General features: G+C 69.5%; 59 protein-coding genes and 3 pseudogenes (2 of these 62 cut by a window edge). 29 read left to right on the forward strand and 33 right to left on the reverse strand.

Going from position 1 to position 54,839, the window contains the following annotated elements; genetic code table 11:
* Positions 1-2, forward strand: partial view of a hypothetical protein gene (locus tag H295_RS0135620; protein ID WP_020140135.1) — a 2-nt sliver only. It extends 337 nt beyond the left edge of the window; only 2 of the gene's 339 nt are visible here; its start codon lies off the left edge, out of view; its stop codon straddles the left edge of the window (only 2 of its three bases are visible, at positions 1-2).
* Between the two features lie 107 nt (positions 3-109).
* On the opposite strand, the gene H295_RS0135625 is transcribed toward H295_RS0135620, so the two are convergent.
* The 3 genes from H295_RS0135625 to H295_RS0135635 all read right to left on the reverse strand — a co-directional run bounded on the left by H295_RS0135625 (position 110) and on the right by H295_RS0135635 (position 3,052).
* A complete protein-coding gene (locus H295_RS0135625) occupies positions 110-517 on the reverse strand; it encodes a hypothetical protein (RefSeq protein ID WP_020140136.1) in 408 nt (135 codons plus the stop codon).
* A 741-nt stretch (positions 518-1,258) separates the two neighbouring features.
* Positions 1,259-2,290, reverse strand: a complete 1,032-nt coding sequence (locus H295_RS0135630; protein ID WP_020140137.1) for a hypothetical protein — start codon at positions 2,288-2,290, stop codon at positions 1,259-1,261.
* 294 nt (positions 2,291-2,584) lie between these two features.
* On the reverse strand, positions 2,585-3,052 hold the full coding sequence (locus H295_RS0135635) for a hypothetical protein (RefSeq protein ID WP_020140138.1): 468 nt from the start codon (positions 3,050-3,052) through the stop codon (positions 2,585-2,587).
* A gap of 484 nt (positions 3,053-3,536) precedes the next feature.
* Here H295_RS0135635 and H295_RS0135640 point away from each other — a divergent pair, with 484 nt between their 5' ends.
* Entirely contained in the window at positions 3,537-3,722 is a 186-nt protein-coding gene (locus tag H295_RS0135640) for a hypothetical protein (protein ID WP_020140139.1), read from the forward strand.
* 313 nt (positions 3,723-4,035) lie between these two features.
* On the opposite strand, the gene H295_RS48815 is transcribed toward H295_RS0135640, so the two are convergent.
* A complete protein-coding gene (locus H295_RS48815; protein WP_420706285.1) occupies positions 4,036-4,371 on the reverse strand; it encodes a GNAT family N-acetyltransferase in 336 nt (111 codons plus the stop codon).
* Between the two features lie 379 nt (positions 4,372-4,750).
* Here H295_RS48815 and H295_RS48820 point away from each other — a divergent pair.
* From H295_RS48820 to H295_RS0135650, 3 genes and pseudogenes are all read left to right on the forward strand, one after another.
* Positions 4,751-4,968, forward strand: a pseudogene (locus tag H295_RS48820) (hypothetical protein); the annotation flags it as partial.
* A complete protein-coding gene (locus H295_RS0135645) occupies positions 4,922-5,197 on the forward strand; it encodes a ribosomal protein L7/L12 (protein ID WP_020140140.1) in 276 nt (91 codons plus the stop codon). The pseudogene H295_RS48820 and the gene H295_RS0135645, both read left to right, overlap by 47 nt.
* Positions 5,198-5,600: 403 nt before the next feature.
* A complete protein-coding gene (locus H295_RS0135650; protein WP_020140141.1) occupies positions 5,601-6,407 on the forward strand; it encodes a hypothetical protein in 807 nt (268 codons plus the stop codon).
* Between the two features lie 24 nt (positions 6,408-6,431).
* Here the strand turns inward: H295_RS0135650 and H295_RS0135655 are convergent, their stop codons facing one another.
* Positions 6,432-7,001, reverse strand: a complete 570-nt coding sequence (locus H295_RS0135655; RefSeq protein ID WP_020140142.1) for a GNAT family N-acetyltransferase — start codon at positions 6,999-7,001, stop codon at positions 6,432-6,434.
* Positions 6,998-7,765: a GntR family transcriptional regulator gene (locus H295_RS0135660; RefSeq protein ID WP_020140143.1), complete on the reverse strand. Its 768-nt coding sequence runs from the start codon at positions 7,763-7,765 to the stop codon at positions 6,998-7,000. Before H295_RS0135660 ends, H295_RS0135655 begins: the two co-directional genes overlap by 4 nt.
* A 498-nt stretch (positions 7,766-8,263) precedes the next feature.
* Here H295_RS0135660 and H295_RS0135665 point away from each other — a divergent pair, with 498 nt between their 5' ends.
* From H295_RS0135665 to H295_RS0135710, 10 genes are all read left to right on the forward strand, one after another.
* Positions 8,264-8,521 carry a DUF6284 family protein gene (locus tag H295_RS0135665; RefSeq protein ID WP_020140144.1) on the forward strand — a complete coding sequence of 86 codons (258 nt, stop codon included), beginning with the start codon at positions 8,264-8,266 and terminating at the stop codon, positions 8,519-8,521.
* Entirely contained in the window at positions 8,518-9,495 is a 978-nt protein-coding gene (locus tag H295_RS0135670; protein WP_020140145.1) for a hypothetical protein, read from the forward strand. Before H295_RS0135665 ends, H295_RS0135670 begins: the two co-directional genes overlap by 4 nt.
* Entirely contained in the window at positions 9,495-9,836 is a 342-nt protein-coding gene (locus tag H295_RS0135675; protein ID WP_020140146.1) for an RRQRL motif-containing zinc-binding protein, read from the forward strand. The genes H295_RS0135670 and H295_RS0135675 overlap by 1 nt, the downstream gene beginning before the upstream one ends.
* 20 nt (positions 9,837-9,856) lie before the next feature.
* Positions 9,857-10,168, forward strand: coding sequence for a hypothetical protein (locus H295_RS0135680; RefSeq protein ID WP_020140147.1), 312 nt, complete (start codon positions 9,857-9,859; stop codon positions 10,166-10,168).
* A gap of 354 nt (positions 10,169-10,522) precedes the next feature.
* Positions 10,523-12,364 (forward strand): helix-turn-helix domain-containing protein, encoded by a 1,842-nt coding sequence (locus H295_RS0135685; protein ID WP_020140148.1) that lies wholly within the window; start codon positions 10,523-10,525, stop codon positions 12,362-12,364.
* A gap of 91 nt (positions 12,365-12,455) precedes the next feature.
* On the forward strand, positions 12,456-13,181 hold the full coding sequence (locus H295_RS0135690) for a DNA cytosine methyltransferase (RefSeq protein ID WP_020140149.1): 726 nt from the start codon (positions 12,456-12,458) through the stop codon (positions 13,179-13,181).
* Positions 13,178-14,017: a bifunctional DNA primase/polymerase gene (locus H295_RS0135695; RefSeq protein ID WP_020140150.1), complete on the forward strand. Its 840-nt coding sequence runs from the start codon at positions 13,178-13,180 to the stop codon at positions 14,015-14,017. Before H295_RS0135690 ends, H295_RS0135695 begins: the two co-directional genes overlap by 4 nt.
* A gap of 2 nt (positions 14,018-14,019) precedes the next feature.
* A complete protein-coding gene (locus H295_RS0135700; RefSeq protein ID WP_020140151.1) occupies positions 14,020-15,495 on the forward strand; it encodes a hypothetical protein in 1,476 nt (491 codons plus the stop codon).
* Positions 15,496-15,928: 433 nt separating this feature from the next.
* Positions 15,929-16,168, forward strand: a complete 240-nt coding sequence (locus H295_RS0135705) for a helix-turn-helix domain-containing protein (protein WP_020140152.1) — start codon at positions 15,929-15,931, stop codon at positions 16,166-16,168.
* A gap of 84 nt (positions 16,169-16,252) precedes the next feature.
* Positions 16,253-17,488, forward strand: a complete 1,236-nt coding sequence (locus tag H295_RS0135710; protein ID WP_028810050.1) for a tyrosine-type recombinase/integrase — start codon at positions 16,253-16,255, stop codon at positions 17,486-17,488.
* 78 nt (positions 17,489-17,566) lie between these two features.
* Here H295_RS0135710 and H295_RS0135715 read toward each other — a convergent pair whose 3' ends face one another.
* On the reverse strand, positions 17,567-18,328 hold the full coding sequence (locus H295_RS0135715; RefSeq protein ID WP_020140154.1) for a phosphoglyceromutase: 762 nt from the start codon (positions 18,326-18,328) through the stop codon (positions 17,567-17,569).
* Positions 18,329-18,480: 152 nt separating this feature from the next.
* Between H295_RS0135715 and H295_RS0135720 the strand changes: the two genes are divergently transcribed.
* On the forward strand, positions 18,481-19,740 hold the full coding sequence (locus tag H295_RS0135720) for an MDR family MFS transporter (protein ID WP_020140155.1): 1,260 nt from the start codon (positions 18,481-18,483) through the stop codon (positions 19,738-19,740).
* 24 nt (positions 19,741-19,764) lie between these two features.
* Here H295_RS0135720 and H295_RS0135725 read toward each other — a convergent pair whose 3' ends face one another.
* Positions 19,765-20,190: a DUF2000 domain-containing protein gene (locus tag H295_RS0135725; RefSeq protein ID WP_020140156.1), complete on the reverse strand. Its 426-nt coding sequence runs from the start codon at positions 20,188-20,190 to the stop codon at positions 19,765-19,767.
* Positions 20,191-20,239: 49 nt separating this feature from the next.
* Here H295_RS0135725 and H295_RS44135 point away from each other — a divergent pair, with 49 nt between their 5' ends.
* A complete protein-coding gene (locus H295_RS44135) occupies positions 20,240-21,088 on the forward strand; it encodes a helix-turn-helix transcriptional regulator (protein ID WP_020140157.1) in 849 nt (282 codons plus the stop codon).
* 388 nt (positions 21,089-21,476) lie between these two features.
* On the opposite strand, the gene H295_RS0135735 is transcribed toward H295_RS44135, so the two are convergent.
* Both H295_RS0135735 and mshA read right to left on the reverse strand, forming a co-directional pair.
* Positions 21,477-21,977 carry a YbjN domain-containing protein gene (locus H295_RS0135735; RefSeq protein ID WP_020140158.1) on the reverse strand — a complete coding sequence of 167 codons (501 nt, stop codon included), beginning with the start codon at positions 21,975-21,977 and terminating at the stop codon, positions 21,477-21,479.
* Positions 21,970-23,310, reverse strand: coding sequence for a D-inositol-3-phosphate glycosyltransferase (mshA, locus tag H295_RS0135740; RefSeq protein ID WP_020140159.1), 1,341 nt, complete (start codon positions 23,308-23,310; stop codon positions 21,970-21,972). Before mshA ends, H295_RS0135735 begins: the two co-directional genes overlap by 8 nt.
* Before the next feature lie 228 nt (positions 23,311-23,538).
* Here mshA and H295_RS0135745 point away from each other — a divergent pair, with 228 nt between their 5' ends.
* The 3 genes from H295_RS0135745 (at position 23,539) to H295_RS0135755 (ending at position 27,281) form a co-directional block, all read left to right on the forward strand.
* Positions 23,539-24,324: a class I SAM-dependent methyltransferase gene (locus H295_RS0135745; protein ID WP_020140160.1), complete on the forward strand. Its 786-nt coding sequence runs from the start codon at positions 23,539-23,541 to the stop codon at positions 24,322-24,324.
* 278 nt (positions 24,325-24,602) lie between these two features.
* A complete protein-coding gene (locus H295_RS0135750; RefSeq protein WP_020140161.1) occupies positions 24,603-25,682 on the forward strand; it encodes a C40 family peptidase in 1,080 nt (359 codons plus the stop codon).
* Between the two features lie 297 nt (positions 25,683-25,979).
* On the forward strand, positions 25,980-27,281 hold the full coding sequence (locus H295_RS0135755) for a PP2C family protein-serine/threonine phosphatase (protein WP_020140162.1): 1,302 nt from the start codon (positions 25,980-25,982) through the stop codon (positions 27,279-27,281).
* Positions 27,282-27,351: 70 nt separating this feature from the next.
* Here H295_RS0135755 and H295_RS0135760 read toward each other — a convergent pair whose 3' ends face one another.
* From H295_RS0135760 to H295_RS0135770, 3 genes are all read right to left on the reverse strand, one after another.
* A complete protein-coding gene (locus H295_RS0135760) occupies positions 27,352-27,690 on the reverse strand; it encodes a DUF2516 family protein (protein WP_030318102.1) in 339 nt (112 codons plus the stop codon).
* A 153-nt stretch (positions 27,691-27,843) separates the two neighbouring features.
* Positions 27,844-28,515: a hypothetical protein gene (locus tag H295_RS0135765; protein WP_020140163.1), complete on the reverse strand. Its 672-nt coding sequence runs from the start codon at positions 28,513-28,515 to the stop codon at positions 27,844-27,846.
* Between the two features lie 83 nt (positions 28,516-28,598).
* Positions 28,599-29,120, reverse strand: a complete 522-nt coding sequence (locus tag H295_RS0135770) for a helix-turn-helix domain-containing protein (RefSeq protein ID WP_020140164.1) — start codon at positions 29,118-29,120, stop codon at positions 28,599-28,601.
* A gap of 182 nt (positions 29,121-29,302) precedes the next feature.
* On the opposite strand from H295_RS0135770, the gene H295_RS0135775 reads away from it, so the two are divergent.
* From H295_RS0135775 to H295_RS48215, 4 genes and pseudogenes are all read left to right on the forward strand, one after another.
* Positions 29,303-29,971 carry a class I SAM-dependent methyltransferase gene (locus tag H295_RS0135775; protein WP_028810051.1) on the forward strand — a complete coding sequence of 223 codons (669 nt, stop codon included), beginning with the start codon at positions 29,303-29,305 and terminating at the stop codon, positions 29,969-29,971.
* 136 nt (positions 29,972-30,107) lie between these two features.
* Positions 30,108-30,989 (forward strand): GNAT family N-acetyltransferase, encoded by an 882-nt coding sequence (locus tag H295_RS0135780; protein WP_020140166.1) that lies wholly within the window; start codon positions 30,108-30,110, stop codon positions 30,987-30,989.
* A gap of 77 nt (positions 30,990-31,066) precedes the next feature.
* Positions 31,067-31,477 (forward strand): hypothetical protein, encoded by a 411-nt coding sequence (locus H295_RS0135785; protein ID WP_051135674.1) that lies wholly within the window; start codon positions 31,067-31,069, stop codon positions 31,475-31,477.
* Positions 31,478-31,638: 161 nt separating this feature from the next.
* Positions 31,639-31,800, forward strand: a pseudogene (locus tag H295_RS48215) (DUF3592 domain-containing protein); the annotation flags it as partial.
* A 321-nt stretch (positions 31,801-32,121) separates the two neighbouring features.
* Here the strand turns inward: H295_RS48215 and H295_RS0135795 are convergent.
* From H295_RS0135795 to H295_RS0135805, 3 genes are read right to left on the reverse strand one after another with little or no spacing between them, the layout of a single operon-like run.
* Entirely contained in the window at positions 32,122-32,847 is a 726-nt protein-coding gene (locus H295_RS0135795) for a class I SAM-dependent methyltransferase (RefSeq protein ID WP_020140168.1), read from the reverse strand.
* Between the two features lie 57 nt (positions 32,848-32,904).
* A complete protein-coding gene (locus H295_RS0135800) occupies positions 32,905-33,447 on the reverse strand; it encodes an HAD domain-containing protein (protein ID WP_020140169.1) in 543 nt (180 codons plus the stop codon).
* A 5-nt stretch (positions 33,448-33,452) separates the two neighbouring features.
* Positions 33,453-34,076 carry an RraA family protein gene (locus H295_RS0135805; RefSeq protein WP_020140170.1) on the reverse strand — a complete coding sequence of 208 codons (624 nt, stop codon included), beginning with the start codon at positions 34,074-34,076 and terminating at the stop codon, positions 33,453-33,455.
* 204 nt (positions 34,077-34,280) lie between these two features.
* Here H295_RS0135805 and H295_RS0135810 point away from each other — a divergent pair, with 204 nt between their 5' ends.
* On the forward strand, positions 34,281-35,135 hold the full coding sequence (locus tag H295_RS0135810; RefSeq protein ID WP_020140171.1) for a nitroreductase/quinone reductase family protein: 855 nt from the start codon (positions 34,281-34,283) through the stop codon (positions 35,133-35,135).
* Positions 35,136-35,169: 34 nt separating this feature from the next.
* On the opposite strand, the pseudogene H295_RS44140 reads toward H295_RS0135810, so the two are convergent.
* The 8 genes and pseudogenes from H295_RS44140 to H295_RS0135850 all read right to left on the reverse strand — a co-directional run bounded on the left by H295_RS44140 (position 35,170) and on the right by H295_RS0135850 (position 43,727).
* Positions 35,170-37,220, reverse strand: a pseudogene (locus tag H295_RS44140) (HelD family protein).
* Positions 37,221-37,272: 52 nt separating this feature from the next.
* Positions 37,273-37,893: a TetR family transcriptional regulator gene (locus H295_RS0135820; protein ID WP_020140174.1), complete on the reverse strand. Its 621-nt coding sequence runs from the start codon at positions 37,891-37,893 to the stop codon at positions 37,273-37,275.
* Between the two features lie 10 nt (positions 37,894-37,903).
* Entirely contained in the window at positions 37,904-38,977 is a 1,074-nt protein-coding gene (locus tag H295_RS0135825) for an aminoglycoside phosphotransferase family protein (RefSeq protein WP_020140175.1), read from the reverse strand.
* Positions 38,922-39,701, reverse strand: coding sequence for an HAD family hydrolase (locus H295_RS0135830; protein WP_020140176.1), 780 nt, complete (start codon positions 39,699-39,701; stop codon positions 38,922-38,924). The genes H295_RS0135825 and H295_RS0135830 overlap by 56 nt, the downstream gene beginning before the upstream one ends.
* Entirely contained in the window at positions 39,698-40,948 is a 1,251-nt protein-coding gene (locus tag H295_RS44145) for an aminoglycoside phosphotransferase family protein (protein ID WP_020140177.1), read from the reverse strand. The genes H295_RS0135830 and H295_RS44145 overlap by 4 nt, the downstream gene beginning before the upstream one ends.
* Before the next feature lie 69 nt (positions 40,949-41,017).
* Positions 41,018-41,908, reverse strand: a complete 891-nt coding sequence (locus H295_RS0135840; RefSeq protein WP_020140178.1) for a winged helix-turn-helix domain-containing protein — start codon at positions 41,906-41,908, stop codon at positions 41,018-41,020.
* Between the two features lie 208 nt (positions 41,909-42,116).
* Positions 42,117-42,815, reverse strand: coding sequence for an HAD family hydrolase (locus H295_RS0135845; protein WP_106961037.1), 699 nt, complete (start codon positions 42,813-42,815; stop codon positions 42,117-42,119).
* 33 nt (positions 42,816-42,848) lie between these two features.
* Positions 42,849-43,727 (reverse strand): winged helix-turn-helix domain-containing protein, encoded by an 879-nt coding sequence (locus H295_RS0135850; RefSeq protein ID WP_020140180.1) that lies wholly within the window; start codon positions 43,725-43,727, stop codon positions 42,849-42,851.
* A gap of 137 nt (positions 43,728-43,864) precedes the next feature.
* Here H295_RS0135850 and H295_RS0135855 point away from each other — a divergent pair, with 137 nt between their 5' ends.
* Both H295_RS0135855 and H295_RS0135860 read left to right on the forward strand, forming a co-directional pair.
* Positions 43,865-44,053: a hypothetical protein gene (locus H295_RS0135855; protein ID WP_020140181.1), complete on the forward strand. Its 189-nt coding sequence runs from the start codon at positions 43,865-43,867 to the stop codon at positions 44,051-44,053.
* A 212-nt stretch (positions 44,054-44,265) separates the two neighbouring features.
* Positions 44,266-44,451, forward strand: a complete 186-nt coding sequence (locus tag H295_RS0135860; protein ID WP_020140182.1) for a hypothetical protein — start codon at positions 44,266-44,268, stop codon at positions 44,449-44,451.
* 192 nt (positions 44,452-44,643) lie between these two features.
* On the opposite strand, the gene H295_RS0135865 is transcribed toward H295_RS0135860, so the two are convergent.
* The 4 genes from H295_RS0135865 to H295_RS0135880 all read right to left on the reverse strand — a co-directional run bounded on the left by H295_RS0135865 (position 44,644) and on the right by H295_RS0135880 (position 48,223).
* Positions 44,644-45,912, reverse strand: a complete 1,269-nt coding sequence (locus tag H295_RS0135865; RefSeq protein ID WP_020140183.1) for a GNAT family N-acetyltransferase — start codon at positions 45,910-45,912, stop codon at positions 44,644-44,646.
* Between the two features lie 53 nt (positions 45,913-45,965).
* Entirely contained in the window at positions 45,966-46,670 is a 705-nt protein-coding gene (locus tag H295_RS0135870) for an HAD family hydrolase (protein WP_078616854.1), read from the reverse strand.
* 29 nt (positions 46,671-46,699) lie between these two features.
* Positions 46,700-47,560, reverse strand: a complete 861-nt coding sequence (locus H295_RS0135875) for a GntR family transcriptional regulator (RefSeq protein ID WP_020140185.1) — start codon at positions 47,558-47,560, stop codon at positions 46,700-46,702.
* A 69-nt stretch (positions 47,561-47,629) separates the two neighbouring features.
* Positions 47,630-48,223: a hypothetical protein gene (locus H295_RS0135880; protein ID WP_028810055.1), complete on the reverse strand. Its 594-nt coding sequence runs from the start codon at positions 48,221-48,223 to the stop codon at positions 47,630-47,632.
* A 158-nt stretch (positions 48,224-48,381) separates the two neighbouring features.
* Between H295_RS0135880 and dtd the strand changes: the two genes are divergently transcribed.
* Complete coding sequence (gene dtd, locus H295_RS0135885; protein WP_020140187.1) at positions 48,382-48,807, forward strand: D-aminoacyl-tRNA deacylase; 426 nt, start codon at positions 48,382-48,384, stop codon at positions 48,805-48,807.
* Between the two features lie 4 nt (positions 48,808-48,811).
* Here dtd and H295_RS47670 read toward each other — a convergent pair whose 3' ends face one another.
* Positions 48,812-50,644 (reverse strand): helix-turn-helix domain-containing protein, encoded by a 1,833-nt coding sequence (locus tag H295_RS47670; RefSeq protein WP_020140188.1) that lies wholly within the window; start codon positions 50,642-50,644, stop codon positions 48,812-48,814.
* 198 nt (positions 50,645-50,842) lie between these two features.
* On the opposite strand from H295_RS47670, the gene H295_RS0135895 reads away from it, so the two are divergent.
* Positions 50,843-51,571, forward strand: coding sequence for a hypothetical protein (locus H295_RS0135895; RefSeq protein WP_020140189.1), 729 nt, complete (start codon positions 50,843-50,845; stop codon positions 51,569-51,571).
* 25 nt (positions 51,572-51,596) lie between these two features.
* Here the strand turns inward: H295_RS0135895 and H295_RS0135900 are convergent, their stop codons facing one another.
* From H295_RS0135900 to H295_RS0135920, 4 genes are all read right to left on the reverse strand, one after another.
* Positions 51,597-52,562: a YgfZ/GcvT domain-containing protein gene (locus H295_RS0135900; RefSeq protein ID WP_020140190.1), complete on the reverse strand. Its 966-nt coding sequence runs from the start codon at positions 52,560-52,562 to the stop codon at positions 51,597-51,599.
* Between the two features lie 10 nt (positions 52,563-52,572).
* Positions 52,573-53,025 (reverse strand): Fur family transcriptional regulator, encoded by a 453-nt coding sequence (locus tag H295_RS0135905; protein ID WP_020140191.1) that lies wholly within the window; start codon positions 53,023-53,025, stop codon positions 52,573-52,575.
* Positions 53,026-53,120: 95 nt separating this feature from the next.
* On the reverse strand, positions 53,121-53,696 hold the full coding sequence (locus tag H295_RS0135910) for an FABP family protein (protein WP_020140192.1): 576 nt from the start codon (positions 53,694-53,696) through the stop codon (positions 53,121-53,123).
* Positions 53,697-53,911: 215 nt separating this feature from the next.
* Positions 53,912-54,839, reverse strand: the 3' portion of a protein-coding gene (locus tag H295_RS0135920) for a hypothetical protein (protein WP_020140193.1). Its footprint extends 53 nt past the window's final position; only the last 928 of its 981 coding nucleotides appear in the window; its start codon lies off the right edge, out of view — the gene reads right to left on this strand; it ends in the stop codon at positions 53,912-53,914.

Genomic DNA, 54,839 nt, shown 5'->3' on the forward strand with positions numbered 1-54,839 from the left:
GAACCAGGGTCGCGTGGGGGCTCCTCAGCGGTGCGGTGCGGTGCGTTGCGTTACTCATGGCCGCTGGCGATCGGCATTGGACGGCCCACGGACGCCGTGCGGGCCGTGACTAGCGTCCTGCCCACCGTCGGAGTTCTCTGATGACACGGGCCTTGTGGAGGCTAGTTGTCGAGAGTTCGCTCGTGCTCGTCATGAACGCTGTGATGGGGGTCCATCGCTCGCCCCCCTTGCGAGTCGTCCACCTGACAGCGGGGAAGTCCGTGATCTCTGTGATGCACTCCCGCGCAATCACGCGTGTGCGCAGGTAGCCGCGGATCGAGAGCCTCCCGCGCTCACATGTCACGCCGAGCCGGTATCCCCTCACGGAGAGGGCCGCGAACCCCATCACAGCGAAACAGGCCGCGCCCCGCGAGAAGCCCGAGTCGGCCTGCGCCGCGTAGGCAACAGCAGCGACCGCCGGGACACCTCCGAGCCCGCTGTTCGCAAGACGGTTCACCATCGACGGCGACAGTTCCACGACGCTCCTCGCCTGTGCTGGTGCCTGCCGATGGCTCGGGTTGAACTCGGCGGCCTAAGCGCTCGCAGCACTAGCCGGCCGAACTGACCAGAGTCTCGAAGCCCGAGCTGTCACAGTAGGACACTGCACGCCCCTCAGCCTCGGGCGACTGGACATTCTGCCCACCACTGGCGTCTGTAACGCTCGCTGTCGTGGCACGCTTGGCGTCCTGCCAGGACCCCAGCTTGGTGCAGTAGTCCCGCTGCCGCCTTGGCCTGCGCCGGATCGTCTGACGAGCAACCGCTCATGCATGGCCACGCCCTCCCCGAAGCTGCCGACGCAGACTATGGATCACGAGGGTGTCACCTTGCGCTGATCCATACGCCGAGATGGCCACCGAACCGCGCGCCCTGCCTACGCGGTACCTGACCCCTGAGGATCTGGTGGAAAAGTTCGACCTGCCCAGCATCGAGACGACCAAAAAGCCCCTACAGGCGGAGAACCCGCAGGCAGGGCTTGAACAGCGCTGCTACCTCTTCTTGCCCTGGGTGCTCTCGGGAATCTTGGTGAGGTGGGTTTTTGCTGGTCAGGAGAGGTGGGCACGCTCGCCTGGTGGCCGTCGTCTGTCGTCGTTGGCCACTGTTGAGCGGCCTCGGACGGCCCAGGGACGGCCCGACGTGGCAGGTCCGGGGCGTGCGCGATCCCCGGGTGGGTTGTCACCGAACCGGTCTGCCGCGTTGCACCTCACACTTGGGGTCTCTGCTAGCACGCAGAAGCAACGGCAGCGTCGGAAACCCTGCGTGCCTCGGCGGCCAAGTCCTTACCGGTCTTTACGTACCCGTCGCCCTTGGACTTGATCGCGGACACCGTGTCTCTAGCATTCGTCCGCAGGTTAGAAACCCCGCCGACGCCCATCGACAGGATTGGCGTATACCCCGGCATGAAGCCCTGTGCCGTCTCGTACGCGTCCCACGCCTCCTTCAGCGCCGTCGACTGGCTCTCGATATCGGAGATCGTGTAGTCCAGCGTCCCCCGGTCCGACTCCAGCGTCCCCGCGTCCGTCTCGACCGTCCCGGCGTCTGTCTCCACGGAGCCAGCGTCAGTGCACGCGTCCTCGCCGGACAGATTCGCCGCGTCGTCCTTCACCGTCTTGAGGTCACTGCGCAGTGTCGCGAGGTCGGTCTCAAAGGAGCTGTAGTCGACCGGCACACCCAGCGTCCGCTTCAGCTCGGTATACGCCGAGTTCACCGTCGTCGCAGCAGCGTCAATTTTTCCCCTGCTCTCCGCGTCGGCAGCTGCCTGAGCCTCCTCTGCCTGCGCGTCCTGGAGCTCAGTAAGTGCCTGCCTGGCCTGGCTCTGGAGATCGCCGACCCTTCTGTTGTAGTCGTCGACCGAGCCCGGCCGCAGCGTCAGCGTGTACATGGTGCCATTGTCGTTCGGTACGTGAAGACTCATCTCGGTGCTAGTCAGCGTCCCCGACAGCGAGCCAACCGACCCCAGGACTCCGTCAATCCGAATCGTCACCGCAGAACCGTCGGCCGTCCCCGTGAAGGCCGCGTGCTCCGCCTTCGTCGTCGTCCGGTCACTGGACGGGATCGCTGTGACGTCCAACGACCCCGACAGACTCGACCCCGACCTCGTCAGCTCAACCATCGCCACACCGTCATCGGCCGTGCCCACCCACAGGTGCGGTGTCTCGAAGGCATGAGTGAACGGAGCCGTCGACGAGTGCCCCTTCTCGGACTGATCGATGTAGACGGCTGTCCCCACTGCCGTTGCTATCACCGCGGACACTGAACCAATCAGCAGCCACACCTTCCGTCTGCTCGATGCAGACGGTGGCGGTGGCGGTGGCGGTGGTAGCGAGTACATCTGAACCACCCTGGATCCCTCCCCATTTTGGTTCAGATATTGAAACTCAGACGAACCGTCGGCGTCTCAGCATCACGACGACCGCACCGCCGGACCCTGGCCAATGCCCCGCCACGGGCCCGAGCCTGGTCGATCCGACTGGGCGCTGGACTTCGTCACCCGTGACTGATGACGAGGTTGTCGAGGCGTTGCGGGTCGCAGCGCGGACGGGGGCGGCTACGGAGACCGCGGTTCGCTCCCCGGCATCACCTGCAGCACCGACCGGTTCACCCCAGACCATCCTTGAAGATCGGCGTCCAGAATCTCGTTCAGGGTCATGAGGGCCTCCTCCGCGACCCGCGCCGTCTCTTCGCCGGAGGCCTTGCGGTACTGCATCTCCTGCTTGAGCCGCTGTACCCGGGCGAGGACCGAGGAGCGTAGCTGCCACAACTCCTGGTCCCTGAAGAGGTTGTTCTTCGCAGCCACGATGCCGGAGACCCCGGCGAGAGCGGTGCTGGATATCCCGAACCACGGATACTTCCACGCTGCGCTAGCGACCCCGAGGACCGCGATCACGGCGTTCAGCGCAGCGATGAGCGTGATCACCCGGTCCACCCTGGTCCGCGATATCACCCGTAACCGAGCGAACTCCCTCTCGTACCAGGCGACATAGTGCGAGACGACGACGAAGGGATCGGCCTCCACGGGCGGATCGGGCGGTGTGCGCATTCCTGCGGACCTGAACGAGATCGGCCACCACCTGGAATCTCTGTACCCATGCTCCGGCTCACGCGATGGCATCGATGCGCCCCCTCACTGGCCAGTGTGCGAGCTGACCTGTCAAACACGCCACACCTACGACAAGGGTGCCGACGGTTCACGCCGCCGGCCCCACCCATGTCCTCAGACGCGTCTACAACACCGGCAGTCCTCTGCAGCTCGAAGGCGGTGACCTCGGACCGGTGCTCCTCCCACTCGTGCCGCTTGTCGCGCAGGTGCAGGCAAATCCTTCCAGCGGGCAGATCATCGCCCGGAGCCCAGGCCAGAGCACGGTGGGGTGTGTCACCGGTGGGTGCCGTCTGTTGGCGTTGGACGGCCCAGGGACCGTGCGGGATAAAGCTTTGACCTAGCTGTGGAGGTGGGGTGTGATCACTCCATGGGTCCTGGCAACAGCGAGACGGATACAGGCGTGGCCGACAATACGATCGTCGCCGGGCAGATCATCCTCGGGCTGAAAACCCTACGTGATCACCTCGGCTGCTCCCTGCATGAAGCCCTCGACGCCTACGTCGCACGCTACGAGGTGCTGCGACGGGAACGTCCGGCCGACTTCACCACGAGTCACGAGGAGTACTGGGCGAACTTCTACTCATGAACCATGGACACGATCTTGAAAACCGTCGTGGCGCGAGTCACCGTGGGTTCAAATCCCACACCCACCGCCAGGCGAAACGGCCCCTGCCCAGCCAAATCAGTCGAGGGCCGCACTCGTTCGTGCTCTCCGTCAACCACCGTGGTTCCCCCTCAGGTACCGGTCGATCGGACACGGCAGGGGCACGTACCTCTGATTCACCCACTGAAATCCTCGACGCGATGTCGCGGCTCCGGCTCGCAGCCGCGTCGACTCTCCCATGCTGCTAGCCCGCGCGTAGGTCATCGACCATGGGGGCCTGGCAGTATCTCAACCCTCATCGGGCACGGCGTCCCTGGCCACAGATCGTTTGTCTCCTCGATCGGGACGAATCCGATAGCTCGGTAGAACACCCTCGCGAGCGCGTACCCGCTGTCAGGATGCGAAGGCCCGGCATCTTCACATGCAGCATCCGACAACCGTCCGTTTGCAACTTCGCCTCCACCGCGCTGACAAGTACCGCCCCGATGCCCCGCCAGTGCCAGTCCGGGGCTCCCGCCAACAGGTGGACCTCTGTCGCCTCCGCAAAGTGCCGCCGACGCAGCAGGATCCCGACTGGCTCGCCGTCTGAGCTGCGGGCAAGGATTCCGGGCAGAGCACGAGCCGACTCCACGTACTGCGCGTAGAAGCCACCACATGCGAGACCTGGAACGCCGCATCCTCCTGCATCTCGCGAGCATGGAAGCCTTCCTCAACCCCGTACATCTGATTTCGCGCGGCAGGCGAGCAGCCTCCCCCACGGCAACCGACCGCTGAGTGCGCGTCGAAGGAGCCAATGAGCGCTGGCAGGCGTCGTTCGTCGAGTCGTTGTGTCCAGCACTCGCACCAGAAGCCCGGCAGGTGCGTCTCCCTCAGCACGGGTGGTCTCCTCGGTTTTCGGCCTGATGTCCGATCTTGCAACGCTTTTGGAGGTGGGTGGTCCCGTCGCCGCGCTCGGCGGTGGAGCCGCCTAGACCCGGGCCAACCACCCGGCCCTGTGCTGATCCGCCGTCGGCGAGCCGTACGCCGAGTCCCGCGAGAACGGCATGCACGCGCTCCGCCACTTTTGCGCCTCGGTACTCCGGGGAGACGTCAAGGCTCTCGCGGAGTACCTCGGTCACGCGGATCCGGTCTGACGCTCCGCGTGTACGTACGCTCCCAATCGGAGAAGGGCGGGGACAGTCATGGCAGACGAGTACTTCTTGCTGGTGTGCGACGACGTGCCACATGACGTGGTGCTCATCGACCCCGGCGTCCGCGTAATGGACGTCGTCCGGGTCGTGCGCCGGCTGACGGGGCTGAGTCTCTGGCGCAGCAAGGTTCTGGCGACGCAGGTTCCTGCTGTCCTTCTTGCCGGGGTGCCCGAAGAGAACGCGGCAGCAGCCGTCTCGGCCCTGCACGATGCGGGAGCCCGGGCAGAGACGAGAGAACGGCCGGGGCCGGACCTACCGAAGCACTGAGCACGGCCCGATCGGCGGGCTGAGGGCCCAGAGACGGCCCAGGCCCACCAAAAAGCCCCCTACCGGCGGAGAACCCACAGGCAGGGGGCTTGATCAGCGCTGCCTACTTCTTCTTGCCCTGGGTCTGGCGGGCCCGTTTTTCGGGCCTGGTCAGGGGGGTGCACACCTCAACTGACCTGCGGTCGGGTGGTCGTTGTTCGTCGTTGTCGATCGTTGGTGGTTGACCTGGGAGGTTCCACAGAGGTTCCAGAGAAGGCTCGGCAGCGTCGCCCGGATCCTCAGTGGCGAAGAGGAGCAGCCTCCCCAGACGCGCGAGCGCAGCCATCTCTTATGTCCCCACCGTGAGCGATCAACTTCTCTTGCGGCAGCGCCTGTTGTCAGTGGGGACTGCCAGAATCAGGGCATGACCGCAGCTTCCGTTCCGTTCCAGGAGATCCTGCAGAACCCCGACAACTACTCACCCGATGACTTCGCCCGCGCCCGCGCTGAGAAGGTTCTGGCCGTCAGCGCCACCGTTCTACACCAAAGGGGGCACGAGGACATCGCTGCTCTGCTGGCGCAGGCCGAGTTCTGCGACTTGGAGTACCAGGAGGAGGACTGGGGGAAGTCTTGGTACGAAGTCGTACTCGACTTCGACCACCCCCAGCTTGAGCGCTTCACTGAAGAGGTGCAGCAGCGTGTGCTGTCAGCCATGCAAGAGGTCTGCGACCGGGAGGACTTCGGCATCTCTGGTCTGCGGGCACGCGCCATCCTGCCCGAGGTGGGGGCCAACTGGCGAGAGCAACTGGCAGCCGGCGGCAAGGCGCGACCTTCCAACCACGCCCGTAAGGTGCGGATTGGGCCAGCTCACCCGCAAGCTGACGGTCTGCACCTCACAAACGAGTGGGAGTGGCGTGTCTACGCCGTCCTGCGCGACCGGCAGCAGGAACTCCCAGACAACGACACGTTAGGAATCGTCCCTCTCGCCGCGATGAAGGTGCGCGATCACGTTTTTGAGCCGGACCTGCTGGTCACCTACAGGGGATACGCAGGAGTGATCGAGGTTGACGGGCCGCATCACAAGGGCCGTAGCTCTGACGACAAGAGCAGGGAACGGCTTCTTCGACACGCAGGGGTCAAGTACATCGACCGCATCGACGTCCGCGACGCAACCGCGAAGGAGGAGGTCGAGAAGTTCGTCACCGACTTCCTCCGCCACCTCATCGGGTAGGCCGGGCAGCCGTGCGACTCCTGTTTAGGCCGCGAACGGGAGTCGCGCGGGCGCGGGCGTACAGTCCGTGAATCCATGGTCTGCCGGCCGTGCGGCTCGCTGCGCAAGCCACCCGGAGACACGCGGTCCGCCGTTCACCGCACTGCCCTCCCGGACCGTGCGGACGTGTGTGAAGCCTTGGGCGATGTAGTACCGCTGGAGCGCCTCATTCGTCGTCCAAGCGTCCAGCCGAACCCAACGGGCGCCCGCCCGGTACGCACGTTCACCTGCCCAGTCGAGCAGCCGACCACCGATGTTCTGTCCGGCGTACTCCCGCGCCACAGTGAGCTTGTTGACGAACATCGCCGGTTCGGCCAGTTCCTCGTCAGTCCACAGCCCGTCTTCGGCGTCTGGGGTCAGGGTGATGGTGCCGGCAGTAGTGTGCCCGTCGCGGAGCATGAACACGGTGCCCGCTTCGATCGTGGCCAGCAACTTGTCAGCCGGGTACGGACGACTCCACTGATCAGACCCGAGACCGCGCAGCCAAGCTGCGGCCTCCTCACGGAAGGCCAACAGCTTGGATACGTCGTGCGGCTCTGCGGGGGTGATGATCACGTGTCTTCGCTCCGGGCGGCTAGGTTGCCGATCTCGTAGTTCATCCGGTTCAGGTCGCCCCGGAACGTCGTGATGGTGCACCGGATAGGACGGTCTACTGAGTAGCCCGTCCGCGTCCAGAGCATCACCGGAACACCCGCTCCGATCTCCAAGAGCCGCGCCTCCTCCGGGGTGGGCATTCGGGCCGCGATCTCGTCGAAGTACCCAACCTGCTCAATGCCTTGAGCAGCCAGGTACCGCGTTGTGCCCTCTTCGATGTCTCCGGGCTCAGCAAGTCGCGGCGACGCGTCGACCAGCCATGACGGATAGTAGGTGGCCTGCGTGGACCACGGAACGTCATCCACGTAGCGATGACAAAACCGCAATACCGTCTTCGTACTCGCCTCGACCTTGAGGCGCTCAGCGATCTCTTGCGACGCCGGCAGCATCTCGACACGGAACGTCTGGTGTGGTCTGCGCCCCGCGTTCGTCACGTCCGTGTTGTACGCGTCGCCGTTCTGCGGAAACGTCAGGTTCTCGAAGCGGGACGCGTTGAGCTCGAACACCTCGTGCGACTTGACCTCGTACCCCAGTCCCTGACTGGACGAGATCAGCCCCTCACTGACCAGCAGACTCAGCCCGTTGCGGATCGTGTTGCGCGACGCGTCGAAGCGCTGCTGTAGGTCGTTCTCAGAGGGCAGCCGCGATCCAGGCGCATGGATGCCGTTGACGATCTCGCGGCGCAGGACGTCGGCCACCTGCCGGTACTTCGGCTGCTTGTTCATAACCCCATCATGACGCACTCGCGCAACTTGTTGGTACATGCAGCCCCTAACCCCTTGACGCATCACTGTCCGTCGGTGCAGCATCACTGCATCAGCTTGTACCAACAAGCTGAGCAGGTGGTGCAACACCCCCAAGTGTGCCTGCCTGCACTGACAGCGCCCGACGGGTCCCGTGAAGACGGGAGCCCCTCTGACCAGGGGTTACCGCATCCGTCGGTAGCGACCGTTCTTTGAGAAGTGAACAGAGCGCCTGAGGTAGACCGCCCCACCTCTGCAAGCAAGGGGGCGGCGTGCGCGCGTTCTGTACCCGCGTGCGAGTACAGCGCAATCCGACCTTTTCGCAGCTCAAAGGCTGCGGCCGGTTGCCTCCGCTGCTCGTCTCGTACGAGCGGCGCTGAGGGGAGCCGGATGTTCCGACTTCAACGGCGCGCGGCCCCGGTGCTCGAACACCGGGGCCGCTGTTCGGGCCGTTCCACCTGCGAGGGAGAACACGACCCAATGGACCACATCGCTACTGTTCAGGACGCTGTTACCGCGTTCGCCGACTTCATGGAGCCGACGGACGCGGAGCTGGACGCGATCGAGCAGGAGATGCCCGCGATCCTCGCGGACGTCGACCTGTTGGACGCGCAGATCATCACCCTCGACCGCACCCCCACGGAGCTGGACGTGCGGCGTATCCGACGGGCCCGCCGTCGGCTGCTGGCCGCGCTGGCGAACCAGGCGACGGACGTCCACCGGGGTGGCGCCGCATGAACGCTGTTCAGATCCGTTCAGCCGAGCGCGCGCTGAGCGTCGGGACGTGGCTGATCGTGGCGGGCGCGATGCTCTATTCGATCCTCACCGTCACTCCGCTCGCCGCCGCGCACACGCCCGATCGGTGGGCCTGGACCGCGCCCATCCTGCCCCTCGTGGTGGATGCGGCCGTGGTCATCGTGGTCCGTCTGGACGCGGTGCTCGCCCGGCTCGGGGGCCACGGTGGACGGTGGCCGATCGGGCTGCGGTGGATGACAGGCTGCATGACGCTCGCTCTCAATGTCGCCGACTCCGCCTTGAAGAACGACCTGGTGGGCGTGGCTGTGCACGCGGTCGCGCCGCTGCTGCTGATCGTCACGGCGGAGACTGGGCTTGCTTATCGGCGCGCGATCACCGCCGCTGTGCTGGAGCTGGAGGCCAAGCAGCAAGCCGAGCGGGAAGCCCGTGAACGGGCCGCGATCGAGCGGCGTGAGGATGCCGCGCGGCGGGCCCGCGAGGAGCGCGAGCACGCGGCGGCGCTGGCTCGTGAACAGCGTGAGCATGAGGCCCGCATGGTCCGTGAACAGGCTGAGCGGGAGGCCGCCGTACGGCGCGAGGAACGCGAGCGTGAGCAGGCCCGCGAGCGTGCTGAGCGCGAGGAGCGTGAACGCCAGGAGCGCGAGCGTGAACAGCTTCGGGCGGAGCGTGAACGCCGTGAACGGGAGGCTGCCGAACGCGCCGAACGCGAGCGGCGTGAGCGTGTCGAGCAGGAGCGCCGTGAACGCGCCGCGCTGCTGTCCGGTGGCCCGGTCGCGGACAAGCTCCCGGAGGATGACGCGCGCGCCATCGTGGCGGCCGCGCAGGCCGAGGGTCTGTCGGTGCGTCAGGCGGCGGAGCTGTGCGGCTGGTCGGTCGGCTGGGTGTCGACCCGCTACGCCGAACTGCGCGGGCCCGTCAACGGGGTTCCCGTTGACTTCGCCGGAACGGCCCGCTGATGACCATGGCTCCGGTTGGTGGCTCGCTGCCTGTGTACCGGTGGCGGTTCGCTCCTGAGGGTCTGGCCACCCGCAGGCAGCTCCGCGCGATGGGGTTGCGCCCGGGCGGTCAGGACGTGGTCGCCGAAGTCCAGCGTCCCCGCCGCAGGCGTGGCCCGCTGGTCGCCTACCTCTACCGCATCGACTGCGCGAAGCCCGTCCGGCCGATGACACCGGGCCGGTGGGCCGCGCTTGCCCGGGCCAACCGCGCCCGCCGCATCTGCCCCACGTGCCGGCGCGACGCCGGATACGTCATCCCCACCTCGCTCGGTGCCTGTGTGCCCTGCGCGAGTCCCCGCTGATCCTGAGGGAGGAAGCCCTGATGGCACACCGTGACCTGCCGGGGATCATCGCCCCGCACGTTCCCGCCGACACCTACCGCCGCGCGGAAGCCACCGGTCAGCCCGTCGTCATCGTCGTCCACACCACTGACCCGAGCGGACGGCCCCTGCGGCACTACCTGTTCCCCCTCGTCATCGCGGGAGCAGCCGCCATGGGCTGCTGGGGACTGGTCGCGGCCCTGTGCGCGCTGATGGATGCCGCAGCCCACACGGCCACCGTCATCGCGCAGACTGCCGGGCCCGTCGGCGTCGGCGGTATCACCCTCAAGCTCACCCGCTCGAAGAGCAGTTGAGCATCCGTCTACGGCCTCCTGGCTCGCCCTCGAACGGGCGGGAGCCGTAGACGGCCCGCAGAGCCTCGAACCCCCCTCGCGTGTGGGGTGAGAACCCCGGGCCCGTGAAGGGCCGTTCAGGGCGCCGTGAGGGGGTTGCACGGCCCGATTTTCCGGCTCTCCACGCGCGCGTGCGCGTAGGGCCTCCACCCCTCCCACTGCTCAACTCTGCAACATCGCAGGTCAGATGCGGTTGCAGGGGTTCAACCGGCGCTGTCGACGCAACCGACCGCGCCTCCCACTGCAACCCGACGGGCCGGTGACGCCACGCAACGGCGCACCGGCCCTCATCCACGGTCTTGAAGGGACCCTTTCGTGGACTGGAAACAAGCATGGTCGACCACCACCAACACCACCACTGCGGCGCTCGATGCTCTCGCCCCGGTGTGCGTGCCGTTCGCGGCCCGCTGGGACCTTGAGGCGGAGCGGCGCGACAAGCTGCGCACCCCGGAGCACTTGAAGGCGCTGATGGCCGCGCAGAAGGAGCACAACTCCGCGCGCTCCACCCACGCCACCGCCAAGTCCCAGCAGCTCTCTGCGCGGGCCGCGTCGAACAATCCGTTCGCGGCCGGCCGCCGCGCCGCCCGCGTGGCGACCAAGGCAGCCTTGAAGCACGAGCGCGACACGCGCGCCAAGCTCAAGGCCGCGCGGGTGAACTACCCGAGCACGCTCAAGGCCCGGGCCGTGCAGGCGCATTCGGTGCACGCCGTGCCGAGCGCTGTCGCGTCCGCGCTGATGTCGACCGCGCACGTCACGGTGTGGCCTGCTGCGACGTCGGCTGTGCTGATCGGGGCGAACGTGGCCGCGCTCGCGCTCGGGCGCCGCAAGCTGCGGGTGCCGGTGGATGCCTCGCTGTCGCTGGAAGAGCGTCAGCTCATGGAGCGGCTCGACCCGTCGTACTGGGTCGAGCACGCCCCCGACCGTGGCCTTGCGGGCACGGTCACCACGCCCCCGGCGATCGAGCCGGGCGGTATCCGCTGTGAGATCCGCCTGGACGGTCAGTGGACCGTCAAGACGCTCGCGGACAAGGCCGATTCGGTCCGTGCCCTGCTGGGTGCGCGCACCGCGCTGCGCATACGGATCACGTCCGCCTCGCGCGGTGGGTGGGCCGTCCTCTCGCTGGCGACCCGGTCGGCAGCCGCGGGCGTCTCCTCACAGTGGACCCCGGAGCGCATCCCGTCCGACCCGCTGACGATGAGCCTCGCTCTGGACACCGAGACCGGGGACGAGGTCCTGGTCCCCTTCGATGAGCGACTGCTGGTGTCCGGCGCTTCCGGTACCGGCAAGTCGTGGTCGTTCCGTCCGCTCATGGCCACCGCCCACCTGCGCGGTGACCTGCTGCTGATCGACGGCAAGGGCGAAGAGGCCAACATCTGGGAGGCGGTGTGCCGCGTCGCCGTGGAACAGGACGAGATCACCGACGCGGTCGACGAGGCGCACGCGGAGATGACCCGCCGCAAGGTCGACATGAAGAAGCGCGGGATCAGCGTGTGGGACGGACGTCAGCTCACCGTCGTCGTGGACGAGGGACAGGTCATCCTGGCCCTGATCAGCAAGGACAAGGACCGGCTTCAGCGGCTGATCGAGCTGTCCTCGCTGGGTCGCTCGCGCGGTGTCGTCCTGTGGTGGGCCACGCAATACCCGCTCACCGACGGGGGCGCCCCGGGCGTGCACAAGCTGATCGCGCCGAACCTCCTCACCCGATTCTCGCTGCGGGTGGCCGGCACGACTCAGGCGCAGGTTGCCCTGGATGACTGCGCGCACTACGCGCCGCACCAGATCCCCGACGGTCGCGAGTACCGGGGGCACGGCTATCTCAAGGGCTACGGGCCGCGCATGCTGCGCACCTGGACCCTGGACGACGCGGGCGTACGCGCCCTGCCCAAGTCGATCTGGTCCCCCGCAAAGCCCACCGGCGGCCAGCCGCGCACGCCGCTGCACCTGGTCAAGGACGCGGCCCCGCAGTCGGCAGCCGTGAGCAACCGGGACAAGGTGCTGGCCGCCGTGCAGTCCGGGGCCCACACCGCCAAGGACGTGGCCGACGCGACCGGCCTCAACAAGGGCACCGTCTCCCGCGAGATCAAGACCCTCGTGACCACTGGCGCCCTGCACCGGACCGCTGACGGCAGGCTCCTGCCCGGCAGCCAGGCGGCCTGACCAATCCCGCGCACGACAACGGCGGCCCCCATCCGACCAAGAACCGGGGCCGCCGCCAATCCAGCACGCTCACGAACTGGAGACCTCCAGCATGACCCAACCCACCGACATTCGGCGAGACGACCAGCGGCCCTTACTGCTGGACTTGTTCTCCTGCGCCGGCGGTGCCGCCATGGGCTACGCCCGTGCCGGGTTCCGCGTCCACGGCTGCGACCTCGCCGACCGGCCCCACTACCCCTTCACCTGGCACCGGGGCGACGCGCTCGAATACCTCGCTCGCCTCATCGCCACCGGCGAGATCGAGCGGTTCACGTTCGTCCACGCCTCCCCGCCCTGCCAGGCCAAGAACACCCTGACCGTGGGCACCAACCGCTCTCGCGGATGGGGCGGCACGCACGTCGACCTCGTCGCGCCGACCCGGGATCTCCTCGACAAGACGGGTCTGCCGTACGTCATCGAGCAGCCCAACGGGCAAGCGGAGATCCGCAAAGACCTCACCCTGTGCGGGGAAATGTACGGACTCGGAGTCATCCGGCACCGCAACTTCGAGGTGAGCGGCTGCACGATCGAGCAACCCGCCCACATCCCCCACCGGGGCCGTGTGCGCGGCTACCGGCACGGCCGCTTCTACGACGGCCCGTACGTGGCCGCCTACGGAAACGGCGGGGGCAAGCCCACCGTGCCCGAGCTGCAAGCCGCGCTCGGAATCGACTGGACGGACGTGCGCGAGGAACTGACCGAGGCCATCCCGCCCGCCTACAGCGAGCACATCGGCCGCGCCTTCCTCGCCACCCGAGCGATGGGGGTGGCGGCATGAGGCAGCACCTGAACACCGCCCTCGAACTGGCCGCATCCGGTATCCCGTCCCTGCCCCTGCGGGCGGGAAAGGTGCCGTTCGGCAACTGCCGACGCTGCGCCAACAACGCCTGCGGCGGCCGACCGAACATGAAGACACCCGGGCCATGCACCTGCCCCGGGCCCTGCCACGCCTGGGCCGCCGCGACCACCGACCACAACGTCATCACCTCCGGGCCCTGGCGTCGCGCATGGCTGCAAGCCGAAGCAGTCGCCTACCACCCGGGCGGGGCGGGCCTGACGGTCGTTGACCTGGACAACGCCGACGCGATCGCGTGGGCCCGCGTGACCCTGCCCGCCACGCAGGTCGTACCCACCACCCGAGGTGAGCACTGGCTCTACCTCGGTCGGATGCAGTCCGCGAACGCGGTCCGGCCCGGCGTCGACATCAAGTCGACCATGGCCTACGCCCGTTGGCTCGGGTTCGGCACCGGTACCATGACCACCCTGCCGGATGCCGTGCGCGCCCTGGTCATGGACAGGCCCGCCACGGTCCAGCCCGCACCGCAGGCCATCACCATGACCGCGCCGGCCGGGAGCGGGGAGTGCCGCCATCGCACGCCCACCTACCTCGAACGCGGCATCACCATGGCGGAGCAGCGCATCACGGACGCCCGCAGCGCCATCCACGCGACCGTGTACCGCACCTTCCTGGCCGTGCTCTCCACGCACGGCCGGTGCGGCTGCCTCACCGACGCCCACATTGCCCGGCTGTTCACCGCCGCGCAGGCCAAGGGCGAAACCACCCGGCACTGCACAGACGCCTGGACCAATGCCCGCACCACGTTGGGACTGTGAGCATGGCTGACGACGACAAGACCCCGGCCCGCGAGATCATCACCGAGTACGCGCAGGCGCACTTCCGGTACTTCCGCACCCCCGACGGCACCGTCTACGCCCAGCGCAAGGGCCACCCCGTGGCCCGTCCGATCCGCTCGCAGGGGACCACGGGCAGCCACCGCCAGGAACTCATGGTGGGACTGTTCCGCGACGGGAAAGGCGTCTTCAACGGCAGCGCGTTGAAAGAGGCGCTGGACCTGATCGAGGCGCTCGCGCTGAGCGAGGACGTGCAGCCCGTCTACATCCGCGTTGCTCCGGGCTTTGACGGGGCGACGTGGTTGGACCTCGGGCGCGATGACGGGCAGTCGGTGCGCATCCACCCCACCGGCTGGGAGATCACCACCCCGGACCCCCGTGAGGTGTGCTGGCGGCGCACCCAGCTCACCGGGGAACTTCCCCTGCCGGCCAAGGACACCAACGGCAAGGGCATCGACGCGCTGATGCGGCTGTGCAACTTCGCCACCGCCGAGACCGAGTGCCTGGCCATCGCCTGGCTCATCGGCTGCCTCGGTCCATCGGTGCCCGTCCCGGCCCCGTTCCTGACCGGCCCACAGGGAGCGGGCAAGTCCACCGGTGGGCGGATGCTGATCCGGATCGTGGAGGGCATGAGCGGAGACCTGCGCCGGGCCCCCAAGGATGAAGAGAACCTGATCGCAGCCGTGTCGGCGGGATGGGTCACGGCCTTGGACAACCTGTCTCACATGACCCCGGACCTGTCGGATGCGATGTGCTGCATCGTGACCGGAGCCGAGAACGTCAAGCGCGCCCTGTTCACCGACGGGGACGTGTTCCGCGTCGGCTACCGGCGCCCTCTGCTCCTGACCGGCATCGACGTCGGCGTCATCCGCCCCGACCTTGCCGAACGGCTCCTACCGCTGCGCTTGGAGCGGCCCCGGGTGCGGCGCACCGAAGCTGAGCTGTGGGCGGAGTACGCGGAAGTGCTGCCCGTGGTCCTCGGCTCGCTCCTGGACCTCACGGTCAAGGTCCGTGCAGCGAAGGCCGAGACACCCACCGATCTGCGGATGGCCGACTTCGCGCACCTTTGCGCGCAGTTCGACGCTGCAACCGGGCTCGGAGTCCTCGCCGCCTACCGGGCCAGTCTGGACGACCTGAACGACGACGTGATCGAAGGTGACCTGCTCGCACAGACCGTCCTGCGTCACGCCGACACCATCTCCCCGGGCGCGGCACAGAGGATGACGTCCACGGAGTGGCTGCACCTCCTGAGCGGCCTCTACAACGGCGAGGGGATGCGTCCTCTGCCGAAGGGGTGGCCGACCACCGGGAAGGTGCTCTCTGACCGTCTGAAGCGCCTACAGCCCACCCTGGCCGCCCGGGGTGTCCTCATCGACTCCGGGCGCACCAGCACGGGCCGCTACCTCGAAATGACCCGTCCCGCCGCGCCCGCCCCGCAGGAACCGAGGCGCATGTTCTGACCGGCCCGCCGCGCTGCCTGAACAAGCAAGAGGAGCACCACCGGCCATGCGTGCTCCTATTGCTGTTCGGCGGAACGCCGCCCAAGTCGCGCCGCGTAGCGGCTCCTTCTACACGCTTTGAGAGCCACCGCACGACAACAGACACCCCCTCTTTTGTCCTAAGAGGGAAGACGCTGCGTCATCTGCGTCACGAAGGACGCCAACCGGACCCTGACCTGCGAATACAGACATGACGCAGACGGAGACCTCTGCGTCATCCTGCGTCATCCTGCGTCACCCGGTGACGCAGCCCATGCCGCACGCATGACGCGGGCCCTGACGGTCGCGTCAAGCAAAGCCGCAGGTCAGAAGCATGTATGTCGCTGATGACGCGATGACGCAGGAATCCGCACCTCGGACAGACACGGCCATGCCCTCCCCGCTAGGAGCCCCTATGGCACAGCCGACAGACCCCGACCCCCGAGCCACCATTCGGGGCGGCCTCCCAGACCGGTACCTCACGCCCGACGACATCGCCGGGATGTTCGAGGTGCCCATAGAGACCGTCTATCAGTGGCGTAGGAAGCGCACCGGCCCGCCCGGCTTCCGCATCGGCAAGCACGTCCGCTACGACCCCGCCGACGTAGGCGCCTATGTGACCAGCCTCAAGTGCGCCGAACAGACCGCTGTCTGACGCAGCTCAATCGCACATCTGAAGCATCCAAGGGAGGGCCCCCGTGGCCCTCCCTTCCCCATGTTCCAGAAGGGACTACAACCCGTGGCAGGCCACATCTTCGACCGCTGGATCAAGACAGTCTCCGACGCCGACGGCAAGAGCGTCCGCGTCAAGACCGACCGCTATGGCGTGGGCATGCGTTACCAAGCCCGCTACCACACCCCCGACGGGCGACGAAAGAACAAGTCCTTCCCAGACGGACAGAAGCGCCTTGCAGAGCAGTGGCTGAGCGCCTTGCAGGCGGACGTGGCCCGCGGCGACTTCATCGACCCGAACGCGTCCCGCACGACGTTCCAGGAGTTCGCTGAGAAGTGGCTCGCGAGCCAGAGCGGCGACCCCAACACCCGTGCGTCGATGGAGTCTCAGCTCAGGCTGCACGCCTTCCCTCGCATCGGGTCGCGTCAGCTCGGGTCGTTCCAGCCGAGCCACATTCGGGAGTTCGTGACGCAACTCGAAGAGACGGGCATGTCCGGCTCGTACGCCCGCGTCATCTTCTCCAACGTCCGCGCTGTGCTCTCCGCCGCTGTGGAGGACGGATGCCTACGCCGGAACCCTTGCAACTCGCGCACGGTGACCCCGCCGGCCATGGGCTCGCGCCGCGTCGTCCCTTGGGAGCCTGAGCGCGTCTTCGCCGTACGCGCCGCCATGGTCGAGCGGTTCCGGCCCATGGTCGACGTGGGCGCCGGATGCGGCCTGCGGCAAGGGGAGATCCTCGGGCTGTCCGTCGATGACATCGACTTCGACAGCGGCACCGTGCACGTGGTGCAGCAACTCAAGCTGAGCCTGAGCAAGGCGGTGTTCGCGCCGCCGAAGGGTGGCAAGCTCCGTGACGTTCCGCTGCCCGATCCCGTGGCGGAAGCCCTGAAGGAGCACATCAAGCGGTTCCCGCCTGTGGAGATCAAGCTCCCGTGGATGCGGGGCAACGGCCAGCCAGTGACGCGACGGCTCATCTTCACTGGCCCCAACGGCGGGCATGTCTGGCGTACGTCCCTGAACGAGGACCACTGGAAGCCCGCTCTTGCCAAGGCCGGAGTCATCCCCAGGGCCAAGAGCCGGGAGCACGCCGCCGCCCGCGAGCACGGCATGCACGCGCTGAGGCACTTCTACGCGTCCGTTCTGCTGGACGCCGGGGAGAGCATCAAGGCACTCGCTGAGTACCTCGGGCACTCCGACCCGGGCCTGACCCTGAAGGTGTACGCGCACCTCATGCCGAGCAGCCGAGACCGGGCCCGAAAGGCTCTCGGCAAGGCTCTCCGGCCCCAAGATCCCCAGGGCTGAGGTTCCAGGGAGGTTCCAGAGCATGAAAATGCCCCTGATCCGCGCTTCCCGCGCAGGTCAGGGGCATGATCACTAACCCTACTTCTTCTTGCCCTGGTTCTTGACCGCCTCGATCGCCGCCGCAGCCGCCTCCGGGTCGAGGTACTTGCCGCCCGGGGTGACCGGCTTGAAGGACGCGTCGAGTTCGTAGGAGAGGGGGATGCCCGTCGGGATGTTGAGGCCCGCGATGTCGGCGTCCGAGATGCCGTCCAGGTGCTTGACCAGGGCGCGGAGGCTGTTGCCGTGGGCCGCGACCAGGACCGTGCGGCCGGCCAGGAGGTCCGGGACGATGCCGTCGTACCAGTACGGGAGCATGCGGACGACGACGTCCTTCAGGCACTCCGTGCGGGGCCGCAGCTCCGGCGGGATGGAGGCGTAACGGGGGTCCTCCGACTGGGAGAACTCCGTGCCGTCCTCGAGGGGCGGCGGGGGCGTGTCGTAGGAACGGCGCCACAGCATGAACTGCTCCTCGCCGAACTCCGCGAGGGTCTGCGCCTTGTCCTTGCCCTGGAGGGCGCCGTAGTGGCGCTCGTTCAGGCGCCACGAGCGGTGGACCGGGATCCAGTGGCGGTCCGCGGACTCCAGCGCCAGCTGGGCGGTGCGGATCGCGCGCTTCTGGAGGGACGTGTGGACCACGTCGGGCAGGAGGTCGGCGTCCTTCAGGAGCTCGCCGCCGCGGACTGCCTCCTTCTCGCCCTTCTCGTTGAGGTTGACGTCCACCCAGCCGGTGAACAGGTTCTTCGCGTTCCACTCGCTCTCGCCGTGGCGGAGGAGGATCAGCTTGTACGGTGCGTCGGCCATGCCTATGAGCGTAATCCACGCTCCCGCTCCCCCGGAGGGCCCGCTCGACAGGCGGACGGTTGACGGGATCTGTTAATCGAGTGGCCCCGGTCGCCTCGGCTTCGTAAGTTGTGCTCACCATCTGAGCCACTTACATACCTGGGGGACCGTCCATGCCGCTCGCCACCCTGAGACGCGCCACCCGCGAGACCGTCTCCGGGCTCCCCCGTGAGTTCTGGTGGCTGTGGACCAGCACCCTCGTCAACCGGCTCGGCGCCTTCGTCGCCACCTTCATGGCGCTCTACCTCACCCTGGACCGCGGCTACTCCGCCTCCTACGCCGGTCTCGTCGCCTCCCTGCACGGGCTCGGCGGCGTCGTGTCCTCGCTCGGGGCGGGGGTCATGACCGACCGGCTGGGCCGGCGGCCCACCCTGCTCGTGGCCCAGGCGTCGACCGCCGCCGCCGTCGCGCTGCTCGGCTTCATGCACCACCCCGTCGCCATCGCCGCCGTCGCCTTCCTGGTCGGCATGGCCTCCAACGCCTCCCGGCCCGCCGTGCAGGCGATGATGGCCGACATCGTGCGGCCCGAGGACCGGGTGCGGGCCTTCTCGCTCAACTACTGGGCCATCAACCTCGGCTTCGCCGTCTCCTCCATGGGCGCCGGGTTCATCGCCGAGTTCAGCTATCTCGCGGGCTTCCTCGTCGAGGCCGGGATGACCGCCGTCTGCGCGGTCGTCGTCTTCCTCAAGCTGCCCGAGTCACGGCCCGTCGCCCAGCACGCCGGGAAGGCCTCCGACGACGTCCGCCTCGCCGCCGTCCTGCGCGACGGACGGTTCATGAGCGTCGTCGGGCTGTCCTTCCTGGTCGCCGTGATCTTCCAGCAGGGCTCCATCGGCCTGCCCGTCGCGATGGGCGCCGCCGGGTTCACCCCCGCCGACTACGGCCTGGCCATCGCCCTCAACGGGGTCCTGATCGTCGCCCTCCAGATCCCCGTGACCCGGTTCATCCAGCACCGGGACCCGAAGCGGCTCCTCGTCGTCTCGTCCCTGCTCGCGGGGTACGGCTTCGGGCTCACCGCCTTCGCCGGGTCCGTCGGCCTGTTCGCCCTCACCGTGTGCGTGTGGACGCTCGGCGAGATGATCAACGCGCCCACCCAGACCGGGCTCGTCGTCCGCCTCTCCCCCGCCCACGGCCGCGGCCGCTACCAGGGCATGTACACCCTGTCCTGGTCCCTCGCGGCCCTGGTCGCGCCCCTGATGTCCGGGTTCGTCATCGACCGCTACGGCGCCGCCTGGCTGTGGGGGCTGTGCGCGGTCGTCGGGACGGTCGCGGCGGCGGGGTACGCGGCCCTGATGCGGCACCTGCCCGGGGAGACGGCCGCCGAGATCGCCGTACCCGAGAAGCCGGCCGCCGCCGAAGCCGCCCCGGCCTGAGCCCGCAGGAGAGCAAGCCCCTCGTCACGGATGCATCCGCGCACCCTTGAGCACCTTGTCCACGGCATTGCGCGGTCCGTACACGGCAAGCCCCACCAGATCCAGGTCCGCCGTCGCGACCGCCCGGACCGCCGCGCGGTTGTCCCGGTCGTTGCCCGTCGCGAACAGGTCGCTCGTGAAGAGCGCGCGCGGCAGCGAGCGGGACAGCACGCGCGCGTGGGCCGCCGTCAGCGTCTCCTTGGTGCCCTCGAAGACCAGGACCGGCTGCCGGAACATCGGCAGATAGGGCACCCCGTCGGCGTCCTCGTACGGTTCGCCGAGCACCTCGGGCGCCTGCGCGGCCAGGCCGCTGACCAGGAAGGCGGTGACGTTCAGGCGCTGCCAGGTCTCCAGGTCCTCGCGAAGCAGGACGGCGATCTTGGTGTCGAAGCGGAGGGGTTCAGTACTCATGCGCCCAGACTCGCGGCCGTCGTACGACACCGTCTTGTACGTTCTTTGCATGGCGCCGAGAACCCCGCCCCCGCAGGAGGTCACCGCGTGGCGCCCGACCGTCCCGGGCGTCACCGAGGTCTTCCACGCGCACTTCACCGAGTACGCCTATCCCATGCATGTGCACGAGGCGTGGACGCTGCTCATCGTGGACGACGGCGCCGTACGGTACGACCTCGACCGGCACGAGCACGGCACGCCGGACGACACCGTGTCCCTGCTGCCGCCGCACGTCCCGCACAACGGCTCGCCCGCCACCCCCGGCGGCTTCCGCAAGCGGGTCCTCTACCTCGACGGCACCCACCTCGGCGACGAGCTCATCGGGCCCGCCGTCGACGGCCCCGATCTGCGGGATCCCGTACTGCGGCTGCGGGTCGGGCAGTTGCACACGGCGCTGACCAGGCCCGGGGAGGAGTTCGAGGCCGAGAGCCGGCTGACCCTCATCGGCGACCGGCTCCGCGCCCTCCTGCGGCCCCGGTCCTACGGCGAACCCGCGCGCCGCGACCCCGCCCTGGCCCGCCGGCTGCGCGAACTCCTCGACGAGCGGGTCGTGGAGGGGCTCTCCCTGGAGGCCGCCGCGGCGACCGTCCAGGCCCATCCGGCGCATCTCGTACGGGCGTTCAGCAGCGCGTACGGCATCGCACCGCACCAGTACCTGACCTCGCGCCGCGTCGACCGGGCCCGGCGGCTGCTGCTCGCCGGGAGCGGGCCCGCCGAGGTCGCCGCGCTCACCGGGTTCCACGACCAGGCCCATCTCACCCGGCACTTCAAGCGGCTGGTGGGGGTGACTCCGGGGCGGTACCGGGTGAGCGCGAGGAGATCGACGGAAGGCACCCGTCCGGTGATCGTCGGCGATTAGCGTCGCGGCGAGTTCGGACGACGGGCCCCGTGCCGAGCCGAGCGCGTCGGCCAGTTACCCGGGCGACGAGAGCGGGACCGTAGGCGGCACGGTCGGCGGCAGCGGCGGCAGCGAGAGCGGCGGGGCGGACCCCAACCCCACCTTCACCTCCCCCGACGACCCCACGGAGGAGCCCACCGCGGAACCATCCGGGGAACCTTCCCAACAGCCGTCCACGCCAGGCGACTTGGCGGAGCTCAACCGCCGTATCGCCGAACTCGGCCTTCGCCGACCAGCTGGACCAGCAGGCCGCACCCACGCCCACACCCACACCCGAGGACCCCGGTCCGACCAGCACACCCCGGCCGTCCGGCACCCTCCCGCCCGACTAGGCGAGCAGGCCCCGGAGTCAGTCCTCCGTACGCCGGGTCAGATGCGCGAACGCGTCCAGGTTGCGGGTCGACTCGCCCCGGGTCACCCGCCACTCGTACTCCTTGCGGATCGCGGTGGCGAAACCCAGCTCCAGCAGGGTGTTGAAGCTCCCGTCGGCCGCCTCCAGGACCTGACCCAGGAGGCGGTCGACCTCGTCGGCGGTGACCGCGGCGAGGGGGAGCTTGCCGGCGACGTAGATGTCACCGAGTCGGTCGACGGCGTAACTCACGCCGTACAGCTTGAGGTTGCGCTCCAGGAGCCAGCGGTGGACGCCGGGTTCGTTCTCGTCGGGGTGGCGGATGACGAAGGCGTTCACGGAGAGGGAGTGGCGGCCGACCAGGAGCGAGACGGTCGTCTTCAGCTTGCGGGTGCCGGGGAGCTGCACGACGTAGTTGCCGGGCGCGGGGCTCTCCCACTCGACCTCGGCGTCCTTGAGAACGCCCTCGATGACCTGCGCCGCCTTCTCTGCCTCAGCCATGCAGCGAGCGTACGTGACGCCGGTACGACTGCGCGGCGGCCACGTACACGTCCGCCGTCGCCGCGGCCGCGGTGTCCCAGCCGAAGGACTGCGCGTGCCGGGCCGCCGCCTCGCCCATGCGGGGCGACAGCGCCGGGTCGTCGGCGAAATCGCGCAGCACGCGCGCGTAGGCGGCCGGATCGTGTCCTCGTACGAGGAAGCCGGTCCGTCCGTCGGCCACGGCCACAGGCAGCCCGCCGACGGCCGCCGCGAGCACCGGGGTGCCGGCCGCCTGGGCCTCTATGGCGACCAGCCCGAAGGACTCGCTGTAGGACGGCATGACCAGCACGGACGCGGCCCGGAACCAGTCGGCGAGCTGCTCCTGGCCGACGGGCGGGTGGAACCGTACGACATCGGCGATACCGAGCCGGGAGGCCAGTTTCTGGAGGCCCTCCGGCTTGGCGAGGCCGCTGCCGCTGAGGCCGCCGACGACCGGGACGAGGATGCGGGAGCGCAGGTCGGGGCGCTGGTCGAGGAGGACCGCCACCGCGCGGAGCAGGACGTCGGGGGCCTTCAGGGGCTGGATGCGGCCCGCGAAGAGGGGGATGAGCGCGTCCTGGGGCAGGCCGAGGCGGGCGCGGGCCGCCGCCCGGCCGTCCGCCGGGCGGAAGCGGTCGAGGTTCACGCCGGGGTGGACGACGGCGACCTTGGCGGGGTCGGCCGCGTAGTGGTGGACGAGTTCCTCGCGCTCCTCGGCGGTGTTCGCGATGAGACGGTCGGCGGCGGAGACGATCTGGGTCTCGCCGATGACCCGGGCGGCGGGCTCGGGAGTGTCGCCGTCGGCCAGGTTGGCGTTCTTGACCTTGGCCATGGTGTGCATGGCGTGCACGAGCGGGGTGCCCCAGCGCTGGGCGGCGAGCCAGCCGACGTGGCCGGAGAGCCAGTAGTGCGAGTGGACCAGGTCGTAGTGGCCCGGGCGGTGACCGGCCCACGCCTGCATGACGCCGTGGGTGAAGGCGCACAGCTGGGCGGGGAGGTCCTCCTTGTTGAGGCCCTCGTAGGGTCCGGCGTCGATGTGGCGGACGAGGACGCCGGGGGCCATCTCGACGGTCGGGGGGAGGCCGCCCGTGGTCGCGCGCGTGAAGATCTCGACCTCGATGTTGATCGCGGCGAGGCGCTGGGCGAGCTCGACGATGTAGACGTTCATGCCGCCCGCGTCGCCGGTGCCGGGCTGGTGGAGCGGTGAGGTGTGCACGGAGAGCATGGCGACGCGGCGGGGACGGCGGTGCGGCAGCCACAGCCGCGAGGTCGTGGCCGGAGAGCGACGCTGGAGCCTGCTGATGTACTGGCTCACGTGGCGTTCCTCCTTGCTGCGGGCATGCCGGTCGGAGGGTGCGGGGCGCCCTCCATGGGCACGAACACCGGAGGGAGGGGTTCCCATTCCGGGTGGGGCGGTTTTTGCCGAGGTATTACCAGAAGTAGCTCAACCGTTCGAGAGCGGAGGGCGTCTTCGATCGGTCTCGTGGAGGCCTGGCCGCCGCATACCCTCGTAGGCATGACATCCCGTGCCGCCCCCCGCCCCATGGGCACGGTCACGCGCGGGACGACCAACCCCAACCGGCTGCGCCGCATGGACCGCTGGATCGCGGCGACCCACGGCGCCGAACTGCGCCGCGCCGCCGATCCGGTCGCGGTCGACCTGGGCTACGGGGCCGCGCCCTGGACGGCCGTCGAACTGCTCACCCGGCTCCGCGAGGCGGCTCCCCGCACGCGCGTGGTCGGCGTCGAGATCGAACCGGCCCGGGTGGCGGCGGCCCGGCCCTACGAGCGGGACGGACTCGCCTTCCGGCACGGCGGGTTCGAGATCCCGGTCCCTGAACGGCCCCTGCTGATCCGGGCCGCGAACGTACTGCGCCAGTACGACGAGGCCGAGGTGGCCGCCGTCTGGGAGCGGCTGTGCGCGCGGCTCGCGCCGGCCTCCGACGGCACCCGGGGCGGACTGCTCGTCGAGGGGACCTGCGACGAGATCGGGCGTCGGCACGTATGGGTCGCCCTCGGCCCCGAGGGGCCCAGGACGGTCACCTTCGCGACCCGGCTGGGGTCCCTCGACCGGCCGTCCGACCTCGCCGAACGGCTGCCGAAGGCCCTCATCCACCGCAACGTCCCGGGCGAACCGGTGCACGCCTTCCTCCACGACTTCGACCGCGCGTGGGCGGCGGCGGCGCCCTACGCGTCGTACGGCGCCCGCCAGCGCTGGATCCGAACGGCCCGCCACCTCACCACCGACTGGCCGGTGACGGACGGCCCTTCCCGCTGGCGGCAGGGAGAAGTGACGGTGGCCTGGGGGGCGTTGGCCCCCCGAGGGTGAGCAGAGGGGCGCTCTGGGGGTGTTTCGGGTGGGAATGCAGGGAAAACAAGGGCCCCCGGCACTCCCCCGGGAACGATCTACATGAGTCGTTCGTCACAAACTCCGGGAGATCGTCTTCGCGGGGCGAGGAGTGGGGGAGGGACCGGCAGACGCGAACCGCGAAGGTGCGCGCAGGGGTACGCCGGGCAGGCAGGCCCCTGTCGTTTTCGGCCGTGACGTGGCACGATCCCCCGAGCACTGTAAGTTACTGACGGTAAATCAGCTTTGGGGGCACAGGTATGGGGACGGGCAAGCGCGGTCTGATCGCTACGGCCGTGACCGTGATCGGCGCGGTCGCCGTCCTCGCGGCACCGGCCACCGCGTTCGCCGCCCCGAGTCCGACCCCCACCCCCTCCCCCACGGCCTCGCAAACCCCCGTCACCACCAAGGACCTCGAGGCCGTACGCGAACGTCTCGACGCGCTCTACCACGACGCCGCCGTCGCCACCGACGCCTACAACGCCGCCGAGGAGAAGGCCCGGCAGCAGTCGGCCCAGATCGTCGCGCTGGCCAAGAAGATCGTGCAGGGCCAGGAGAAGCTGAGGAAGCTCAAGGCCCGCGCGGGTGCCGCGGCCGCCGCCCAGTACCGCACCAACGGCCTGCCGGACGAGGCCCAGTTGATACTGAGCGACAACCCGCAGGAGTTCCTGGACGCCACCGGCCGCGTCCTCCAGGGCCAGCGCGCCACCAAGGCCCTCATCGCCGAACTCACGCAGACCCAGCAGGACTTGAAGCAGTACGCCGACGACGCATCCGCCCAGTGGACCAAGCTGGAGGCGGGCCGCAAGGCGAACGCGGCGGCCAAGAAGAAGGTCGAGCAGCAGATCGCGGCGGCCGAGCAGCTCGAATCCCAGCTGGAGGAGCGGGAGAAGGAGCGCCTCGCCGAACTGGAGGAGCAGGCCGCCCAACGGGCCCAGAGCGCCTGGCTGGACTCCGGCATCCTCGACGAGATCGACGGCAAGGCCAGCGAGGCCGGCAAGATCGCCGTCCGGTACGCCACGGCCCAGATCGGCAAACCGTACGAATGGGGCGCCGAGGGCCCGCACTCGTACGACTGCTCCGGACTGACCTCCCAGGCCTGGGCGAGCGCGGGCAAGCCCATCCCGCGCACCTCGCAGGAGCAGTGGAAGCAGCTCAAGCACGTGGACATCAAGGACATGCGGCCCGGCGACCTGATCATCTACTTCGACGACGCCAGCCATGTGGCGATGTACCTCGGCGAGGGCGCGATCGTGCACGCCCCGCGCCCCGGACGCACGGTGACCCTCGCGGGCGCGGGCTCGATGCCGATCCTCGGCGTGGTGCGACCGGACGCGTGAGGGTCTCCCCAGGGCGGCGATGAGGGGCGCCCCAGGGCGGCATGAGACGCAGGTCATGTGACGCGCCGCACCCCTGACGGCCCCGCAAACCTCTCGCGAACGTGACGTTCGTCATCCCCGCGACACCTGTCACCTGTCCAACTGCGGTACCAAACGCGGCATATGACAGTGGCCACCGGCCAAGCCACGTGTCGCACACCATTCCTTTCCCGGCCCGGCACCCGCTATGGTCCCCGTCGGTGGATCGAGACCCCTCGCCCCACCGTGCCCTCGGGGGGAGGGAAGGAATCCGAGACCATGCCCGTACCCATACCGCGGCAGCGTGCGATCCCGGCCGCGGAGAGTGGTCAGGCGCCGGCCGCACCCAAGGGCGGCCCCTCCAGGGAAGACGCCCCGCGCAAGGAAGCCACGGTCGACAACAACGCCGCCACCCAACTGACCCTGCTGGTGATCGAGGACGATCCCGGCGGCTCCACGGTCGTACCCGAACTCCTGGACCCGGCCGGCAGGCCGATCCGCGTCCGCACCGCCCGCAACCTCACCGAGGCCGAGCGGCTGCTCACGGACGACGTGCACTGCATCCTGCTCGACCTCGCGCTGCCCGGCTCCGGCCGTACCGCTGACGACGACGAGCTCGCCGTGCTCCGGCATGTCCTGGAGCTCGCGCCCCGGCACGCCGTCCTCGCGCTGACCGCGTCCGGAGACGCCGAGCGGGGCGCGGAGGCGGTACGGGTGGGCGCCCAGGACTACCTCTTCCGGGACGAACTGGACGGCCGGCTGCTGAGCCGGGCGATCCGGTACGCCGTGGAGCGGAAACGTTCCGACTCGGCGGAGCGCAGGCTCGCCGAGGGACGGGTGCGGGCGCAGGAGAACCGGCGCCTGGAGCGCGGCCTGCTCCCCACGCCGCTGCTGGAGGGCTCCTCCCTGCGGTTCGCCGCACGGTACCGGCCGGGACGCTCGCGGGCCCTGCTCGGCGGGGACTTCTACGACGTCGTCCGCACGCCCGACGGGACCGTGCACGCGATGATCGGTGACGTCTGCGGGCACGGTCCCGACGAGGCGGCGCTCGGTGTGGAGCTGCGCATCGCCTGGCGGGCGCTGACCCTGGCGGGCCTGTGCGGGGACGAACTGCTCGGCACGCTCCAGGAGGTGCTGGAGCACGAGCGCTCCGACGACGAGATCTTCGCCACCCTGTGCACGGTCGACATCGCGCCGGACGGGCGCCGGGCGGGACTGTGCCTCGCCGGGCACCCCTCACCGCTGGTGGCCAGGCCGGGCCGCCCCGCACGCCTGCTGCCGTACGACAACAACGGTCCCGCCCTGGGACTGCTGCCGGGCGCGCGCTGGCCCCGGATGCAGGTCGAGCTGGGCGCCGAGTGGAGCCTGATGCTCTACACCGACGGGCTCATCGAGGGGCACATCGGCCAGGGCCGGGAGCGGCTCGGGCAGGACGGGATGGTCGCCATGATCCGCCGCCAGCTGTCCGAGGGCCTGCGGGGCGAGGCACTGCTCCAGGCCGCCGTCAACGAGGTTCGCTCGCTCAACGGGGGCGAGCTGGCGGACGACGTGGCCGTGCTGCTGCTCGACCGGGAGGGTTAGTTCCCCGCGCCTCTGAGGGGCACTTGCCCCTGAAAGGGGCGCTTCCAGCGACCTCCGTTGCAGGGGCCCGCTAGCGACCTCCGTTATAGGGGCCGTAAGGACCGTCGCTGCTCGAACCCCTGCCCCGGCCGCTGCGGCCGCCGCCCGGCAGCGCGCGGATCGCCGGACGTACGTCGACCATGTACACGATCGTGGCGATGAGGCCGATGATCGGCAGGAACGACAGGATGTTGAAGATCAGGTTCACCACGAAGGCGAGCCCGAGGATGATCAGCCAGAAGGGCTTGGTCTTCTTGTCGGCCGCGCGGTAGGCGTCCTCACGGCGGATGGCGGCGTCGAAGAGCGCGAAACCGCTGAAAACGATCAGGGCCATGCTCAGCAGCCACATGAAGCCTGCGAACCCCTGCATCAGCACAACGTCCACCACCCGACTCGGCTCGTCATTACGCGATTGAGCGATTACGCGGTCACCGTACCCGCTCCCGCGAGTCGGCTACCCGGAGAACGGGCCGGGCACTCGGTAAGTGCCCGGCCCGTAGCCCTGATGTGTCCCGCGGGGGTCCTACTTGGCGGGCGGGGTCTTCTTCGGCGTGGTCTTGCGCGGGGTGGCCTTCTTGGCGGCGGGAGCCGTCTTCTTGGCCGGGGCCGGCGCGGGGGCGGCGGCCGTGGCAGTGGCGGGCTTGGCGACCGTGGCCGGGGTCGCGACCTTGATGTCGCCCGGCTCGGCGTCGGGCTCGACGGCGATCGCGAGTTCCTCGATCTCCTCGGCGGCCTCGCCGCGCCAGGTCTTCACGGCCTGCTCGCCGTGCTCGGCGACCTTCTCGTAGGTCTCACGGGCCTTGACGGCGTACTCGGCGGCCACGCCCACGCTGCGCAGGGCGAGGTCCTGGGCGGACTCGCCGAGCTTCTTCAGGTCGGCGTCGAGGGTGGAGCCGAGCTTCTTGATGTCGCCGTCCAGGCTGGTGAGGAACTCACCGAACTTCGCCTGAAGGGTCTCCTGCGTCTCCTTGACCTTGGCGCCGGCCTCCTTGGCGCGCGCCTGGGCCTTCTCCTGGACCACCTTCGGGTCGGTGCCGCGCACGGCCTCGATCCGGGACGGCGCCTCGGCGCGGAGCTGCTCCACCAGGCCGGGCACCTTCTTGGCCTCCTGGAAGGCCAGGTCACCGGCGCCGGCGAGGAAGTAGAGCGGGGTCGGGTCCTTTACGGCCTTGCGGATGTCGTCGGTGATGGCCATGGCGATGGTCCTCCCGGGTCGCTTTCTGCTGAGGGTTTTGGGTCCCGCGTGCCTGTCGGCGTGCTGTCGAGCCGGGTCCTGACTCAACTGGCCGTCTGGTGCGGGTCGGCGTCGCTGCCGTCGGTCGTACGGGGGTCTTCAACGGCGGTGCCGTCCAGTACGTCACTGTCCTGGACGTCGCTGTCGTTCTGCGTGGCGCTCTGCGTGTCGGTCTGCGTGTCGCTCTGTGCGGGGGCCGCGTCCGCCGGGGCGATCTCGAAGCCGTTCTCCTTGCGGAAGGACTCGTAGATCTGGAGCAGCACCTGCTTCTGCCGCTCGTTGAGCGTGGGATCGGCGATGATGACCGCACGTGTCTCCACGTCGTCCCGGTCCCGCTCGGCGTCGAGGATGCCGGCCCGCACGTACAGCGTCTCGGCGGAGATCCGCAGGGCCTTGGCGACCTGCTGCAACACCTCCGCGCTCGGCTTGCGCAGCCCGCGCTCGATCTGGCTCAGATACGGATTGGACACCCCGGCGGCATCGGCGAGCTGCCTGAGCGACAGCTGCGCGGTGCGCCGCTGTTCACGCAGATACTCACCGAGATTGCCGACGTTGAGCGATGCCATGCCTCTACCTTGCCCCACCCCCGCTAACTATTGCAAGCACTCGCTTGCAAAAGTGCGCCACGCCACGTGGAGGGGGGAGCGGGACGGGGGGCCGGAGCGGGACGGGGGGGCCGGTGCCCTGTCCCCTCAACCGAGTGGTTCAACCTCCTGCCTCAGCGAACTCGTCCCCCTATCTTTGGCTGATGCGTGCACACCAAATTGACCGGCCGGCCGATCTCGACGTGGTCCGCGAGTCCTATGACCGGGTGGCCGACAACTACGCCGAGATGGTGGCGACGACGGGAATGGGCGACATCCGTCGTCATCCCTGGCTCAAGGCATCGATCGACGCTTTCGCCGACACCGTGAGCGGGCTCGGGCCTGTCCTCGATGTCGGCTGCGGGCCCGGAACGGTGACCGCGTACCTCGCCGAACGCGGACTCGACGTGTCCGGAGTCGATCTCTCACCCCGCATGATCGAGAACGCGCGCCGTCTGTATCCGCACTGCCGCTTCAGCGTCGCCTCCGCCACCGACCTCAGCCTCGAAGAGGCGTCACTCGGAGGCGTACTCGGGTGGTGGTCGCTGTTCAACCTTCCGCGTGGCGTCCTTCCTCAGGTCCTCGCCCTGTTCGCGCGGGCCCTGAAGCCGGGCGGACACCTCATCACCGGAACGCACGTCGGCGACGAGGACGCGGTGCGAACGGAGGCCTACGGAGGTGTGTCCGTCCGCTGGACCACGCACAAATGGCAGCCGAAACAGTTCGTCGGTCTGATCGAGCAGGCCGGACTGCGCCCCGTCGCCGAACTCCGGCTCCCGGCAGATGAGTTCAGCGGGCCGGGTCTGGTCGTCATGGCCGAGCGCCCCGCCTGAGGATCAGGTGCCGGAGGCGGCGGCACAGGGGCTCGTGCCGGGGCTCGTGCCGGGGCTCGTGCCGGGATTCATGACCTGGCGCCTATCGCCGGCCGGAAACCCTTGGGCGTTTCCACAGCGTGGGGAACCATGAAGCATGCGCCCGGACGACTGGTACCTCACCGAAGACGTCGACGACTTTCTCGCCCGCGCTGGAGACTTCCTGCGCGGGCGCCCCGGTCCGCACGTCATGCAGCTGACCTGGGCCGAGAGGGTGCGAGCACGTGGGGCGGAGTCGTTCGGCACCGACGCCCCCGTCTTCGGCGTGCTGGAGCAAGCGGGCGAGGTCCGCGGCACCTTCTTCCGCCTCCCACCGCGGGGTATCGGCCTTTCCCCGCTCACGCCCACGCAGGCTGACTCCCTCGCCGCCCGCCTGGCCGCCCTCGGGCACTCACTTCCCCGCGTCAGCGCGGACCACGGCACCGCCACCGCTTTCGCCGAGGCCTGGCAGCGGCACACCGGGGCTACGTCGAAACTCGGCGACATCCGGCTGTGTCTGTACCGCCTGGGCACGCTCACCCCGCCGGAGCCGATGCCGGCGGGCCGGAGCCGGGTCCTGGGCGAACAGGACCTCGAACAAGTCATGTTCTGGTGCGGCGAGTTCGCCAAGGCCGTCGGGGAAGACGTCTCCATCGACGCCGACACGTGGGCCGAGACCCGCTACGCCGACAAGCGCTACACGCTCTGGGAGACCGCGGACGGCACTGCCGTCTCCATCGCGGGCATGAACCCGCTGATCGGCGGCCAGATCCAGGTGGACATCGTCTATACCCCGGCCCACCTGCGCGGTCACGGCTACGCGGCCGCTGTCACGGCGGAGGTGAGCCGGGCCGCGCTGGCCGCGGGCGCGAGGGACGTCGTCCTGTTCGCGGACCTGTCCAATCCCACCAGCAACGCCCTCTACCAGCGCCTCGGATATCGCGCACTCGCCGACTGGGCTGTGTACGACTTCTCGCATGTCCCACCGGAAGCCGGTTGAGGACTCCGACTGTGTGTTCACCCAGCGTGGAGGTGAGGGGTCTGGCGGTGGCGACCGGTCCGCCGGACGATGGCGGGATGGGGAAGCGGGAGACTCCGGAGGAAGCGGTCCGCCGACTCGGGCGGGAGGTTTTCGGTTTCCTGACGGAGGCGGGGTTTGCCGGACCCCATGAGGTCGATGGCGGTTTCTCCTATACCGGTCACGGCCTGCGGATCACCCTCTACCACTACTACTGGAAGAACGAAGGCGAAGTGATCGCGGCGGTCCGGATCCTGGGGGACTCCGGTCCCAAGGCCAGGGCCTACATTGCCCAGTTGTACGCCGAGTGCGGCCTCGGGGCCGTCAATCACCTGCCCAGCCACGCCGTCGGCACAAGGCTGACCGGACTTCGCGTCCGAGCCTTCGCCGCAGCCCTGCAAGCCCTGTTGCCACACCTCCTCGCGCCCGGTCGCACCGCGCTCATCCAGCGGGCATCCGCCCGTCCCTGAGGCTCGTCCCTGACGCACGGGCCTGACGCACGGGCCTGACGCACGGGCCGTTGTGCACGCGGCTCGCGAGAACTGTGATCCTCAAGCGACAGCGTTTCCGTCACCTCGCCGGGGTGTCGGTCTCGTTCCTCGCGGATGCGGAGCGGACCAAGGGGACCGTCGTGGCGCTGGAGTGGCGCGACGACGACACCGGCACGTCCCGCAGATCCCGCTCGCACAGCGGGCCCGCCGCCTACCCCGTGGTGGAGTTCACCTCGGCCGACGGCACGGCGAGGACGTTCCGCAGTTCGACGGGGTCCAACCCGCCGTCGTACGACAAGGGAGACCACGTCGAGGTGCTGTACCGCGCCGACTCCCCCGACGACGCACGGATCAACGGCTTCGCCTCCCTGTGGCTGCTGCCCCTGATCTTCGGCGGGAATCGGGCTGCTCTTCGCGGGGGTGGGGACGGCCCTCGCGGTGGCAGGACGCCGCCGACGGCCCTGACGGCACCTCCGGGCTTCCGCGTCACATGGAACGGCAGGGTCGTCGAACGCGGCGAGATCCACTACGGGCCACACGCCCCGCGCCGGACACACCCCACTGGCCCCCTGCCGCCGACCACACTCACCGGACCCACGCCCCAGCCACCGGGCTCCCGCGCCCTACACCCGCCCCGCCACGACCACGAACTCCCGGCCCGGCCGATCCGGTGCGTCCCGTACGTCCTCCACCACGAACCCCTGCCCGACCAGTTCCGCCTCGATCTCCGCGCGCTCCCGGAAGCGCAGGGTGGAATCCGAGGTCAGCGTCAGTCCGTCCGCGGCGAACACATAGGTCCACCGGAACGACACCAACTGCCCCTCCACACCCGTCACTTCGACCCAGCTCTCGACCGCCCCGACACCCGCAACCTCCGTCACGGCGTACGACGCCTCCCGGTTCCACTCCTCCCAGGCCCGCCGGGCCGGGTCTCGCGTCTCGAACACCAGCCGCCCGCCGGACCGTAGGGCTGCATGCGCGCCCCGCAGGGTCCCACGCCAGGCATCCGCCGCTACGATCTGCTGCGCCACATTGGCCGTCATGGTCACCAAGTCAACACGAAGCGGAGGCAGTTCGGTCGCGTCCCCGTGGATCCAGCGCACCCGTTCCGCACCGGGCTTTCCCCGGGCCACGTCGAGCGACGCCGACGCGGGATCGACGCCGACGACCTCGACCCCCCGCTCGGCCAGCACCAGCGCGAACACTCCCGTCCCACAGCCGACGTCGAGCACCCGCCGCGCCCCGAACTCCTCCACCATCCCGACGTACGCGTCGAGATCACGGCGATCGGGATCGAGCGGATCGTAGACAGCGGCCAGCCGCGGATCGTTGAAACCTTCGTCAGCCATGGGGCCGACGGTAGGTCGAGTGCGCCCGGGCGGACCACCCGATATCCCGCGCACCCCTCACCCTCTGATCCACTCCTCCAGCACAGCGAAGTCCTCGTCCACCAGGCCCCGTTGAGCCTCCACCCGATGCACGAGCGCCTTGCCCGGATGGTGCCCCGCCACCCACACCCGGTCGGCATCAGTGACCTCGTCGTCGACCCAGATGAAGTCCCGGCCGGCTGCCCAGGAGACAAGGGGACGGGTCTTCCAGTGCAGCCCGGTCCGGCCCTCGTCGTCGGCGTCGGCGTCCGGCCAGTCCACGAGCGGGAGCGGCGGCAGTCCGAGCCAGGGCGCCAGGCAGGTGTTCGCGTCGTCCATCCACGTCGTGGCCCACACCAACTCGCAACCGAGCGAGGCGAGGCGCGCACCCAGCGCGGGATCGACGCGGGCCAGCAAGGGGTGGCCAGCGGCCTCCGCGGGCAACGCGAAGACGGGCTCGTACAGCGGATACGCCCCCACAGGACCCGAAGCGCCCGAAGACCTCGCTGCCCCCACCGGACCGGAATCCCCCACCGCCCCGAACGGCAGCAGCGTCCCGTCCACGTCGAGGAACAACAGCACCGCGCTCAGCCCTCGAACCCGCCCTCGGCCAGGGCCTCGTCAACGCGCCTGCGGTGCGCCGTCTCCCACTGCTCCAGCGTCTCGTCCGCCTCCTTGGCCAGCTTGGCGCGGGCGGCGGTCAGGGTCTCCGCCAGGCGCGCGCCGGGCACGGCGACGACCCCCTCCTCGTCGGCCACCACCACGTCCCCCGCCTCGACCCGCACCCCACCGCACCGCACGGGCTCACCCAGCGGCGCCACGGCCTTCTTGGTGCCCGGGATCGGGATGACACCCCGCGCGAACACCGGGAAGCCGGACTCCCGCACCTCGGCCAGGTCCCGGATCACCCCGTCGGCCACGAACCCGGCGATCCCCCGGCGCTGGGCCACCGCGCAGACGTTCCCGCCGGCCAGCGCGTAGTCGAGGTCACCGGACTCCACCACGATCACCGAACCGGCCGGCGCCCGGTGGATCGCCGCGTGCAGCATCAGGTTGTCGCCGGGAGGGCACCGTACGGTGAAGGCCGGCCCCGCGATCCTCGGCACCGGTCCCCACAGGGGCCTGATCCCGATGTCCATGACCTGCTCACGGCCGAGAAGATCGGCCAGTGCGGTCGTGGGAACGTCCGCAAACTCGTTGGTCTCGATCATGTGCCGGACGTTACCGTGTGGACATGACTGCCGGGTCGGCCATGCGCCGTGAGCGAGTTGGGTGCCCGGCCTCTGAGTGAGGCCGCTGGGGGTCCCCCCGCTCCGGCGCCGTCGCACGTGGGGCAGGGCCAGGGGCCCGCCGCTCTCTCCGAGTCCTCCAGGAAACGACCAAGAACCGACCGGAGACCAGAGAGAGCAGCACAAGTGACCAACCCCGCCCGCCCCTTCCACGACTTCAACCAGCGGATCATCGACGAGTTCCGCGCCCACCACGGCCAGGTCGGCGGCCCCTTCGAGGGCGGCCGTCTGATCCTGCTCACCACCACCGGCGCCCGCACCGGCACCCCGCACACCACTCCCGTCGGCTACCTCCCCGACGGCGGCGACCGCATCCTCGTGATCGCCTCGGCGGGCGGCTCGCCCCGCCACCCCGACTGGTACCGCAACCTCCTCGCGAACCCCCAAGTCACCGTGGAGAGCGGTGTGTTCACCTACGAGGCGCGGGCTGTCGTCCTGGCGGGCGACGAGCGGGACCGGGCCTTCGCGCGGGCCGTGGAGGCGGACCGCGGCTGGGCGACCTACCAGGAGAAGACGGACCGGGTCCTCCCCGTGGTCGCACTGCACGAGATCGCGCGCCCGGGCCCGCCGACCATCAACGCCGGCTCCCCGGGCGAGGCGATCCGGCTCGTCCACGGCGTCTTCCGCCGCGAACTGAACCTGATCCGCCGCGAGTTGACGGCCGGTGGTTCGACCCTGGGCGCCCAGCTCCGGGTGAACTGCCTGACGTTCTGCCAGGGCCTGCACAACCACCACACGGGCGAGGACATGGCCCTGTTCCCGTTCCTGGCCGACCGCCACCCGGAGGCGGCGCCCGTCCTCGACCGTCTGCGCACGGAGCACGAGCACATCGCGGCCCTGGTGGAGGAGCTGCGCACGGCACTCGCGGACCCGGACCCCGCTGCCGTCCGCACCGACGTCGACCGCCTGACGACCGAGCTGGAGGCTCATCTGACGTACGAGGAGGAGCAGTTGATCCCGCTTCTCGACAGCGGCGTCTGACCCGGCCGCACGGGCGGCCGCAGCCCTGCGACGGCTAGAACGGCAGCGGCCGCCCGTGCACCACCTCCAGCCGCGACACCGCCCGGGTCAGCACGACGTACAGCCGGTGCAGCCCGCGCTCCTCCGCCTCCGCGATCGCCGCGGGCTCGACGGCCACGACATGGTCGTACTCAAGTCCCTTGACCAAAGCGGCCGTTACGACACTCACCCGCGCCCCGAGCTCGTCCGGCCCGGCGGCGGGGATCCCGGCCGCGTCGAGGGCGCGGCGTACGTCCTCCACGTGCTCGTCGGCCGCGACGACCCCTACGGACCCGTCCTGCGCGAGCGCGTCCCGTACGGCCGCCACGACCGCCCCCGGCAGCGCCTCCGCGTCGGCCACCGGCCGCATCCGCAACTCCCCGTCCTGCCGCAGCGACCGCCCCGCCGGCACCTCGACGTCCAGCCGCTCCAGGAGCCGGTTGGCGAGCCCTACGACGGCCCGCGGCACCCGGAACCCGACGGTCAGCGGTACGACGGTCGCGTCCGGCTTGCCGAGATGGGCGAGGACGGTGTGCCAGGAGCGGGCCGCCCACGGCGTGGTCCCCTGCGCCAGATCACCGAGGACGGTCAGGGACCCGAACCGGGCCCGGCGCGCGATGGCCCGGCACTCCATCGGCGACAGGTCCTGCGCCTCGTCGACGACGAGATGGCCGTACCCCTCGGGATGCTCCACCAGCCCGGCGACCTCGTCGAGCAGCACCAGATCGGCGGCCGACCAGCGCGCCGACTTCCACGACCGCGGCGGTCTGCCCCACAGCAGCTGCTGTTGCTCGCCGGCGTCGAACAGCCCGTCGGCGTGGGCGGCCAACGCACTGTCCTTCGTAAGCAGTTCGGCCAGCAGCTCCTCGGGCCGCACCTTGGGCCATACGGCGTCGAGGAACGCCCCGACCGCCCTGGACCGCGAAATCCGCTGCACCCAGGCCCCGTTCTGCGGCCCGGCCCGCCGCTCGGCCTGCAACTGCACACTGCGCACCACCCGTCCACGCACCCGCTCCCGCCCGGTCCCGTACGGCGGTTCCTCCTGCCGTACGTCCGAGACGATCCGTGCGAGTTCACCACCCGGGACGCGCCAGCTGTAGGAACCGTCCCTGATCTCAAGCGAGTTGACCGGCGCAGTCGACACACGTGCGTAGAGCGCCCGGCGCAGCACCTCCGCCATGCGGGCGTCGTGCTTGAGGACGGCGGCCGGGCGGGGGTCGGTGCCGGTGACGGGGTGGCGGGCGATCTCGTCCTGGAGCGTGGACTGGCGCACGCCGGTCTCGCCGAGTGCGGGCAGGACCTGGGAGATGTAGGAGAGGAAGGTCCGGTTGGGGCCGAGGAGGAGGAGTCCGCCGCGTCGCATCCGCTGCGGGTGGGTGTAGAGCAGATAGGCGGCGCGGTGCAGCCCGACGGCGGTCTTGCCGGTTCCGGGAGCGCCCTGTACGCACACGGAGACGGCGAGGTCGCCCCGTACGAGATCGTCCTGCTCGGGCTGGATGGTCGCGGCGATGTCCCGCATGGGCCCGATGCGGGGCCGTTCGATCTCGCGGGCGACGATGGCGCTGGGCCCCGACTCGCCTGCGCTCAGATGCTCGTCCTCGAGCCCGGTGAGGTCGGCGGAGTCCCCCGCGCTCCCCGGCGCCCACCCGAACCGCCGCCGCACGGCGACGCCCTGCGGATCCTGCGCGCTCGCCTGGTAGAAGGCGCGGGAGACGGGGCGCGCCAGTCGACGACGAGGGGCGGGGCGGCGGGATGTTCGGTGATCCGCAGCCGCCCGAGGTGGTAGCGCTGCCCGCTGTGGTCACCGCGGTCGAAGTCCAACTTGCCGAAGAACAGGGGACCTTCGGGCAGCTCCCGCATCTCCTTGGCCTGACTGCGCAGCTGGTACCCGAGGACCTCGGCATCGGCGCCGGAGGCGGAGACGTCCTCACCGACGACGACCTGCCGCTGGGCCCCGTCGACCATGGCGGCGAGGGCGGCACGGCAACGGTCGTGGTGGACGCGCTCGCGGCGCAGGGTTTCTTTCAGGTCGGGGTCGGGGTCGGGGCCGGCCGAGGCTGAGGTCATGGGGAGGAGCGTACGCGAAAAAACACAACCGAGTTAATTTTTTAACCCGGCTTCACTTTGCCTCGACCAGCCAGGGCAACCCGCCCGCCAGCATCCCGAACGCCCGCTCGGCCGCGGCCACGGCCTCCACGCGCACCTCCTCGATCGGCTCCCCCTCGGCAATCCGCCGCCAGTTCTCCAGAGCGAGCACCCGCCGCACGGCAACGATCTGCCCGGCGGCGAGCCGTGCGTCGAGATCACCCCCGAGCACCTCGGCAAGCGCGGCTTCCTGCCGCTCCAGATGCCCGTGCGCCCGGGCGACGAGCGAGGGAGTCCCGTAGAGAAGCCGGTGAAAGGCGAGCACCTGCGGATGATCACTGAGCCCGGTCACGGGATCCCCCCGCTCCAGCCCCTCGAGAAAATGCCGCCGCAGAGCGACGAGCGGCGCCTCCTCGGACTCCGCCACGACCCGCGCGGCCTCGTCCTCATGATCGGCGATCCGATGCAGGACGAGATCCTCCTTGACCGGGAAGTACCGGAAAAGCGTGGGCTTGGAGATCCCGGCAGCAGCGGCGACCTCAGCAACGGACACGGCATCGAACCCCTTCTCCAGAAAGAGCCGGATGGCGATCTCGGAGACGGACTCGTATGTCTGCTGCTTCTTACGCTCCCGCAGGCCCAGCTCAGCGCTCATGGCAGGGAGCCTATGCGCACTCCCGGGCGGCCACATGCTGCCGACGGGCCAACGCCGCCATGATCTGCGCGTGAGGAGGCACGGTCTCCATTCCGAGCGGCACGGCCGCGGCGGCCAGTATCCGCTGGAGTTTCCGTGCGGCGTACGGCAACGCCGCCCGGCCTTGCCCCGGACCCCCGTCCAGGGCCAGCGACACACGGATCACGTCGGTGAAGACCGACTGCGCCCTCTTGAAGTCGAGGATCAGCGGCAGATCGCGCTCCCAACCGCTCGAACTCCCCGGCCGGGCACGCTCGACGACCCTGCACCACCTCTGAATCATGCGGCGGTCCTGGTCCGACGGATAGCGCATCAGATACAGGTGCGTGGCCAGGTCGTAGAGAGGGTCCCCCACGGACGCCAGTTCCCAGTCGATGGCCCACAGCCGCCCGCAGGAGTCGACGATGAGGTTCTTGCGATGCAGGTCCGCGTGCAGGAGGGAGAACGGACGGCTCTGAAGCCCGGCCACGTGTTTTCTGAGCCGGCCGAAGGATTCGTTCCCCACACCGAGTTCATGGAACAGCTCCCCGAACTGCTGTCGGTTCCGCTCGAAGACCTGCTGTTCGGCGAAGTCGATCAGACACTCCAGGAATCCCGCGCAGTCACCCTCTTCGGGGTGGTCCCGCTCCTCGCAACGCCGTTCCACCTCCAGCGTGTCGGGAGCGACCCACACCAACTCCCGGAAGAGGTCCACGATCTGGTCGAAGACGGCGTCGGGTATCCGGCGGTTCCACACCCGCCACCCGACCGTGCGACCCTCGATGAAGCTCTGGAGCCCTATGCCTTCGCAGTCGAGGACATCGGGTATGCCGCTGATCCGCCCGCACAGAGCACGCAGCAGCTCCTCCTCCGACCGGAAGTACCGGCGATCGAACCAGAGAATCTCTGCGCGTGGCTCCCGGAGCTTGACGATCCTCGTGCCACCCGGCAGGGCCAAGGCGTACGTCTCGTGGTGGTACCCCTCGAGCGGGCCCTGGACCACCGAAGCGTCATCGGCCAGCTCCTCGGCGCGCCGCCTCGCCGACGAAACGAGCTGCGAAGCCATCGGCACCCCTTTTCCCCGCCCCGCCGAGCAATGGACCGTACGCCTCAATCATGACTTCCGTCCCGGCCCTCCCGGCCGGTTCCATGTCATAGCCGATGAACAGGACGCCCGCCACCTCGGCGGCCCCGAGATCCGCGTTCGTGTCGCCGATCATCACCGCGTCGCCCGGTGCGAGGCCCAGGCTGTCCAGGGCCCGAAAGAGGACGTCGGGATGGGGTTTCATCAAGTCAGGGTCCGCAGTACGGCCGTGGACGACCTTGAAGTACTGGCGCAGCCCATGCATCCGAAGATAGCGGTCGGCGACGCTCGGCGCGTTGTTGGTGACGACAGCCAGGCTCAGTCCCCGGTCGGCCAGGTGCCGGACGAATCTCCTGGTGTCAGCCGGCGGAGGCTGCGCGATCAGAGCGGCCGCCATCTCACCCTCGGTCAGGCGCTGTTCCAGCAGCCGCACCACGGCTTGGAGGTCGCCGTCCTTGATTCCGAGAAGGTGGAGGTCCGACCTGCTGCGGGCCCGGTGTATGGCCCGCAGCACCAAGTGCGGGTCCTTGCTCGTCCGTTCTTGCTCCACCAGCAGGTCCGTAAGGCCGGCGTCGGACACCACGAGGCGGAGCACGTCGGCCACGCTCCGGGAGGAGCCCCGGGGAAACAGCTTGCACAGGGGCCCGTCGAAGTCGAACAGGACACCCCGAGCGCGCGCGAGCATCGCCCGGGCTTCGGCAGTCATGACATCACTGCCCAGGCCAGGGAGCCGACGATGGCCCCGCTCAGCACTCCGGTCACCAGCGCTCCGGCCGGCCTGCCGCGCCCGTTCCCTCGCGAGTCGCCCCATCCCCGTGCTCCCTCTTCGTGCCCACAAACGTACGAGGACATACGGCGCTCCCTCTCGTGCCACTCACGCAACGCCGACTCCACAGCCTGACGTTGCGGCGCCGGGTCCTCGATGCCCAACACCTCCCTCGCCAGCCGTACAGCGTCGAGCACCCTGTCGGCGGCAGCGGAGAAGTCACGCTCACCAGGTCGTTCAGGCAGTCCGGTGGCGGCCCGCATCACGTCGGTGAACACCGACTGGACCCGCTCGAAGTCGAGGTACACAGGCAGGTCCGTCTCCAGCCCGTCGGTCACCTCAGGGTGCCGGTGGCGCATGGCGTCGGCCCAGTGCCCGATCATGGCGGTCCGCTCCTGTTCGCCGTAGCGCATGCGGACGAGATGCACGGCCAGGTCGTACAGGGCGTCGCCGTACATGGCCGTCTCCCAGTCGATGGGGACGAGCCGGTCACCGTCCTTCCCGGGGGCGACGACGAAGTTGTCCGCGTGGGCGTCCGCGTGCAGCAGGACGAAGGGCCGCCGGGTGAGTTCGGGGACAGTGGCCAGGAACCTTTCGACGGAGTCCTCCGGGACACCGACCCCGTCGAACAGCCTGCCGAAGCGGGACAGGTTGAACCAGTACACGCCCTCGGTGAACCGGACCAGCCATCGCAGGAAGCCCTGGGTGTCCGTGTCCACGGGCCAGTCGTCCGGCAGGTTCGGCAAGCTGTCTTTCGGCACATCGGCCAAGGTCGCGAAGATCGTGGCCAGTTCCGTCATCCGGTCACTGCCGTAGGTTCCTCCGGCCATCACCCGCCTCCCCAGCAGACGCCCTCGCACGAAGGCCGACAGCCGCCCACCCGCACCGTCCTCCAGACAGCGCGGCACGTACGGCAACCGGGAGTTGACCGCTTGGAGGACCTCGGACTCGTGATCGCGCCAGATCCGCGGGATCGTCTCGATCACATCCTTCTTGGGGGTGCGCCGGACGATCAGGTAGCTGCCGGACCACTTGCCCCACAGGAGGGCGAACGGTTGCCGGATCTCCTTGACCCGGACCATGTTGTGGTAGCCCTCGCCCACGAGTCCGTCCTCGGGCGCGTCACGGAGCCGTTCGGCGAGGCGGAGCAGGTTCTGGCGTGCCCAGAGGTACGGATGGAGCGGCATGGCGGCAGAGGGTAGCGGCTCCCATGAGACCTACATCACACGATGTCAGCATATGGACAGACGCCGACCTCATACGGTGAGCAACCCCCAATTTCCCTCAAACCACTTCCGCAAGTTGTCCACTTTCTCCGAGGCCGGCGACTGTGGGTTGTCGTCCTTCACGTCGTAGGCGAGCGGAGCTCCGACCCCCAGGACGTCGATCGCTTCCACATCCTTGTCCTGGGCCTCCAGATAGACCGACCGCCTGACCGGCACGTACGGCGCCCACAACGCCGCCGAACCGTCGACCAGATACACCTTGTACTGCGGAGTGAAGTCCACGTAACGGATCTGGACGTCCACGGAGGGCACCAGCCCCTCGGCCCTGAGATCGTTGAGCTTCTGTTTGATCGATGTCGTACTGCTGCGCATGGTGACCAGGTGGCGCTCCCACACCGCCGCGTCGTCCTCCGGGTTCACGGCCTTCGGATAGGTCCGCTTCTTGAGGTCCGCGCGGGGAAGCAGCATGCGCAGGGTGATGCTCTGGAGTTCCAGACTTCCCTTCTCGCGCTTGCGGAGGCGGAGCTGTTCGTCCTGCCGGCGGATCTGCGCGGCCAACGACTCGGAACTGAGGGTGAAGACATCCAGGGTGACCTCGGACTTGCTGAACGCCTCGTCCACCAGCTGACTCAGCGTGACTTTGCGTCCACTGGACGACGATATGGACGACTGCCCCTTGATCACCCGGGTTCCGCTGCCCTGCCGCGAGGAAAGCCAGCCCTCACCGATCAGGTCACGCATCACGTTCTGCACGGTGTCCCGAGACACCCCGAACTCGTCCGCCAGCTCGCGCTGCGAGGGCAGCCGGCTACCGAGGGCATACGTCCCGTCGGTCAGACGGCCCAGCAACTCACCTCTGACCCGCTGGAATGTCGCTCCGCCCTCGCCTCCGCCCTCGCCCTCATTCAGCTCGTCGCCCATGTCTTCACTCACGCCGAGATGGTACTCCTGCCAGCCCAGAAGCAACCCACTTCCGGTCCGACAAACAATCCTATTGGCCTGATGGTTAAGCGATCAGTCCAGTTGGGAAGTAACTGGTCAGGCAACCAAGCCAATTGGACGGCAAGTGGCAGGAATGATGAAGGTGATGGGAGTGATGAGCATGGCAACCGGCCCCGTCGCGCCCCCCTCAGTTGCTGAGCAGCTTTGTCACTTCCCGCAGGGAGTACACGATGTTCTCGGCGCCGGCCTCACGCAGCTCCTTCTCCTTCCTGTCATTGCGTGCGTAGCCGAGGAAGGCGACGCCCGCGCGTCTTGCCGCCTCGACGTCCGGGGGCGAGTCGCCGAGCATCAGTGCCTGCACCGGGTCCGCGCCGAACGCGGTGAGCGCCTGCTCCAGGCAGTGCGGATGCGGCTTGAGCAACCGCGGATCCGGCGTGCGTCCAAACACGTGCGGGAAGCAGCCGTCAAGCCCGTGTCCCTCCAGGTACTTCCGTACGGCCCGTGGGGAGTTGTTGGTGGCGATCGCGAGCTGGGCTCCGCGTGCCCGCCATGTCCGGATGAGCGGATCGGCATGGACCGTGGGCGTGGCGGACGTGACCGCGCAGATCTCCTCCAAGGTGAGCCGCTCCTCCACCTCGGCCAGCAGGTCACTGCCCGGACGCCGGCGACCGACCGCCCGCAGCACATCCCACGGGTCGGCCGTCCGCCGTTCCTCTGCGGTCAGGAGACGGTCTTCCCCGCGGTCCTCGAGCCACTCGACGAGCCCGGCGGCCACTCCGTCCGCCGAGTGTCCCGCGAACACACGGCAGATCGGGCCGTCGAAGTCGAAGAGCACATATCGGGCACGGGTGATCAGACCCTGGAGGTTCTCCGGCTGCGATGTCACCGACTAAGTCTGCGTCACGGCAAGCTGTCGACGCTAAGTGAGGTTCAGGTCCGTCGTGATGGTTCCCCACAAGGCGTCGAACCACTTCTGGGACTCCTCCACGAACACGGTGTCCCGTTCGTCGGCGCCCCGCTCGAAGGAGAAGAGAAGGGACTCGGTGCCCAGCACGTCGTACATGTCGAGAACGCCGGCATCGGTCGACTCCTCCCGCCGCATGACCATGTAGTACGCGAGAAGGGCCTCCGTGCCATTGAGGATGTAGAGCTTCACGGGCGGAGTGAACGGCAACGCGCGGAAGACGACCTTGACGTCGATGCCATGGGTGGAACGCAGGCTCTGGAGGTTGTGGCGCAGGACGTGGCCCTGGGCATTGCGCTGGGCCAGCCAGCGCTGGTGAACCGGGTTGTCGTCATCGAGAGCTTCTACCGGCACCGGGAACGCCAGGTTGATGTCGCGGGAGGGCAGCAGGATGCGCACGTCGATGGACTCGGGACGGATCTCGCCCGCATGGATTCGGCGCAGGGGTTCACTCAGCGCGACCATCAGGGTCTCCGCGGTGAGACAGGCGGCGTCTATGCGGACCTGCGGACTGGAGAACGCCTCCGCGAGGCGGGGGGCCAGAGCCACCATCGTGGGCTGAGGCCCACCCCGGGACACCGGTGCCTCCGCGATTCGCGGCGGGCTCCCTTTGCTGACGTTCGTCAGCAGCCCGTCTTCCTGAAGGGCACGCAGGGCCTGACGGACTGCGCCTCGTTCCACACCGAACTCCTCGGCGAGTTCGGCCTGGGTAGGCAGGCGGTCGCCGGCCCTGAGAGCGCCCACCTTGATGCGTTCCCGCAGGGTGTCGGCGATCTCCTGGGGCGAGAGTCTTCTGCTGCCATTCACCGCGACGTTCTCCTGGGTCACGACCAAACGCTACAACTCCAACCCACCTGGCGGGAGTTGTTCGGAAGCTGTTTACAGTCGCCGACCAGGATGAAACCCCTTAGACATGGTTGGCAACCAGCTTTTCCAAGTTGGCGATGCCTTCTGCCCAAGGAGGCGTTCCCATGCCTGTGATCGCCTTTCTGCTCGCCGTCTTCGTCGTGACCGTCGAACAGCTCTCACAGTGGCGGTACGGACCCATGGGCATCGTCGCGCTAACCCTGCTCGCCATCGGGATCAGGTCACGCAACCACACATGCAGCGCCATCGGTGCGGTGGCCCTCGCCCTCCTGGTCACAAGGCCTGCACTGTGACCGGGAACCCGCACTCGACGACATCAACTGCCCGCCACCTGACAGAAGTTATACAGATGATGGCAACCAGACCCTTCCAACTAGTCGATATTAGGAGTAAGTTGGTAGCCAACTTCTCCATATGGTCGCACTTCCCCAAGGTTGGCCGGTCCGGTGCCTCGGCATCTCGACCTCGACGGAGTCCGCTCCGCCGGCCCGGAAGGACGGACTCCATGCCTCTCGTCGCTCTCGCCATCGCCGCTCTCGCCATCGGGTTCGAGCAAATCATCCAGTGGCAGTACGGCCCTATGGGCATCATCGCCTTCGTCGCCCTGTCCGTAGGCCTGAAGGCCAGGAACACCATGGTCAGCGGCTTGGGAGCGGTGATCCTCGTGATGCTGCTCGCCCAGTCGGGCTGACGCCGCCCGGATGACGCCCGCCCGACGGGCCCAGGATCCGGCTGATCGGGCTCCCTTCCGGAGGGGAGCCGGGAGCCCGGTCGGTCTGCACAGCCACAACTGAACACCGACAACTGAAGAGCCTCACCCGCACAGCCACAACTGAAGAGCACCGCTACGGATGACAGACAGTCGCCCGACGGCAAGGAGGTCTCAGAACATGTCCAGGCACCAAGGGCGCCTGGACGTACGCAGCAGGGCGTCGGCCCCCCGGCCGGCGCCCGCTCGTTCTTCCCGCACCCGCCCCAGCGCCACGAGCCGCGCCACCGACTCGTCCCCGAGCCACAGTCGCGCCAACTCCCGCACGTCCAGGGTGAGATCCGCGCTCCGCGTCGTCGCCGTGCAGGAAGCGCCGTCCGGTGCGGCCTCCAGCAGGTAGCGGCCGCCGGTCAGTCCGGAGCCGTCCACGACCTCCAGCACCAGCTCGCCCTCGCCCTCGTACGTCCGCGCCTCCAGGGCCCGTACGACATCCAGGATGCGCACCCACATCCAGTCCGCGTGCATGGCGACGCCGGCCGCGGGAGGGTTCGGCAGCAGGTGCGGGAGCAGGTCGTCGGGGGCCCGCCAGTCGCTCTTGACCCGCATGACCCAGTCGATCGAGCACAGGTAGTGCCACAGTGCCCGCTCGGCGGCCGGGGTCGAGGCGATCAGGCTGCGGACGCTCGCCGTGTTGGACGGCTGCATGGTGTCGGCCCACTGGTCGTCGACGTCGTACGCCACCAGCCCCTCCACCGTGCCGTCCGCGGCCCGGTACATCGCGTAGAAGGGCTCGGTCCACGCCGGGTCGGTACGCACGGCGCCGGTGTGCAGCTGCCACCACCAGTCGCCGCGGCTGATCGCCCCCGGGGTGGCCCGGCGCACCCTGTCGTGCAGTTCGGGACCGAGCTTGCGTACGACGTCGGGGTCCACCAGGTCGATACGGGCGCCGTCCAGCGCCGGGCCCCGGGGGTCGAGACCGGCGCGGGTGACGTCGACCGTCCACACGGTGCCCGAGGTGGCGGGGCCGAAGCCGTAGCGGCCGTAGATCCCGTACTCGGCGGCGATCAGCGTGGCCACGACGTCCCCGCGGTCCTTCGCGGCGGCCAGGTCCCGGGTCATCATGCGGGTCAGCAGACCGCGGCGGCGGTGGGTGGCGGCCACGGTGACCGCGGAGATCGCGTCGGCGGCGACGAACCCGCCGCCGACCGCCGTCACCTCCTGCGCGAAGGACCGGAAGGTCGCCACGCACCGGTCCCCCTCGAAGGCCCCGATGAACCGACCGGGCTCGAACTGCGCCCGCCGCGCCTCCACTTCCGCCGCCGGCACGACGGGCCCCTTCAGGAACCCGGCCCGCACGGCCCGCAACCACTCGGGATACTCGGCCTCAGTGATCGCACGGACGTCGATGTCGGCTGGGGGGACTATGTCGGTTCGGTCGCTCATGGGGTCACGGTAGGGGGCGGCGTGGTTGATGTCGTGCGGATATTCAGGACCGTTCAGGTGGACTGTCGGAGAATGTCGAGCACCTGGTCCAGCGAGCGTACGACCACCTCCGCGCCCGCCTCCGTCAAGAGCCTCTCCTTGTGCTCGTTACGCGCGTAACCCAGAAACTCAACACCGGCCAGGCGTGCGGCCTCGAGGTCCGTCACAGCGTCAGCGATCATCAACGTGGCCGCCGGAACCGCCCCCATGGCCTTGATGGCCTCTTCCAGGCAGTACGGGTTCGGCTTCATCAGTTCGAGGTTCGGGGTACGGCCGTAGACATGCGGGAAGCAGTCCGTCAGGTCACGAGTCTCGACGTACGCCTCTGCCGCGAGGGCAGCACTGTTGGTGGTGATCGCGAACTTGACGCCGAGCGACCACCAGGTCCTGATGAGCGGGTCGGCGTACGGGGTAGGCCTGGCGAGGGCAACGGCCTCCAACTCCCGTCGGGTGAGCCACTCCTCCAGCTCAAGGACAAGAGCGCTTCCCCTGCGTCGCTCGTGAACGCCACGCAAGACTTCCTGGGGGTCATTGCTGGATCGTTCCTGCTCAGTGAGCAGCGCGCCCATGCCCAACAGATCGATTTTCTCGACGAGTTCACCGGCTATCTCGTGCGCCGGATATCCCGCGAACAACCGGCAGATCGGCCCGTCCAGGTCCCAGAGCACGTATCGGGCGGAGGCGACCAGTGATGCGAGTTCCGCTGTCTCTGCTGTCACCGGTCCAGTGTGCGTCGTCTCAGGAGTCACTAGGAGAGTGTCAGGTCAGTCGTGATGGCTTCCCAGAGGGCGTCGAACCACTTCTGGGACTGACCGACGAACGAAGCGTCACGTTCACCGGCCGCCACCTCGAACGAGAAGAGCAGCGACTCCGTGCCCAGGACGTCGTACATGTCGAGGATTCCCGCGTCCGTCGGCTCCTCCCGGCGCGACACCATGTAGTACGCGATCAGCGCCTCCGCCCCGTTGAGCAGGTACAGCTTCACCGGCGGAGTGAACGGCAGTGCCCGGAATCTGACGTCGACGTCGATGCCGTGGGAAAAGCGCAGGGCGCGGAGGTTGTGGCGCAGGACGTGGCCCTGGGCATTGCGCTGGGCCAGCCAGCGCTGGTGGACCGGGTTGTCGTCGTCGAGGGTCTCTACTTGCACCGGGAACGCCAGGTTGATGTCGTGGGAGGGCAGCAGGATGCGCACGTCGATGGACTCGGGACGGATCTCGCCCGCATGGATTCGGCGCAGGGGTTCACTCAGGGCCAGCATCAGGGTCTCCGCGGTGAGGCACGCGGCGTCGATGCGGACGTGCTCACTGGAGAACGCCTCCGTGAGACGGGGGGCCAGGGCCACCATCGTGGGCTGAGGCTCCCCCGACAGGCCCGGCACCCGCTCCGCGATCCGCGGCGGGCTCCCCTTGCTCACATTGCTGAGCAACCCGTCCTCCTGGAGCACGCGCAGCGCCTGGCGGACCGTTCCCCGTTCCACGCCGAACTCGTCCGCGAGTTCCGCCTGGGTGGGGAGGCGGTCGCCGGCCTTGAGGTCGCCCGTGCGGATGCGCTCCCGCAGGGTGTCAGCGATTTCCTGGGGCGAGAGCCTTCTGCTGCCGCTTCCTTCCACTTCCGCCTCCTGAATCGGCCGACCCCAGTCTGCACCGCAGGGTCTCCGCGCACGGGCCGAGCAGAAAAACTAGGTCAGCAGGTCCTCCACCTGTGCCTCCCCCTCCCGGTACCGGCGTGTGATCTCCCCGCTGCACTCGTCCGCCGTCCGCTGGAGGCGTTGCCTGCGGCCGGAGACCTGTTGTTCGTAGCGCACCAGGCGGCCCATCGCCGTGTTCAGCTCCAGGTCGGTGCGGGCGCCCAGGTCCGAGAGTTCGACCTCGGCGAGCATCTCCGCAGCCAGCAGGCGGTACTCCTCGCTGTGCGGGGTGCCCAGCGTGACGTGGCGGGCCGAGGAGCGGTGGCGGGCCGGGGCGTCGGTGAGGATCTCGGGGAGCCGCTCGACCACCGAGGCCTCCGGGAGCCGCTCGGCGAGCGGGTCCCGGCCCGAAGGGGAGCGGCGGGCGAGTTCCGCGCGGAGGATGTCGATACGGCCCTGAAGCAGTCGGCGGACGTAACTGAGGTCCGCCTCGTCCCGCTGGGCGTCCCGGCGCAGCGCGCGCAGCGCCGGCAGGCTCAGCCGCGCGAGGTCGTGCTCCGGCGGCTCCGGGGGCAGCACGGGGCTGTCCGTACGTTGCGCGGGCGGCCGCAGACTGTCCAGCCGCCCGGTACTCGGTGTGCTCATGCGCCTCTACCGTCCCCTCGACCGGCGTGTGGAAGCATCGTGCCACCCCAAGTGGCCGCTATGTGACCGAGTGCCCCCGAACGGCCCCAGATGCGGGCTTAAGGATCAAAAACAAACCCGGACGCCGCACCTTCGGGCAGGCCCGGCATGATGGTCGTATGCGAGCGGTGGTGCAGAGGGTGGACGGCGCGAGCGTCGTCGTCGACGGCGAGACGGTCGGGGAGATCAGCGGCGAGGGACTGTGCGTCCTGGTCGGGGTCACGCACGAGGACACCAAGGAGCAGGCGGCCCAACTGGCCCGCAAACTCTGGTCGGTGCGCATGCTGCAGGACGAGAGGTCGTGCAGCGACATCGACGCCCCGCTGTTGGTCATCAGCCAGTTCACGCTGTACGGCGACGCCCGCAAGGGCCGCCGCCCCACCTGGAACGCGGCCGCCCCCGGCGATGTCGCCGAGCCGCTCGTCGACGAGGTCGTCGCCCAGCTGCGCGCCCTGGGCGCCACGGTCGCCACCGGCCGGTTCGGCGCCCAGATGCGGGTGTCCCTGACCAACGACGGCCCGTTCACGGTCCTGTTGGAGATGTGACCCGTCAGGGACCGGTGGCGGGCAGGCGCAGGAACTCCCGGCAGTCCCGGGCCACGGCCACCATGCCCAGCTCCTCGGCCGTCCCGAGCGCCGTGCGGGCGAGCCCCCGCGCGCCGGCCCGTACCGCCGCGGAGTCCGACCGCAGCCGGGCCCGCGCCTCGTCCAGCCGCAGCCGTGTCATCTGCGCCGGTGAGTGCTGGGCGAGCCGCACGGCGCGGCGCAGGTGACCGAGCGCGGTCTCCGGCTCACCCGCCACCAGCGCGAGCAGCCCGCTGAAGCGCGCGGCCGGCCCGAGCAGGACGGTCGGCCAGCCGGCGAGGACCAGTTCACCGGGGTGCGCGTCCAGGAGGGCGCGCAGGGGTGGGACGTACGGCAGCAACTCCCCGACGCGTACGTCCCGTACGGCCAGCTCCGCGCACGCCTGGGCGAGTACGGCGGCCGTGGGCAGCGCCCAGCCGCTGGGCGGGAACCTGGTGAAGCCGCCGGTGTCCGCGGCGAAGGCCAGGACCTGGTCGGCCGCCTGGTCGTGACGGCCGGTCTCGCACAGGGCGAGCGCGAGGCCCGCCCGCCACACCGGGAAGTAGTCGCGGCGCCGGACGCCGGACATCAGCGGGGAGTCGAACAGCTCGGCCATCCGGCCCTGTTCGTGGCGGAGCCAGTAGGCCTGGCCCAGGCAGGTCTGGCTGAGGGTGTCGGCGGGCACCGCCAGGTCCCGTTCCATGGTCTCGGCGATCGTCCTGGACTCGCCCAGGATCCACTGCTCCGCGGCGGCGAACTCGCCCTGCCACAGGTTCATCAGGGCGTCCAGCGTGCCCTGTTGCCAGTGCGCGAGGGTGCTGTGCCGGTGGGCGGCGTGCTCGCGGTGACGCCGTACGGTCGCGTCCGCGGCGGTCACCCGGCCCACTCTCAACTGGTCGATGGCGAGGGCGACCAGGGCCTCGCCGATGAAGTACATCGACCGGGAGCGGACCGCCACGTCCCGTAACTCGGCGGATAGGGCAAGGAGTTCGGCGGCTGGCGCGAAGTCGTAGAGGGCCCAGCGGCATTCGGTGAGGACCTCGCAGTGGGTCTCGGCGCCGATGCCCGGGAGCCGGTCCCGTAACTCCCTCAGCACCCCGCGGGCCCGGTCGACGCCGGTGGCGGGTTCGGCGCCGGGGACCGCGGTGTCGTCGCCGACGCCCATGGTGAGCTTCTTGGCACGGTGCGCGGTCAGGCGCAGCCGCAGCTCCACGGCGGGAAGGTCCTCGCGGCCGGCCAGGGTCTTCAGGCACTCGTCGATCCGGGCGATGAGGTCCCGGTCCACCTGGCCGGGGTCGGACCAGCGGCGGGCGCAGCGCACGACGGCGTGGGCGCGGGCCAGGTCGTCGCCCTCGGCGGCCCGGTACGCGGCCAGGTAGAGCCGGCCGGCCCCGTACATGTCGCCGAGGAGATGGAGGGCGTCACCGCGGCGGATCAGCTGGTCGAACTCCGGACGCGAGGTGCCCGAGGTGCGCGAGATGCCCGACGTGCCGGAGGTGCCGGCCGGGGCGGGGGCGGCTCCCGAGGGCCCGCGTCCCCGGCGCCGTCCGGGTCCCCCGGCCCGCCCGGGCCCCGTGGGTGGCCCGGCGGGCACGGACCGCGCCGGCCGGTCCGGCAGCAGGCCCAGCAGCTCACCCTCCGCGTGCAGCACGGTGTCGCACTCCCGGGCCAGCGCGGGGCCGGGCATGCGGGTGCCGTTCTCCACCCGGCTGAGGTAGCTCTTGCTGTAGTTGACGAGCAGTGACAGCTGGCCGAGCGAGAGTCCGGCGGCCTTTCTGCGCACGCGCAGCGCCTCGGCGAATTCCTCTTCCGGTGTCATGGCGCCTCCCCCGGGACAGTTCGTCACCTCGTTCACCCGAACACTTGCTCCCCGTGTCCGGCCGGTCGCTGCCCGTTGCCAAATTATGGGTTGTCAACGGCATATCGCGCCCAGGGTTTCCGGCCGGACGCACCCTGGACATGGAGAGCGCCCCGCGCGGGGGGCGGGGCGCTCACGACCGGGAGGGTCGGTTCAGGCATGAGCACACGCATCACGACGACCGGGGAGTCCCGGGACGGGGAAGGCCGTTCGGACGGCCACTCCGACGGGGAGCGGGAAACGTTGTCGGGGCCGCAGAGCATCCCGCACGCCGTCCTGCTGACGGGTTTCCTGATCACCGCGCTGGGCGGGCTGACGGGGATCGCGGCGGTGGTCTCGGCGCTCACCGGCCTCGGCTCGGGCCCCGACGGGACGGACGTCCCGGCGAAGCAGTCGCAGGCGGCACCGCCGTCCGCCTCCCCGTCCGCCGCCGCGGCCCGCGCGGCCTCCGTACGGATCCAGTACCCGCAGCAGGCCGCCTCGGTCCGGCTTCACCAGAAGGTCTACGGCGTCGCCGTGATCCCGCCGCACCACAGCCTGTGGCTGGTCACGCACAAGAAGGGCGAGGCAGCCCTGAACCTGCTGGGGCAGGTGCACCTGACCGGGCCCGACACCGGCCCGACCAGCTGGGACGCCTGCCCGCAGATCGGCGACTTCCCGGCGCAGCGCGGGGCGAGCTTCGAGATCGGCGCGGTGCTGGTCCCGGACGCCACCTCCGACTACCTGCTCGGCGCCACCACCTACACCGGCGTCCAGCTGGTCCCGGCGAAGGCGGGCGCCGACGTGGCGGGCCTGGTCAGCACCCGGCTTCCACCGGGCACCGACACGGTCCACCGGGCGTCGGTGTGGGTGACGCTGGACGCGGGCGGCGAGAACTGCTCGTCGTGACGCCGCCCGGTAGGACGCCAGGGCCCTACGGCTCCACGACGACTTCCTGGGCCGCCGCCGTCGTCTCCGCGACGAGACGCGCGTCCAGGGGGATGTTCCGCTTGACCAGGGCGAGGGCGACCGGGCCGAGCTCGTGGTGCCGTACGGACGTCGTCACGAAGCCGATCTTGCGGCCGTCGGGCCCCTCGTCCGCGAGCCGGAGGTCGGCGCCGGCGGGCGGCAGATGGACCTCGCTGCCGTCCAGGTGCAGGAAGACCAGGCGGCGCGGCGGCTTGCCGAGGTTCTGGACGCGGGCGACGGTCTCCTGGCCGCGGTAGCAGCCCTTCTGGAGGTGCACCGCGGAACCGATCCAGCCCAGCTCGTGCGGGATGGTGCGGTGGTCGGTCTCGAAGCCGAGACGGGGGCGGTGGTGCTCGACGCGCAGCGCCTCGTAGGCCAGCAGCCCGGCCGCGGGCCCGGACTTCTCGGCGTAGGACTCCAGTTCGGCGCGCGGCAGGAACAGGTCGCGACCGTACGACGTCTCGCGTACGACGACGCCGTCCGGCACCTCGGCGATGGAGCCGGCGGGGAGGTGGACGACGGCGAACTCGTCGGTGCGGTCGGCGACTTCGACCCGGTAGAAGAACTTCATCGACTCCAGGTACGCGATCAGCGCGCCCTGGGTGCCGGGTTCGACATGGGCCCAGACGGTCGTGCCGTCGTCGACGAGGTACAGGGCGTGCTCGATGTGGCCGTGCGCGGAGAGGATCAGCGCCTCGGTGGCCTGGCCGGTCGGCAGGTCGCTGACGTGCTGGGTGAGCAGCAGGTGCAGCCAGCTGAGGCGGTCGTCGCCGGTCACGGAGACGACCCCGCGGTGCGAGAGGTCGACGAATCCGGTGCCGTCGGCGAGGGCGCGCTGTTCGCGGAACAGGTCGCCGTAGTGCGCGGCGACGCCTTCGTCCACGCCCTCGGCGGGGACGGCGCCGGGCAGGGACAGCAGAGGGCTCTTCATATGCACAAGCCTACGACTCGGTAGTTGAATTCTTGATGTCAAGGGACTTGAGAGAACAGTCCTTGCAGCGGCCGAAGATCGCGAAGTGCTTCATGTCGGTCTCGAAGCCGAAGGTGTCGCGCAGCTTGGCCGTGAACTCGGCGGCCACCTTGATGTCGGCCTCGATGACGTTCTGGCAGTCGCGGCAGACCAGGTGGATGTGGTGGTGCCGGTCGGCGAGGTGGTACGTCGGCGCCCCGTGCCCCAGGTGGGCATGGCTGACCAGCCCGAGCTCCTCCAGGAGCTCCAGGGTCCGGTAGACCGTGGAAATGTTGACCCCCGAGGCCGTCTTCTTCACTTCCGTGAGGATGTCGTCGGGGGTCGCGTGCTCCAGGGTGTCCACAGCTTCGAGGACAAGCTGGCGCTGCGGCGTCAGCCGGTAGCCGCGCTGCCTGAGGTCGCTCTTCCAGTCGGTGCTCACCACACCGGAAAGTCTAGGACCTCCCGGCGCGGAGCCGACCGGAATCGGGAGCGGGCCTACGGGAATCGAAGGTGGACCTGCTCGAATCGGAGGCGGGCCTACTTGAAGAAGGCGATGCCGTCGTCCGGCATGTCGTCGGGCAGGGCCTTGGCCCAGCGCTCGACCTCCTCCGGGGTGACGACCTTCTTCAGGTGGGCCGACATGTAGGGGCGCAGCTCGACCTCGGGGGTCTGCTTCTCGCCGACCCACATGAGGTCGCTCTTGACGTAGCCGTACAGGCGCTTGCCACCGCTGTACGGCCCGGAGGCGGCCGTGCGGGCGACGGCGTCGGTCACCAGGTCGATCTGCGGCTTCTGGTCGGCCATCTCGCCGTACCAGATCTCGACCACGCCGTCGTCACGGACCATCGTCACCTCGACCTTGCGGTCGGAGTCGATGCGCCAGAAGCCGTGCTCGGTCTCCAGCGGGCGGACCTTGTTGCCGTCGTTGTCGAGGACCCAGGTGTGGGACTCGTACTCCAGGAAGTCCCGGCCGTCGTGGCCGAAGGTCACTTCCTGGCCGAAGTTGCACTTCTCCGAGCCGGGGAAGTCGTGCACGCCCGCGCCGGCCCAGTTGCCGAGCAGGAAGGCGAGCGGGACGAGGTCCTTGTGGAGGTCGGACGGGATCTCGATCATGAGTGGCGGTTCCTAGACGAAGGTCAGCGCTGGCCCTGGTACAGCTTCTTCACGGTCAGTCCGGCGAAGGCGAGAACGCCGACGCAGACCAGGACCAGCAGGGCTTCGAAGAAGATCTCCACGGGGTGCTCCTCGGATGAGCGGAGTGCGGTGCATGTACACAGGGCCGGGCCCCAGCTTACGCGGCCGGGGCCCGGGGGACCGTGCGGGCCTCCTCACGCCAGGAGCTGGCCCTGGAGGGTCACCGTCTGCTGGAAGGGGACGGGGAGCGCGGTGCCCTTGCGGTCCTGCACGACCAGGGCGAGGACGTCACCGGCGGCCAGGTAGGCGTGACGGGTCTGTTCGGTGCCGTACGGCTTGGACTCGGTGTAGACGACGCGCGTGACGTCCTCGATCTGGGCCTTGGCCGGGAAGCCGTCGTCGGAGGCCGAGTCGGCGGCGCCGCGCAGCTGGTAGCCCGGGCCGCCGTACGGAGCGATCTGGCCGATGAGCTCGTCGACGACGGCCGCGGTGTCGAACTGGAGCAGGTAGACGCGGGTGTGCGTGCCGTCGGGGGTGGTCCAGCCGCGGGCCGCGATGTGGCGCAGCCCGTACTCGGTGAATCTCTGCGCCAGTTCCTCCCGGTCGCTCTTCTGCGCGTACTCCGTGAGGAGGTCCTTCGTCGGGAGCCAGCCGTCGGTGCCGCGCAGCGCCGCGTCCGCCGTCGCCTGCTTCGGCGCGGGCAGCACCAGCCGGCGCAGATCGGCGTAGTGCATCCCGCTCTTGTTCCCCTCGGCGAGCGGCCCTGGACGGCCCTTCGGCAACGGCGGCTTTGTGAGCACGGGGTACACCCACCTCCCGTCCGACACGGTCCCGAGCCCGGGGACGTCTGTCCGTTCCATGCCCGCGATCCCGTACGCCGTCCCGGCTCCCACCGCCGCGAAGACGACCACCGCGGCCGTCCAGCGGAGTCCGGCACGGAGCAGACGGCGGGACGTGAGGGGGCGGGGCGCGGGGGGCGGGGCGGGGGTGGCTCCCGGCAGAGCCGCGACGGCGTCCGGTACGGCAGTGGGTGCGCTCGGGGGAACGGCCGCGGAGACGGAGCCGGGCGCGGGCTCGGGCGCGGGCTGGTCGGCGGAGAGGCCGGGCGCCGGGACGGCCTCC

This window comes from Streptomyces sp. 351MFTsu5.1, assembly GCF_000383655.1.
In the GTDB taxonomy this organism is placed as follows: domain Bacteria; phylum Actinomycetota; class Actinomycetes; order Streptomycetales; family Streptomycetaceae; genus Streptomyces; species Streptomyces griseorubiginosus.

Excerpts from the sequence above, each read along its gene's own strand:
- H295_RS0135780 (WP_020140166.1), top strand. The coding sequence starts at position 30,108 with ATGCGCCCGGACGACTGGTACCTCACCGAAGACGTCGACGACTTTCTC.
- H295_RS44135 (WP_020140157.1), top strand. The coding sequence starts at position 20,240 with ATGGCGCCGAGAACCCCGCCCCCGCAGGAGGTCACCGCGTGGCGCCCG.
- H295_RS0135675 (WP_020140146.1), top strand. The coding sequence starts at position 9,495 with ATGACCATGGCTCCGGTTGGTGGCTCGCTGCCTGTGTACCGGTGGCGG.
- H295_RS0135795 (WP_020140168.1), bottom strand. The coding sequence starts at position 32,847 with ATGGCTGACGAAGGTTTCAACGATCCGCGGCTGGCCGCTGTCTACGAT.
- H295_RS0135750 (WP_020140161.1), top strand. The coding sequence starts at position 24,603 with ATGGGGACGGGCAAGCGCGGTCTGATCGCTACGGCCGTGACCGTGATC.
- H295_RS0135695 (WP_020140150.1), top strand. The coding sequence starts at position 13,178 with ATGAGGCAGCACCTGAACACCGCCCTCGAACTGGCCGCATCCGGTATC.
- H295_RS0135805 (WP_020140170.1), bottom strand. The coding sequence starts at position 34,076 with ATGATCGAGACCAACGAGTTTGCGGACGTTCCCACGACCGCACTGGCC.
- H295_RS44145 (WP_020140177.1), bottom strand. The coding sequence starts at position 40,948 with ATGCCGCTCCATCCGTACCTCTGGGCACGCCAGAACCTGCTCCGCCTC.
- H295_RS0135880 (WP_028810055.1), bottom strand. The coding sequence starts at position 48,223 with ATGAGCACACCGAGTACCGGGCGGCTGGACAGTCTGCGGCCGCCCGCG.
- H295_RS0135910 (WP_020140192.1), bottom strand. The coding sequence starts at position 53,696 with ATGATCGAGATCCCGTCCGACCTCCACAAGGACCTCGTCCCGCTCGCC.
- H295_RS0135705 (WP_020140152.1), top strand. The coding sequence starts at position 15,929 with ATGGCACAGCCGACAGACCCCGACCCCCGAGCCACCATTCGGGGCGGC.
- H295_RS0135755 (WP_020140162.1), top strand. The coding sequence starts at position 25,980 with ATGCCCGTACCCATACCGCGGCAGCGTGCGATCCCGGCCGCGGAGAGT.
- H295_RS0135900 (WP_020140190.1), bottom strand. The coding sequence starts at position 52,562 with ATGAAGAGCCCTCTGCTGTCCCTGCCCGGCGCCGTCCCCGCCGAGGGC.
- H295_RS0135825 (WP_020140175.1), bottom strand. The coding sequence starts at position 38,977 with ATGGCTTCGCAGCTCGTTTCGTCGGCGAGGCGGCGCGCCGAGGAGCTG.
- H295_RS0135690 (WP_020140149.1), top strand. The coding sequence starts at position 12,456 with ATGACCCAACCCACCGACATTCGGCGAGACGACCAGCGGCCCTTACTG.
- H295_RS0135865 (WP_020140183.1), bottom strand. The coding sequence starts at position 45,912 with ATGAGCGACCGAACCGACATAGTCCCCCCAGCCGACATCGACGTCCGT.
- H295_RS0135715 (WP_020140154.1), bottom strand. The coding sequence starts at position 18,328 with ATGGCCGACGCACCGTACAAGCTGATCCTCCTCCGCCACGGCGAGAGC.
- H295_RS0135670 (WP_020140145.1), top strand. The coding sequence starts at position 8,518 with ATGAACGCTGTTCAGATCCGTTCAGCCGAGCGCGCGCTGAGCGTCGGG.
- H295_RS0135770 (WP_020140164.1), bottom strand. The coding sequence starts at position 29,120 with ATGGCATCGCTCAACGTCGGCAATCTCGGTGAGTATCTGCGTGAACAG.
- H295_RS0135760 (WP_030318102.1), bottom strand. The coding sequence starts at position 27,690 with ATGCAGGGGTTCGCAGGCTTCATGTGGCTGCTGAGCATGGCCCTGATC.
- H295_RS0135785 (WP_051135674.1), top strand. The coding sequence starts at position 31,067 with ATGGGGAAGCGGGAGACTCCGGAGGAAGCGGTCCGCCGACTCGGGCGG.
- H295_RS0135860 (WP_020140182.1), top strand. The coding sequence starts at position 44,266 with ATGCCTCTCGTCGCTCTCGCCATCGCCGCTCTCGCCATCGGGTTCGAG.
- H295_RS0135700 (WP_020140151.1), top strand. The coding sequence starts at position 14,020 with ATGGCTGACGACGACAAGACCCCGGCCCGCGAGATCATCACCGAGTAC.
- H295_RS0135765 (WP_020140163.1), bottom strand. The coding sequence starts at position 28,515 with ATGGCCATCACCGACGACATCCGCAAGGCCGTAAAGGACCCGACCCCG.
- H295_RS0135725 (WP_020140156.1), bottom strand. The coding sequence starts at position 20,190 with ATGAGTACTGAACCCCTCCGCTTCGACACCAAGATCGCCGTCCTGCTT.
- H295_RS0135895 (WP_020140189.1), top strand. The coding sequence starts at position 50,843 with ATGAGCACACGCATCACGACGACCGGGGAGTCCCGGGACGGGGAAGGC.
- dtd (WP_020140187.1), top strand. The coding sequence starts at position 48,382 with ATGCGAGCGGTGGTGCAGAGGGTGGACGGCGCGAGCGTCGTCGTCGAC.
- H295_RS0135720 (WP_020140155.1), top strand. The coding sequence starts at position 18,481 with ATGCCGCTCGCCACCCTGAGACGCGCCACCCGCGAGACCGTCTCCGGG.
- H295_RS0135735 (WP_020140158.1), bottom strand. The coding sequence starts at position 21,977 with ATGGCTGAGGCAGAGAAGGCGGCGCAGGTCATCGAGGGCGTTCTCAAG.
- H295_RS47670 (WP_020140188.1), bottom strand. The coding sequence starts at position 50,644 with ATGACACCGGAAGAGGAATTCGCCGAGGCGCTGCGCGTGCGCAGAAAG.
- H295_RS0135820 (WP_020140174.1), bottom strand. The coding sequence starts at position 37,893 with ATGAGCGCTGAGCTGGGCCTGCGGGAGCGTAAGAAGCAGCAGACATAC.
- H295_RS0135855 (WP_020140181.1), top strand. The coding sequence starts at position 43,865 with ATGCCTGTGATCGCCTTTCTGCTCGCCGTCTTCGTCGTGACCGTCGAA.
- H295_RS0135745 (WP_020140160.1), top strand. The coding sequence starts at position 23,539 with ATGGGCACGGTCACGCGCGGGACGACCAACCCCAACCGGCTGCGCCGC.
- H295_RS0135645 (WP_020140140.1), top strand. The coding sequence starts at position 4,922 with ATGGCAGACGAGTACTTCTTGCTGGTGTGCGACGACGTGCCACATGAC.
- H295_RS0135840 (WP_020140178.1), bottom strand. The coding sequence starts at position 41,908 with ATGGGCGACGAGCTGAATGAGGGCGAGGGCGGAGGCGAGGGCGGAGCG.
- H295_RS0135665 (WP_020140144.1), top strand. The coding sequence starts at position 8,264 with ATGGACCACATCGCTACTGTTCAGGACGCTGTTACCGCGTTCGCCGAC.
- H295_RS0135775 (WP_028810051.1), top strand. The coding sequence starts at position 29,303 with ATGCGTGCACACCAAATTGACCGGCCGGCCGATCTCGACGTGGTCCGC.
- H295_RS0135650 (WP_020140141.1), top strand. The coding sequence starts at position 5,601 with ATGACCGCAGCTTCCGTTCCGTTCCAGGAGATCCTGCAGAACCCCGAC.
- H295_RS0135680 (WP_020140147.1), top strand. The coding sequence starts at position 9,857 with ATGGCACACCGTGACCTGCCGGGGATCATCGCCCCGCACGTTCCCGCC.
- H295_RS0135830 (WP_020140176.1), bottom strand. The coding sequence starts at position 39,701 with ATGACTGCCGAAGCCCGGGCGATGCTCGCGCGCGCTCGGGGTGTCCTG.
- H295_RS0135660 (WP_020140143.1), bottom strand. The coding sequence starts at position 7,765 with ATGAACAAGCAGCCGAAGTACCGGCAGGTGGCCGACGTCCTGCGCCGC.